The following is a 57,671-nucleotide window of genomic DNA, read 5'->3' as shown; positions in this document are numbered from 1 at the left end:
ACGCGGCGATGCTGGAGGGCGTCGACCCGCGCGAGGAGCAGGCGGTGCTGGTGATCGGGAAAAAGACCTCGCTCCCGGCCGAGGAGATCACGGCGGCGCACGGGGAGGCGCGGCAGCGCATCGAGGCGGCGCGGGCGTTCGGCGCGCCGTGCGTGGATGCGATTCGATACGTGCTGGATGGCGAAGAGGCGAGCGACGAGCTCGCGGTCGCGGCGGCGAAGCTGACGTTGCCCATGAACCACCGCACGGAGGCGATTACGGCGGTGAACGTGGGCGGCAAGGTGGTGCTGGCGAAGAAGCATTCGCTCGACAAGAAGCAACGCGAGGCGGCGCTCGCTCTTTCGTGGGCTGCGGCGTTGCGCTCGGATCCTTCGTACGTGCGGCGGAGCGAGCTTGCGTTCCGGCACGACGCGGTGGCCGCGGACCTCGGGGACGAGGGGGCGGGGAAGGATGCGCGGCGGGGGGTCGAAACGTTCCTTGAAGACGAACTGCGGGCGCTCGTGCCGCTGGTGCCGCCGCCCTTGCCCTGAGGATCGAGGTGCAATGATGGGAATTCCGCTCTCCGTTCTCGACCTGGCGCCTGTTCGGCGGGGATCCAACGCGAGCGAGGCCTTTGCCGAGAGCATCGATCTTTCGCGTCACGTCGAGGCGCTCGGATACCGGCGGCATTGGTTCGCCGAGCATCACGCCATGCCGGGCATCGCGTCCGCGGCGCCTGCGGTGCTGATTGCGCGGATCGCGGCCGCGACGTCGACGATTCGTGTCGGCTCCGGCGGCGTGATGCTGCCGAACCACGCGCCGCTCGTGATCGCGGAGCAATTCGGCACGCTGGAGGCGCTTTTCCCGGGCCGCATCGACCTCGGGATCGGCCGCGCCCCGGGGACGGACCCGCTCACGGCGTCGGCGCTGAGCCGCGAGGATCCGACGACGGGCGACGGCCTGCCCATGATGCTCGATGAGCTCTATGGGTTTTTCCGCGGCAACTTCAGCGACGATCACGCCTACCATGGCATTCGCGCCGTCCCGGCGCTCGGCAATGAACCGCCGATCTGGCTGCTCGGGTCGAGCGGCTACAGCGCGCGCCTCGCGGGCCGGCGCGGCTTGCCGTTCGCGTTCGCCCACCATTTCAGCCAGGCGAATACGTTGCCTGCCCTCGACCTCTACCGAAAGTCGTTCACCCCTTCGGCGGTGCTGGCCCAGCCCGAAGCGATGATCGGCGCCATCGTGATCGTCGCCGATACGGACGCCGAGGCGCGGCGCATCGCGCTCCCGGGCGCGCTCGCGTTCCTGCGCGTGCGCCAGGGCAAGCGCGAGCCTTATCCGACGATCGAGGAGGCGGAGGCGTATCCGTGGGCGCCGGAGGAGCGAGCCTTCGTCGAACACTGGTTCGCGCAGAACATCGTCGGCGGCCCGGCGTCCGTGCGCGAGCAGCTCGACAAGCTCCTCGAAGCCACCCGCGCCGACGAGCTGATGGTGCTCTGCGCGGTGCCGGACGCGGCGGCGCGCAACCGCTCGTATACGCTGCTCCGGGAGCTTCACGGCTGATTTTCCGTCTCGCCGTTCGCGGGTGACGTCCCGCCGTTCGTGGAAGCCATGCCGCCGTTCGCGGAAGCCATGCCGCCGTTCGCGGAAGCCATGCCGCCGTTCGCGGACGTCATGCCGCCGTTCGCGGACGTCATGCCGCCGTTGGCGGAAGCCATGCCGCCGTTCGCGGACGTCATGCCGCCGTTGGCGGAAGCCATGCCGCCGTTCGCGGAAGCCATGCCGCCGTTCGCGGAAGCCATGCCGCCGTTCGCGGAAGCCATGCCGCCGTTCGCGGAAGCCATGCCGCCGTTCGCGGAAGCCGTGCCGCCGTTCGCGGACGTCATGCCGCCGTTCGGCGGAAGCCGTCCCGCCCTTCGCGGACCGACGGTTGGGTGTCGTGGATGACCCAGTTCATGCGCAAGGCCGACCGCAAGGCCGCGAGGATGCCCTCGGTGCCGTCCGTTGACCGGTCAGTTGTAAGTGTGGTAACCGTGGGAAGGGCCGAGGGTGTCGTTGATGTCGAGCACAAGAATCATGCGGGCTGCCTTCCTTCTGATCACCGCTGTCGTCCTCGGGGCCTGCGCACGGACGGAGTCTCCTGTCGTTACTGTGGAAAAGGGCAAGGTCGCGCGCATCAACGGTTGTCACGTCCTCCTTGACGAGGCGTATGAGGCGTATGGCGCCAGTCGAGCGCCTCGTGCACTCATGCACTTTGCTTGCGGCGTGCCCGAATCAGCGCTCGGCGAAAAAGAGTGGTGGGGCCAAAGCCACCAGCCGCCAGGGTTCACGATCGATGTGGGCGACTGCATGCCCCTCGATAACACCTACTATTGCCTGGAAAGTGTCGTCGACGCAAAGACGGCGACGTTCCGGGCCACGTACAAGAAGCCAACGCACCCGTTGGGCAACCTCGAGCGAATTCCGTAGCCCTACGCCTGCCCTTTTCTCACCGGTCGCGTGATCTGAACGAGGCCCTCCACCGGGCCCAGCGGCGGCTCGGGGGCATCCAACGCCTCGACGACGAGCTCGAAGAGACCATGATCGAACGGCTTCCCCTCGGCCGCCGCGGCGGGGACGAGCCGTTCGCGTTTGCCTTCGGCGGCGAGCGTGCGTGCGCGGAAATGGCAATACGGGTTGTTTCCGGGCCGCCCGAAGAGCGCGTGCGCGGTGAACGTGCATCCGCCCATGCAGACCTCGGCGAACGGGCAGGCGCGGCAGAATCCCCATAGATCGTCGGGGGTGCGGTTTCGCGCGAAGGCGAGGGCCGGGGCCTCGTCCCAGATCGCGCCCAGGCTCTGCTCGCGCAGTGTGCCGCCGACGTAGGGATGGCTTTGCAGCGAGGGACAACCCTTCACCGCGCCGTCGGATTCGATGCCGAGGACACGTCGTCCCGCCTGGCAGCCCATGAAATGGTCGCGACCGCCCTCTTTCACGGATCGCAGGAGCGCCTCCTCGGGGCCGAAGTAGCCGAGGTTGTTGCCGGGCATCAGCGTGATGCCGTCGCGGAAGGCGCGGCGCTTCAGCGCGGCCACGCGCGGCACGACGTCGAGCAAGTCGTAGGGCTGGAGCAGCATGTCCGGGCGATCGGCGGCGCGGCCGAGGGCGGCCGTGATCTGCACCTGCCAGGCGACGATGCCGAGCGCGCGCAGGTGCTCGTAGAGCGCTTCGAGGTCGCCCCGATTGACGCGGTTCACGTTCGTGTTCGCCGCGACGAAGAGGCCCGCCGCGCGCAGGTGGCCGATCGCGCGCGTGGCGCTCTCGAAGCTCGATTTCGCGCGGCGAATGAGGTCGTGCGCGCGCGCGAGCCCGTCGACGCTCACCGAGACGCTGTGCAGCCCCGCTTCTTTCATGGCCCGCGCGAGCGCCACGTCGATCCCGCGGCCGCCCGTGGTCATCGTCGGCCGGATCCCGGCGGTTTTGAGGGCCCGGACGATGTCGAGAAACCCCTCGTGCAGGTACGCCTCGCCGCCGATGAGGACGACCTCGCGCGCGCGGCGCTCCTTCAATTGTTGCACGACGCCGAGCGCCTCCTCGGTCCCGAGCTCGGTCGTCCGCGGCCCTCCGGCGCGGGATCCGCAATGGGCGCAGGGCTGGTCGCAGCGGAGCGTGAGTTCCCAGACGACGTACGCGGGATGGTCGTCGTCGGGGAGCACGGGGACGCGGCGAAGGGGCATGGCGGCGCTCAGAGTACCACCCTTCACGCCTCAGGCGCCGGTGGACGCTGCCTCCCGGGCCCACTCGACCTCGACCGCGGAAGCGAACCCTTCGAACTCGTGCTCCAGGCGATCGAGCAGCTCCTCCGCGCCGTCGAGCTTGCCGGACCGCGCCATACGTTCGAGCCGCGCGCTCGTCTCCGCCACGCGCTTCGCGCCGATCGCGCCGCTCGAACCCTTGAGCGCGTGCGCTCGCCGTTCGAGGTCCACGGCGTCGCGTTTCTTCAGCGCGCCGCGCAGCCCGACCATTCGCTCCGGGACCTCCGCGAGGAAGGCGCGGCCAATCTCTTCGAGGGCCCCGAGTTCGCGGAGCCCGTCGACCATTCGCATGTCGAGGACCGGCCCTGCGTCGTCCGACACGACCGCGGGCCGCGCCGCCTCCGCGGCGGGCTGCACGAGCGCCGCGTGACGCACGAGCATGCGCTGCAGATCCACGCGCTCGATGGGCTTCGGCACGTGGTCGTCCATTCCGGCTGCGAGCGCGCGCTCCCGGTCCTGCGGCATTGCGTTCGCCGTCAGCGCCACGATGGGCGTGCGTGGCCGTCCGCCCTCCCGCTCCCGCCTCCGGATCTCCTCGGTGGCGCGGTATCCATCCATCTCCGGCATCTGGCAATCCATCAGCACGAGCCGATACGACCCGCGCTCGAATGCCTCCACCGCGGCGCGCCCGTTGTCCACCGTGGTCACGACGCAGCCGAGCGTCGCGAGCATCTTCTCCGCGACCTTCTGGTTGACCACGTTGTCCTCGGCGAGCAGGACCCGAAGGCCCGCGGTCGCCCCCGAATCGACGAGCGTCTCGCTGCGAGGCGCCTCGTCCCTCGCCACCGCGTGGGGCCCCGCGACCGCCGCGAGCGCTGCCAGGAGCGCCGACCTGCGCACTGGCTTGTGGATCCGCGCGGCGCGCGCGCCCGGCGGGAGCGAGGGCAGGTCACGCCCCACCGGCGAGAGCAGGACAAAGGAAAGGGACGCGAGCTTCGGGCTCGCGAGGACCGCCTGCACGACGTCGGCGCCGTTCATCCCCGGCATGTCGCGGTCGAGCAAGAGCATATCGTAGGGCCGCCCCGCGGACGCCGCCTGATGAAGCGAGGTCATCGCCGCGCCGCCGCCGTCCGCCTCGTCCGCCTTCATTCCGAGGTTCGTGAGCGAGGCGCAGAGGGCCGCGCGCGCGGCGGGGCTGTCGTCGACGACGAGCGCGCGGAGACCCGCGAGGTTCGGGGGGGCGGCCGCGCGCGACGTGTTTCGCGGGGCCTTGTCGAGCCTCGCCGTGAACCAGAACGTCGATCCTCGACCGGGCTCGCTCGTGAGGCCGAGCTCGCCGCCGAAGAGGCGCACGAGTTGCCGCGAAATGGCGAGCCCGAGCCCGGTCCCGCCGTGCCGCCGCGTGCTCGATCCGTCGGCCTGCGCGAAGGCGTCGAAGATACGATCCTGGTCGCCCGGCGCGATCCCCACGCCGGAATCCTTTACCTCGAAGCGCAGGAGCACCGAGCGCCCGTCATCCTCGACGACCGACACGCTCGTGACGGCCTCGCCCGCGTCGGTGAATTTCACGGCGTTGCCGAGCAGGTTCACGAGCACCTGGCGCAGCCGGCCTGGATCTCCCGTGAGGTCCTTGGGCACCTCGTCGGGCAAACGCAACACGAGCTCGACGTGTTTGTCGTGGGCGCGCTGGGCGAGCATGTCGAGCGTGCCTTCGAGGAGCGGGTCGAGCTCGAACGGCTCGCGGGCAAGCTCCATCTTCCCCGCCTCCATCTTCGAGAAATCGAGGATGTCGTTGATGATGGAGAGGAGGCCCTTGGCCGAGCCCTGGACGATCTCGGCATACTCCTTTTGCACGGGGGCGAGCGGGGTTTCGAGGAGCAGCTCGGTCATGCCGAGCACGCCGTTCATGGGCGTGCGGATCTCGTGGCTCATGCGCGCCAGAAATTCGCTCTTGGCGCGCGCCGCCGATTCGGCGAGCTCCTTCGCGGCGCGGAGATCGTCCTGCGTGCGCAAGAGGGCCGCGTTGTCCTCGCCGAGCCTGCGCCCCATCCCCACGACGCCGCGCGCCGTCTCGTCGAGCTCGACGACGGCGACAGGGACCGCCTCCTGTTCATACCGGCCCTCGCCGATGTCGCGCACGATGTCATTGATGCGCGTGAGCGGGTCCGCGATGCTGCGGCTCATGGTCCGCGCCTTGCGATAGAGGTAGACGAAGAAGCAGGCGTAAAAGACGACGAGGCCGGCCACCATGTATACGGCGATGCGCCCGATCCGCTTGCCGAGCGTCACGGCTTGCCCGTCGATCCGGGCCTCGGGCACGATGATGACGAGCTTCCAGCCGGTCGCTCCCACCGTGCTCCATGCGACGCGTTTTGCCTCCCCCGCGAGCATCGTTTCGAGGCTCCCCTCCCGCTGCCGCTCCAAGGAGCCCGGAAGCTCGCCAAGGTCCTTGCGTTTGTAGAGGTTGAACGCGTCGGGCTTGAAGGTGTCCTTCAGGATGGCGGCCTGATAATCGTGATTCGTCAGCTCGGTGAGTGCGAAATCACGCTCCCCGCCCGAGGGCAGGGCCAGGATCGTCCCCGCGCGTCCGATCAGAACGCCATACCCTTCCCAGGGGATTTGCAGCCTGAGCACCTGCTCGACGAGCGTGGCCACCGTGACGTCCGCCCCCACGACGCCTTCGAGCACGTCGCCGCGATAGACGGGCGCGATACACGACGCCATCCAGCCCTGTCCGGCCGGATCGACGTAAACGTCTGTCCAGACGACCTTGCGCTCCGGGTTGTGCTTCGCGTCGGCCTCGTAATAAAAATTATACGAGGGAATGTCCATGTCGGGCGGGTATTGCTTGCGCACGTCCATGAACGGATAGATGCGGTTCATGGAGTCCGACGTGTTCAGGTACGCCTGGACCCACAAGCGGTTGTTTCGGACGATCGAGCGGAGCAGCGGGTCGAGGCGCTCGGTCTTCAATACCTTGTCGCGCTCGGCGTCGCCGATCTGCGCGCGGCTGCTGTAAAAGAGCGCGCTCCCTCCCTCGTCGTTCGTCTTGTAATACAACCCCTCGGGCGCACGTGTGTACCGCTCGAGGGCTGCCTTGCGCTCCGCTTCCGAGAGGCGGAGTGGTTCGGAGAGGGAGCGGCGGACCTCGTCCGTGAGCACCCTTGCGCCCGTCATGACGGCCGAGAGCTCCTGGTCGATCAAGACCGCCTCCCGCGACGCGATGCGCGAGAGCTCGCCCGTGGCCACCGTGCGTACGGCGGTCGTATTCTCGCGTTGCACGAACCGGTTTGCGCCGAGGTACGCGAGGATGAGGACGACCTCGACGAGGAGCAGCGGAATCAACGCCGTGCGAAAGAACGCATGCCAGATCCAACGAAAGAGAGGCTGGCTTTGCAGGGTGGTTCGAGGAGGCATGGGTGCGGCCCCTTCGGATCGTGGAGGATCGGCGCGAGGGGGGAAGTCTCCAATAGAGAAGAACCTCGTCGGGCCGTCAAGCGTGAGCGACGCTCGGGCTACGCCGCAGAGGCCGCGTTTCGCTTGCGCCCGCCCCCGTGTGCATGACAGCCTTCCATGCATGTTGAAGACTTGTGTATCTTGTGAAGGTTTCGTCCCCGGATCGGCTTCGCGCTGTCCTCACTGTGGCGCGGCGGCGCCCACGGAAGAGAAGGCACCTTCGGCGCTCGCGGGCCTCGGAAAGAGCCTCGCGGCTTTGGCGACGGGCGGGGCCATGGCCGTCACGCTCATGGCTTGTTATGGGCTTCCTCCGTGTGATGCGACCGAGGACAAGGACGGCGACGGGTTTTGCCCCGGCTACGATTGCAACAACGACAACAAGGACATCCACCCCGAGCAGGACGATCCCAAGGGCGACGGGATCGATCAGAACTGCGACGGCGTCGACGGCAACGCCTGGGAGGAGACGCCGGACGCGGGCGACGGCGGGGCGTGCCTCTCGTGCGCGCAAGGCATGTCCACGCTCGGCGCCTCGGAGGCCGACGTTTGCCAGGGCGCAGCCGTCTCGGCCTTCCAGACGTTGAAGCAATGCGCCTGCGTGGATGCCTGCGCGGCCGTTTGCCAGGGCAACGCTCCCTGCACCGGCACCACGACGACGCCCGATTGCCAGGCGTGCATCGACATGCAGTGCAGTACGCAAAAGCTCGATTGTCAGGAAAACTAGGCGCCGCGGAGCGTGGCGACCAGGATTCCGAGCGTCGCCACGCTCGCCCCGATGAGCCCCCACCCGATGCGGCGCAAATGCCGCGTGTGGACCGGGAACACGAGCACCGCGAGCGAGAGCACCACGAAAGGCGCGAGCGCGATCGGCACGGCCCGCGGGAGCACGCCCCGGAGCGCGAGAATTCCGCTCGCCGCGCCGAGGCCGATCGTCGTGACATACGCGGCGACGAGCGTCGCCCGCCCCTCGTGTTTTGCCCGTGCGATCACGGCGCGCACCGCGAGCGTCGACATGAGGAACGCCGTCGTCCAGACGGCCCAGGCCACGGCCGCGGGAACCAGCGCGACCCCGCCCGCGAGCGCCACCGGAAAACCCGCCCCCGAGAGCGCCGCCGCCGCGATGATCTCGCCCGCCGCCGTCTTCTCTTCCTTGCGCCAGACGAACGCCATCACGACGAGCCCGAGCACGACCGGCGGGACGAGCCCGAGCCTCGCTTCGGCGGGGGCGAAGAGCAGAAACACGCCACCCCATAGCGCCATCGCCGCGCCGAGCCACGCGAGCCTTCGCGCCGCGCGCGGGCCGTCCTGCGCGCGGGCCTTCTTGCCCCGCTGGCCGAGCAGGACGAGCACCGGCTCGTGCGCGAGGAACGCCGCGACCCACGCGATCGTCAGGCCAAACGCCGCGACCCCCGGCCGGCCGAGCGCGAGCGCCGCCACGAGCGGCAAACCGAGCTGCCCGTACGCGCCGTGCTCCTTCGGCGCGAGTGAACGCACGGGCGCCGGGGAAGCGAGCGGGGCGGACGTCATGCCTTCCCCCATCGCATTCCGCGCGCCCGCTGGCAACGGTCTCCCGGCGCTAGAGTTCCTCGGACTCCTCGGCGCTCGAACGAGGGTCGTTCTCCTCGACGAGCTCGTCGATCGTGGGCTCGGCGCGTTGACGTTCCCGCTCGCGCTCGACCTCTCCGTGCTGCATCTCTCGCTGGCGCACGCCCACCGCTCGTTTGGGGTCGTGGCCGGACTCGGCTGTGTGGCGATCCTCGGTCGGCATGGGTGAAGCCTCCTCCCCGGCTGCTTCTTGGGGCGTTTCCTTCGCATCGGAAGGGGCCGCGAGCAGGAGCATCGCGATCACGCCGAGCGCGACGCCGAGCGCACGCCGCACCGTAAAACCCTCGCCGAAGATGAGCGGGGCGAGGGCGGCCGAGAGGACCACGCCGCCGCCGAGCGCGAGCGTGCCCGTCGCGGCGACCGGACCGCCGAGGCGCAGGGCCGTGAAGAGGAGCGTCGTCGCGACGCTGATGCAGAGGCCCGCGAGGCATGCCCACACGACGCCGGGCGTGCTCGTGGGCGTGCTCTCGGCTTCGCGGCGCAGGGCGATCCACGCGACGATCCCGAGGGCCGCGGTCCCTTCGAGGCAGAGCGCGCCGAGGGCGTCGCCGATGCGCCCGCTCGACGCGCGCAGGGCGAGGTAGTGCAGGCCGAAGAAACAAGCCGCGACGAGGGCAGGCAGGGTCCAGGCGGGCATCCGGCGACCCTAATGTCCCGCGCGGTCCGGTGGAAGAGCTGGCGGGATCTTGCCACCGGCGCGTGTTCGTGAGACACACGTGGTCCTGAACTGTCCGCCGAGGTGCCCGTCCCTCGGCGATGCAAGGGGATCGTGAAGCCGCTCCGCCATCTCGTCGCCCTCTGCGTGCCCTTCGTCATGGTCGCCCTCGCGGGAGGCCCCTTGGGTTGCCAGCTCATCGGCCTGCCGGACGCGCCCCAGCCGCCGAAGGTCGAGCTGCCGCAATTGCCCCAGGTGCCCGAGGTGCCGACCGTCGACATGCCTCAGACGCCCTCGGTCTCGCTGCCCTCGGCGCCCGAGAAGCCCAAGATGGACGTGCCTCTCGACGAGGACACCGAGGTTTGTTGCCTGCGGAGCGGACCCGTCGAGCAGGTCTGCGGCGGCGGGGCGAAGCGCTGCTGTACGATCAAGCTCGAGCGCGACGCCTGCGAAAACCAGGGCGGCCTCTGGTTCCACAGCGTCCGCGGTTGCGCGGGCGCCTGCTGACGACGCACGGGCGAGGCGAGGGCTGGTAGACTGGCCCGCATGCCTCTCCGGACGGCGCGGTGTTTCCTTTTCCTCCTCGCTCCTGCATTCGCGGCAGGGTGCTTCCTCGGCAAGGACCTGAAGGACGTCCTCGCCGAGCATCGCGCCCCGGTCGAGGCGAAGCTCGCCAACGTCAAGGCCCTGCGGGAGCAAGCACGCGCCTTGCCCGTGGTGTCGAGCGACGCCGTGCACATCGCGGGGGGCCCTGCACCGGTGGTGGCGTGGGGCAGCGGCATCGCCGGGGTCAATGCGTCGATCGCGTACCTGGAGGACCTCGACAATCTCGCCGAGCTCGGGAACGTGCCGCATCGGATTGCCGCGACGGGGACGATCAATCGATGCGCGTCAGTGCTCACGACGCACCGGGAGCCGTACGACGCGGCGTACCCGCAATCGGCGCCGCCGACGATCAGCAGTTATCGCGCGGACGAGGTGCTCGACCTTTGCGAGGCGCTCCGGTATCTGCTCGTCATCCGCTCGATTGCGTTCGTCGAGCCCTCGGCGCCGACGACGTCCACGGCGTGTAGCCTGTTCGACGCGGGCACGGACGACGGAGGCGCGGCCGACGCCGGGACGTGCCATCGGTTCGACGGCGGGTATCTGAAGGCCGAGGTGCTCGTGTTCGACGTGGAAACGAGCAGCCACCTCGGCGGATTCGGGTTCGTCGCGGAGAACAGCGCCGCGATCGACGTCACCGACGACGGGGCGAACGTCAAGGCGGCCATTGCCGGGAATTTTCGTCGCAACATCGAGGAGGCGCTGAAGGCCGCGGCGCGGAAGGCTCTCCCCGGTCTGCCCACCGAGGATTGATCATGGCGTCGATATCATGGCGAAAGGACGGGGCGGCGCGGGCGCAGATCGAGGGCCTCATCAAGGAGGTCGAGGCGACGTGCTCCGCCGAGATCGTGATCACGGTGCGGCCCCGATCGGGGGCCTACCGCCAGGCCGACTATCTGTTCGGCGTGATCTGCGCGTTCGTCGGCCTCTGCGTGTACATCTATGCGCCGACCGAGTTCACGGATGACCTCGTGCCGCCGGCGCTGCTCCTCCTGTTCCTCGCGGGCGCCGTTTTGTGCGCCAACCTCGCGCCCTTGCGGCGGCTCCTCCTGTCGAAAGCATTGCTGGCGCGCCAGGTGCGCGCGGCCGCGCGGGAGGCGTTTCTGGACCAGGGGATCGCGGGGACCCGGGACCGCACGGGCATTCTCATTTACATTTCGGTCTTCGAGCGCCGCGCCGAGGTCGTCACGGATATCGGCATCCTGCGCCGCGAGAGCGACGGCCAGCCGGGCGAGGCGATCCGCGGGATCGAGCGCGCCGTGGCCGCGGGGTTGCCCATGGAGGGGTTTGCCTCCGCGGTTCGAGGCCTCGGCGCCTGGCTGAAGGAAGCACTCCCGCCGCGCGCGGACGACATCAATGAGCTCAGCGACGAGGTGACGTGACCATGAAACGGCGCAAGCGGCTCCTCGGATCGGTGCTCCTCTCGTTACTCCTTTTGGGATCCAACGATACGGCCTATGCGCGTCCCGGCGGCGGCAGCTCCTTCAAGGGAGGAGGCTCACGCTCGTCCGGCAGCAGCAGCAGCCCGAGCCGTTCGTCGAGCAGCAGCAGCGGGAGCCGTTCGTCGAGCAGCAGCAGCGGGAGCCGGTCCTCCGGTTCGAGCTGGGGAAGCCGGCCGGTCTCGATCGGCGGCACCACCGGGAGCGGATCGAGGAGCTCCGGCGGCGGCACGCCACGCAAGACGGTCTGGGCCTTTCGAGATCAGAGCGGGGCTCTTCGCGCCCGCGAAGCCCCCTCGCCCGGCGCCTCGATTTATGCGGCGCCTGCGCCGCACGCGCCCATTCCGATCGGGCCTGACACCACGTCGACGGCCGAGCGTGTCGCCGGGTTCGTCTTCGGCGCCGGCTTTTTCGCCGTGGGCGCGGGCGTGCTCGCGGCGCCCATGTTCCTCATCGGGCTCTTGCTCCGGAGGCAACGAAAGCGCAACCAGCTCGACGTGGGCTGGTCCTCCGCGGGCCATCTCTCCGCGCCCATGTACGCGCCGTCCGAGCCCGAGGAGAGCCCGGCCGAGGTCCGCCGCAAGATGGAACGGCTGCGCGGCCAGGACCCGGATTTCTCGGTCATCCTGCTCGAAGACTTCATCACCGCGCTCTACGCCGAGGCGCACACGGCCCGCGGCTCGAATGCGCTCGAAAAGTATTCGCCTTATCTTCGCCCGACCGCGCGGACGACCCTCGGCAGCTTGCCGCGCGTCCCGGTCACGACCGTCATCGTCGGCTCGCTCCGGCTCGTGTCGTTCGTGGTCGATACGCGGACCCAGCAGAGCCGGCTCGTCGTGGAGCTCGAGTCGAATTACACCGAGGATCCCCAGGGCGCGCCCCCGACGTCCTTGTACGCGCTGGAGCGCTGGACCTTCGTGCGCGCCTTGGGCGCGCGCTCGCGCTCGCCCGATCGGGTCCGCTCGTTCGTTTGCCCGAACTGCGGCGCGCCGCTCGAACGCACGACGCACGGGCGCTGCACGTATTGCAGCCAGGCCGTGGACTCGGGGCAATTCGACTGGGTCGTCGAGCGGATCGACCTCCTCGCCCGCGAGACACGTGGCCCCATGCTCACGGGCACGACGGAGGAGGAGGGCACGGAGCTGCCCACGGTCTTCGATCCCGGGCTCTCGGCGCAACGTATGGAGATGGCGCGGCGCGACGCGTCCTTCACGGAATCGACGTTTTTCGGGCGCGTGCAATGGATCTTCACCGCCATGCAGCACGCGTGGACGTCGCTCGAATGGAACCGCGCCCGGCCTTGCCTGACGGACCGGCTGTGGAGGGCGCAGAGCTACTGGATCGACGCTTATCGGCAGCAGGGGCTCCGGAACGTGACCGAGAATGCGCGCATCCTGCGGATCGAGCTCGTGCGGATCGCCTCGGATCGGTGGTACGAGGCCGCGACCGTGCGGGTGCATGCGACCGGGCTCGATTATACGATCCGCGTGGGAGACAACGCCGTCGTCGGCGGCCGGCGCAACAAGGAGCGCGCGTACACCGAATACTGGACCCTCGTGCGGAGCGCGACGCAACACGGCCCCACGCGTACCGCGCCGGCCTGCCCGCAGTGCGGCGCGACGCTCACCATGGAGATGGCCGAGCGTTGCGGTTATTGCGGGACGCTCGTCGAGGCGAGCACGTTCGACTGGGTGCTGAGCCGGATCGAGCAAGACGAGGCCTACGCCGGTTGAGCGGACGCGCTCAGCCTTGGTTGCCCTCCATGGGCCGGGGCAGCGACCGATCCCATAGTTCCTCGCGATACGACAGGTCGCCGAGGAGCCGCTCGAAATCGGCGATCGGCATGCTGCACCGGCCGAACTCGTCCTCGATCCGCACGTTCGCGCCTTCGAACCAGCGTTCGTGTGGATCGATGGGATCGTCGTAATGCACGACGCCCTCCTCCCCGTCGACCGAGAGCACCAGGATCTTGTGCTCCGCGTGCCGGATGGGCTCGCCCCCTGTGTTGCCCTGGAAGCTCGTCACGGCGGGGAGCACGATCGTCGCGAAGACCGGCTCCCCTTTGCGCGTCGATTGCTCGACGATCGAGAGCCCGTCGCGCGCGAGGTCGGCCACGCCCTCCGTCGAGATGCCGAGCTTCGCGAGCGCCTTCGCCATCATCGCGTGCTGCGTCGAGAGCGTCTTCCAAGGTTTGCCCGTGACCGCGACGAGGAGACGCTCGAACGCGCCCATTTCGAGCCCGCCCCCGATGCACTCCTCGCCCTTGAAGTGGCAGTCCATGATGTTGTCGTAATCGAGGTCGGGATACGCGAACTCCATGCACGCGGCCTGGAAGATCCGGCTGATGGGATTGCGGCCGCGCTCGCCGGCGCTCGGCAAAAGAATGTCCTCGTCGCAGACGAACTCCTCGCCCGACCGCAGCGTGACCCGTCCGGACGCAGAAATGAGGCCGGCCACGAGGCGCGCGTATTCGGCCGGATCCTTCATGGCGAGATAAATCTCGACGCACGTCGCGGCGCACGTGCCCTTGAGCCCTTGGTTGATGCGCCCCGGGTTCGCGAGGTTCTGGACGAGCTCGCCGAGCGCCCGATTTCGGCCCTCCTCTGCCGCGAAGAAGCTCCAGAGCGGGCGCGTCGCGATGGCCACGAGTGATTCCACGAGGGGATGCCCGAGCGCGTCGATCCGCGCGAGCCGCCCGTCCCCCGAAAGCACACGCAGCGCGTCATCGATCGTCGCGCGCCAGGGTCGCGGAGGCTCCGTCCATCCAGGAATGCGGCTCGGCGGTACCGTCCACTGTTCGATGGTGCCGGCGAGCTCTTCAAAGAGGCTTTCGACCGTGACCGCGCTCATTCGATCCTCCCCCCGGGAATCATGCCCCCGAAGCCTTGCCATTTCTAGACACGAGCAGGCTTTTTGCCATTCTTTGCATGACGCTCTGCGTGGGAAATGGTGGTAGCATCGAACGATGGTGCCTCGCATGCGCGCGTCGTCCCGGTCGGGCCCACCCCGCGGCGTGGTTTCCACACGTCGCGGCACGCCGGACACACATCGGAGTTCGTAACCATGCGTTTTCATTCACCTCTCCGAGCGGCGCAGGGCGTGGAAGGTGCACGGACCATGTCCTCCGCCCGCACCCGTCCCCTCTGGCTCGTCCCGGCCGTCCTGTTTGCCTCCTCGTTTGGCCTCGTTTGCAGCAGCACGCCCTCCGTTCCCACGACCCTGCCCGGACAACCTCCGCCGCCCGTCGTCATCGAGCGGGCCGTGCACAAGGGGGACGAGCCGCTGGTCTTCCCCCCGGCCGTGTCGCGGAAGGATCGCCTGCCGGTGTACGGCGACGAGGTCGACCGCACCTCCACCGACCTCAGCGTCCAGAGCCCGAGCCTCGACGACGACCGAAAATTCTCCTTTCGCGGCACCTCGTTCCGCATCGTCTTCAATCAGCGGGTCGCGCGCCCCGCGCCCGACCCCGCCGCAAAAGGGCCCACGAAGGCCGCAGAGGGCACGATTCGCTTGACGCCGAGCGTGGAGGGCGAGGCGTATTGGCTGAGTGAGACCACGCTCGAATTCGTGGCGAAGCGTCCGTTCGACGCGGAGACCTCGTACGGCGTGGAGCTCGGCGAAGTGAAGACGCCCGCGGGCGCCGGCCTGAAGGAGGCCTGGAAAGCGCAATTCAAGGCGACCCCGGGCGTCACGATTGCCGGCAAGGATCTCGGCTACATCCCTGTCGCCGGCCGCCACCGCGTGATTGCGATGCACCCGAATGACGGCCGGGACGTCGGTGCCCGCGAGACGTTCGCGGTTCTTTATGATCAGCCCATCGATCTCGGCCTTGCGCGGAGCCTCGTCACGTTGACCGACGCGGCGACCGAGAGGCCCATCTCCGTCGTGTTCGATCACCCGAAGACGCCGACGTTCCAGGGGATCAAGGTCGATCCGAAGTTCGTCGTGCTCGTCCGCCCCGTCACGCCCGTCGCGGCCGGCACGAAGCTGGTCCTTCACGCGAAGCCGCGGTTCCTGGAAAAATTACACCAGGCGCAGGAGATCGACGTGACCGTCGCCGAGGCGCTCGCCTTTCTGGAGGTGACGTGTGAATGGTACTGGGACGACGACGGGCGGCAGCGGTCGTGCACGTTCCAGGACGGGAAGCTCTACACGGCGGGGCGCGAGATTCGCGTTTCGTTCAATCAGGCGATCGCGACCCCGGACGAGAAACTCGCGGCCCGCGTGCGCGTGAGCCCGGCCGTGCGGAACATGACCGTGCGGAACGAGCGCTGGGACAATGAAATCGTGATCCGCGGCGAGTTCGAGCCTTCGAAGTCGTACGAGGTCTCGATCGACGGCCTCGTCGACGATCACGGCAGCCGCCTCGGAAAACCCGTCTCCTTCCGCACGGAGATGGCCCCGATGCCCGCGAGCGTGACGATGGCGGACGGCATGTTGTGGCTCGATCCCGAGACGACGCGCCATTTCGCCGTGACCTCGCGCAACGTCGCCAAAGCCTCGCTCCTCGCCTGGCCCGTCGCGTCCACGGATCGCGCCGCGCAGGAGGCCGCACTCCGGCGCGTGCGCACGCGGGAGCTGCCCCCCGAGGCCGCGCCCGTGCGGATTCCGATCCCCATCAAGGCTGAACGAAACAAGCTCGTCACGACGCAGCTCGACCTCTCGAAGCACCTCTCGGCGGGGCAAAGTTACGTCACGTCGATCGCGGCCGACGAGATTGCCTTCAACGCGAAGCTCGCGAAGTTTCCGCGGGGGAGCGAGGCGGGCAAGCCCCTCGTCGCGCTGATTCGGCCCGGCGACGAGCGCTCGCTCGCCGTGCATACCCGCGCGACGCCGAATGCGACGATCGTGCAGGTCTCGCGGCTCGCGGGCGGCGCGCCGGTGCAGGGCGCGCTCGTGCGCCTCTCGGGCGACGAGAATTCGGCCGGCGTGACCACGGATGCCTCGGGCATCGCGCTTCTGCCTTTCGACCTGCGCACGACGGAGCGGCCGTTCCTCGACGTGCGCGCGCAGGACGCGGATTTCATTCTGCCGCTCGACGGCGATGGCATCACGGAGCGGCAAATCTTTCCCGACCTCGCCTCGGGCGAGGGCGCGCCCTCGTCGTTCGGCCGGGCGTTCGTCCTGACGGACCGCGGCATTTATCGGCCCGGATCGAGCGTGTTCGTCAAGGCAACCGTCCGGAAGCCCGACGGGGCCGCGCTCGCGCCCATTGCAGGCGCGTCCCTGCGATTGCACGTCGTGGGCCCGACGGGCGACGACGTCTTCCAGCAGACGCTCACGACGAACGACATGGGCAGCCTCTCCACGACGATCACGATTCCGGCCGACGCCAAGATCGGCCGTCACCAGATTCTCCTGGAGCAGCCGGAAAAGGAGGGCGAGCCGCTCGCGCAGACGATCGTGCAGGTCGCCGAATTCGAGCCGCCTCGGTTCGTGGTCGACGTCGATGCCGCCGCGGACGCCAAGAATACGATGCGGGCCGAGGTGCGGGCGCGGTATTTGTTTGGCGCGCCGATGGACGGCGCGATCGCCTCGTGGACGGTGCGGCGGGAGGGCGCGCCTTTCCCGGAGGGGCCTTTGACCTCGGCGGGGCTCTCGTTCCGGCGCGCGCCTCGTTGGTACGACGACGAGGAGCAGCCGTGGTCGCGCGCGGGCGAGGGGTCGCTCTCGGCCGATGGAAAGCTTGCGGTCGTGCAGGCGCTCGAAATTGCGTCCGCGCTTGGGCCGCAGAAATTCGTGATCGAGGCGGACGTGACCGACGCCTCGCACCGCCACGTCGCAGGCAGGGGGAGCGTCGTGGTTCATCCTGCCAAACGATATGCCGGGATGAAGCTCCCGCAGACGTGGTATGGGGTGGGCGACGACGTGCCCGTCGAGCTCGGCGTGATCGACCCCGAGGGGCGGCCCGTCGAGGGCGCGACCGTGACGGCGAAGCTCGAGCGGGTCGAGTGGCAATACGCGAGGCGGCGCGGCGCGGGCGGGTCGCTCGAATGGGACTGGACGTCGAAGAAGATCGAGGCCGGTCGCTGCACGGTGACGAGCGGAAAGCAGCCGGTGACGTGCAAGGTGAACATCGGCCGCTCGGGCAGCTACGAGATCACGGCCGAAGTGGACGGCCGGACCGGCGGCGCCATGGGGCTGTGGGCTTATGGAAGCGAGGGCGAGGCGCTGCCGGCGGCCCCGGAGCGGCCCCACGCGCTGGATCTATCGGCTGACAAATCGAAGTATGCGCCGGGCGAGACGGCGAAGATCCTCGTGCGCAATCCGTTCCCCGAGGCGACACTCGTGACGACGATCGAGCAGGGCGATCTGCTCGAAAAACGCGCGATGCGGGTCAAGGCGGGCGCGACGGTGATCGACGTGCCGCTCCGGGCCGAGCACGCGCCGTACGTGCACGCGACGGCGACGCTCCTGCCGATCGGCGCGAAGGGCCGCGCGGCCACCGATTACAAGATCGGCGCGGTGCGGCTGCCCGTGTCGATGGCGGGCGCGCGGCTCGAGGTCGCGGCGCGAAGCGACAAACCTTTTTATCGGCCCGGGGACGAGGCCGAGATTGACATCGAGGTCACGGACGGCGGCAAACCCGAGGGCGACGCGGAGGTCGCGCTCGCGGTCGTCGACGAGGGCGTCCTTCGATTGACAGATTTTCACCCGATCGATCCCGCGGCGGCGCTGCGGCCGGGCCGGGGCCTCTCGTTCCGCGTGCGTGATTCGCGCAGCGACCTCGGCGAGCTCTTCGAGCGCAGCCACGTGCCCGGCGACGGCGGCGGCGCGGCGCTCTCGACGATCACCGAGGCGCGGAAGAAATTCGTGGAGACCGCGCTCTTCAAGCCCGACGTGCGCCCGGACGCGCAGGGCAAAGCGAAGGTGCGGTTCAAGCTCCCGGATAACCTCACGGAGTTCCGGATCATGGCGGTCGCGCTCGATCGCGAGGGCAAAGGGGCGAAGTCGGAGGCGAGCTTCCTCGTGAAGAAGCCGGTGATGCTCGTGCCCGTCGTGCCGCGGTTCGCGCGGGTGGGGGATCGATTCGAGGCGGCGACGATGCTGCACAACGAGACGGCGGCCGCGCTCGGCGCGACGGTGCGGCTCGGGGCGCGCTCGCAAACGGTGAACGTGCCGGCGGGCAGCAAGGCGCGCGTGGGATTCTCGCTCGAACCGGCGGCAGCGGGCGCGCTCCCGCTCCTGTTTTCGGCCGAGGACGAGGCGGGAAAGAAGCTCGACGAGGTGGAGGCGAAGCTCGTCGTGGACGAGCCCGGCATCGACGAGCGCCCGCGGCTCGGCGGAGCGTTTGTCCGAAAGGAAGAGGTGCTCCTCGATGTGCCGGCCGGCGTGATCGAGCGGGGCGGGTTTCTCACCGTGAAGGTGGGGGAACATCTCTGGCCCGAGCTCGGCGCGCGGCTCGAATGGCTGCTCGGGTATCCGCACGGGTGCGTGGAGCAGACGACGTCGAGCACGCTGCCGCTGATCGCGGCACGCACGATCCTGCCGCGCATCGGCGTCACGCGGCTCTCGGAGGGCGAGCTGCAAAAGCGGATCGCTGCGGGCCTGCAGCGGCTCGCGACCATGCGCACGGATTCGGGCGGCCTCGCCTACTGGCCGGGCGGCGACGAGCCGAATGTGTATGGCACGGCCTATGCGATCCGGGCCGTCATCCTGGCGAAGAAGGCCGGAATCAATCCGCCCGCGGGGCTCTTCGAAGGCATGCAGCGGTTCCTCGCAGATCGAATGCTCGACGAGGACACGGCGCCCGAGGTCTCGGCCGCGATTGCGGAGAGCCTCGCCGACGCGGGGGCGCTCGAGCGGAGCGCGGCGGACGCGCTCTTCGATCGGAAGAACGATCAGAGCGTGTTCGGGCTCGGCAGCCTCGCGCTCGCGCTCGCCTCGCTCCCGGAGCAAGAGGATCGCGTGAAGACGTTGCTCGACATGATCGAAGCGAGCTTCGACGAGCGGGGCGCGCTCTCCAACACGAAGCGGATGAACGATTTTTACTATTATGGTTCGCCCGCGCGCTCGCGGGCGCAAGCGGCCATCGCGCTCGCGCGGCTGCGTCGCTCGTCGACGATCTTGCCGCTGCTCCTGCGTGAGATCGCGGCCGACATGGATGACTACACGACGCAGGCGACGGCGTATTCGTTGCTTGCGTTGGGCCAGCACCTCGAAGCGAGCACGGACGACGGCGCGATCGTCCGCGTGAAGCTCGACGGCGAGAGCCTCGCGCCCACGGCGGACCTCGGGTTCGGTAGCAAGGAGTTCGCCATTCCGCTGAGCCGCGTGCGGGGCAAGAAGATGAAGCTCGTGCTGGAGGCCGAGGGGGATCGTTCGGTCGGGTATGCAATGACGTCGGCCTGGCAGCGGGCCATCGCGGCCGCGGATTCGCCGGCCGGGACGCGCGGCGAGAATGGGCCGTCAATCTATCGCGTGATCAGCGATCCGCGCGGCGGGGCCGTGGATCTCTCGAAGGTCAAGGCAGGGGATCTCCTGCGTGTCGCGCTGTATGCGCGTCTGCCGGAGGTGGGCGACGAGCGGCGCGGATATGTCGCGCTCACCGATCGCCTGCCGGCGGGCTTCGAGCCGGTGCAGCCGGATCTCGCCACGGTGGCGAGCGCGCCGGGGATCGACGCGCATCATCCGTTTTATTCCGCGCTCCGCTGGAGCTCGTCCGAGGCGAGCCACATCGAGATGCGCGACGATCGGGTGAACGTGTATTTCGACAAGGTGTGGGGCGATTCGGTTGCCGCGACGTACCTGGTGCGGGCGACGACGCCGGGCGTGTTCGCATTGCCCGCCGCGGCCGGCGAGCTCATGTACGAGCCGGACAGCGTGGGGTACAGCGACGCGGGGCAGGTGACGATCCAATGAAACGTCTTCCCTCGAAGAAGGCCCTGCGGCGGATGGGCATTGCGGCCGGCGTGGTCGCCAGCATCGTGCTCGCGGTGGTGGCGGTCTCGCAGCACGTGCGCGCTGCGGCGGGGGAGCCGTCGGCGCGCCTCGCGGACCACTGGCACGAGGGGCATCGTATCGTCGATCGCGAGGGGCGCTTGCTCCGCGAGATCGGCTCCGAGGCCGAGCAGCGCGGCCGGCCCGTCGCGCTCGATCAAATGGGGGATCGGATCGTGCTCGCGACGCTCGTCAGCGAGGACAAACGGTTCTTCGAGCACGACGGCGTCGACGGTCGGGCGATCGCGAGGGCGATCGGGCAGAATTTGAAGGGGCGGCGTATCGTGTCCGGGGCGAGCACGATCACGCAACAGCTCGTGAAATTGCTCGACGCCGAGGGAAAATCGGCGCCGCGGACGGTCGAACGCAAGGTCACGGAGGCCGCGCGGGCGCAGAACCTCGAAGAGGCCGTGGACAAACGGACGATCCTCGAAGCGTACATGAATCGCCTCGGGTATGGTCATGGGCTCACGGGGCCGGAGGCGGCGGCGCTTGGATATTTCGGGGTTTCGGCGAAGGATTTGAGCTGGGCGCAGGCCGCGTGGCTCGCGGTCTTGCCGCGCGCGCCGTCGTTCCTCGATTCGTATGATCACCCGGAGCGGGTGCGCCTGCGGCAGCGGGCCTTGCTCGATGATCTGCGCGAGGAGGGCGTGATGACCGAGGCCGATCACGCGCGCGCTGTGGACGAGCCCATGCATGTGCGAAGGAGCCAGCGGCCGTTTTACGCGCCACACTTCGTGGACGCGGTCGTGCGTGAGGTGTCGCGGCCCGGCGAGCGGGGGCATGGGGTCACGAAGACGACGCTCGACCTCGTTTTGCAGGAGGATGCCGAGGGGCTCTTGCGCACGCACCTTGCGGCGCTCGCGTCGCTCGGGGCGAAGAATGCGGCGGTGATCGTGGTCGATAACGAGCACGGGGAGGTGCTCGCCTGGGTCGGGAGTGGTTCGTACTGGGACGCTTCGATCGCGGGGCAGGTGGACATGGTGCGGGCCCGTCGGCAGCCGGGGTCGACGCTGAAGCCGTTCGTGTATGCGCTCGCGTTCGCGGACGGGCATTCGGCGGCCGAGCCGCTGGCGGACGTGCCGACGCGATTCTCGGAGCAGGGCGGCACGTACGCGCCGGGCAATTTCGACGGGACGTTCGAGGGGCCCATCAGCGCGCGCGAGGCGCTCGCGGGGAGCTTGAACGTGCCCGCGGTGCGGCTTGCAGCCGAGGTGGGCGAAGGGCGGCTGCTCGAATCGCTCCAGAGCCTCGGGTTCGTGAGCCTCGATCGGGAGGCGCGGCATTATGGTTTGTCGCTCGCGCTCGGGACGGGCGAGGTGACGCTGCGCGAGCTCGCCGGCGCGTACGTGGCGCTCGCGCGCGGTGGAGAGCGGACGCCCCTTCGTATCGTGGCGGGCGAGGAGGCGGCGGGGGAGCCTTCGCGCGTGATGGATGCGGCGGTGGCGTCGCTCGTGACGGAGTCGCTCTCGGATCCGCTGGCGCGCGTGCGGGGCTTGCACGGGCGCGGGCCGTTTGATCTCGGGTTTCCGGTGGCCGTGAAGACGGGGACGAGCTCGGGGCACCGCGATACGTGGTGTGTCGGGTATACCCACGAGCGGACGGTCGCGGTGTGGATCGGCAATGCCGACGGGGCGCCGACGCAAAAGCTCACCGGCGCGAGCGGCGCGGGGCCGCTCTTCGCGGACGTAATGCGGCGGGCCATGGAGAACGTGCCTTCCCGTGCGCCGTTATGGGACGAGGCGCACCTCGAATCCGTCGAGGTTTGTCCCCTCACGGGCAAGCTCGCCGGGCCGGCCTGCGTGGATCATGCGTCGCGGCATTTCATTCGCGGAAAGACGCCGAAGGAGCCGTGTGATTGGCACGTGCGCGCGAGCACGCGGGAGGGCGCACGGGGAGGCGAGGCGCCGTTTGCGTGCGATTCGCAGGGGAGCCGGTCGATCGTGGTGTTGCCGGAGGCGTACGAAGGGTTTCTCGCGGCGCTGCCGCTCGGCGCGCCGGGGCGTGATCCTTTGGGTTTGCCCTGGCTCGCGCGATCGAGCGTGCCCGGCTGTGGCGACGTGACGCACGTGGAGCAGGCGCTGCGAATCGACGGGCCCGCGGCGGGCAGCGTGTTCGTGTACGGGGAGGAGGGCGATGCGCAGGTAATCGTGCTCTCCGCGTCGGCGGTGGGCGGTCCCGTGGAGCGGCGCGTCAGCGAGGTCGAGTTCGTGGTGGATGGAGAGGTCGTGGGGCGATCGCGCTGGCCGTTCCGGACGCGGTATCACGCGGCGCGGGGGGATCACGAGCTCGTGGTGCGGCCCGCTGATCCGCGCCTCGCCGTGCGTACGGCGAAAACGAGCTTCAGCGTGCGTTAGGCCAATACGACGTTTGACAGGTCGGGGGAAGCGGCCCTAGCATGCGTGGCGGAGGGGGGCCGGTCGCCGGCTCTCGCGGACCTCGGGATGATCACACGCATCGAGATCGACGGATTCAAGTCGCTGCGCGCGTTCTCGCTCGATCTCGAGCCGCTCACCGCGATCGTCGGGCCGAACGGGGCAGGGAAGTCGAATCTGTTCGACGCGCTCGCGTTGCTCGCGAAGGTGGCGGAGACGAACCTCGTCACCGCGTTCAAGGGTGGACGCGGACGTATTCGGGATCAGTTTGCGCGCACGCCCGAAGGCGTGGAGCGCTCGATGCGTTTTGCCGCGGAGCTGCTGCTCTTGCCCGGGTCGTCGCGTCACGACCTCGTGCAGTCGCGCGTGCGGTACGAGGTGGAGATCGAGCGGACGCTGGAGCGCGGCGGGCTCGACGGCCTCGTGATCACGCGCGAGCGGCTCCTGCCGCTCAAGCGCGGCGCGGACACGTGGATCGATCATCACCCGCATTGGGGGCCGCTCGCGCGATACGGGACGCCGGAGCTCGGCGTCGAGCTCGAAGGCGCCCCGGGGCCGGAGCGGATCGTGCGGATCGCGCCGGGCGACGGCGGGCCGTCGTTATCGGTGGATATCGGGCGGGATCGCAGCTTGCTTTCGCTTCCCTATGCGCTCGTGACGCCGCTCGTCGAGGCGACGAGCCGCGAGCTCCGGGCCTTTCGGCTGCTGCACATCGAGCCGCACCGGCTCACGCAGCCGAGCGATCGAGCGGCCGGGACGTTGCTGGCGGAGGATGGATCGAACCTGCCGACCGTGCTCGCCGCGCTCGGTCCCGAGACACGCGCGCTGATTCGAAAGGACATGGAGACGCTGCTGCCCGGGTTTCGTGGCTTCGAGGTGACGCCCTTCGAGGACGAGCTCCGGCTGGAGGCCGATTTCATGGATACGAAGCGGCTGCCGGCGCGGCTGCTCTCGGACGGGATGCTCCGGCTGCTCGCGCTCTTCACGTTGCTCCGATCGGCGCGGCGAGGCGCGATCGCCGCGATCGAGGAGCCCGAGAACGGCGTGTATCCCGGGAGGCTGCGGGCGCTCGTGGATTCGCTGCTTTCGGCGACGTCGCCGACGCTCGGGGAAGCGACGGCCGTGCCGCAGGTGCTCTTGTCGACGCATTCGACGGCGATCATCGCGGCGCTGCGCGGGCTGCCCAGGGCGATCGTGTTCGCGGATCTCGTGCGCGGGCGTGACGGGCTGCGCTCGACGCGGATGCGGCACGTGGTATCGGAGGGCGAGAACGAGAGCGGCGCGGTCCCGAGCGTCTCCTCGGGAGAGATGATGCGGTTGCTCGAATCCTCCCGGCCCTGGGACGACTGAGGTATCCTGCGGACCACGCCGAGCTCGATCGAGGTCGAGGGTGTGCGCACGAAAGGGACCAGGATGGGCGAAGCAGCGTGTTTCAGGTCGGGTTCGGTGGAGGATCGGATTCCGACCGAGTTCCGTTACTGGGACAACATGAAGGACGCTCGCATGCAGAAGCGTCGGAAGCAGCTCCGGAGGCTGGTCGGCTTCGATCCGGTGCTGCCCGACGAGCTCGTGCGGACGTTCGCGCATTGCTATTACGACGCGGATCCCGTGGCCGAGGCGTTCGTCGAGGACGTCTACCTCGCGCGGGGGCAAGGGGCCGGGCGCGCGCTCGTGGATCGGGCCCTCGAATCGGGCGTGGCGTCGATCGAGGATGCGCCGGCGTCGCTGCGGGCGCTTTTCGCGGAGGTGGAGACGCCGCCGCAATGGCTCGATTGGGACAAGGTCGAGCTCGGCGCGCGGGTTTGGCGGCGGCACGGGACGCACATGTTCAGCTTCGCGGGCGCGGTGACGCTCGACGCGTACCAGGAGTGCTCGGTCGTGAAGCCGCTCGCGTTCACCGGCGCTTATACCGGGGAATCGGCGCAACGGCGATTTCTGGAGACGGCCGCGTTCTGGATCGACGTGTCGGAGCCGGGGGCCCTCCGGCCGGGCGGGCAGGGGAGAAAGACGGCGCTGCGCGTCCGGTTGATGCACGTGTTCGTGCGGAAGCGGCTCCTTCGTCATCCGGCGTGGGACCTCGATGCCTGGGGCGTGCCGATCAGCCAGGGGGACGCGCTGATCACGCTCATGGCCGGCAGCGTGGGCGCGCTCGCGCTGAAGAAGCTCGGGTATCGCACGAGCCGCGAGGAGATCGAGGCGCTGATGCATTTCTGGCGGTACGTGGGCCATTTGATGGGCGTGCAGCCCCGATGGTATCCGCCGACGTACGAGGACGGCGTGCGCCTGATGTTCACCGCGCTCTCGAAGGGAGCGAAGAAGGCGGGGGAGGACGGCGTGGATCTGGCGCGCTCGTACGTGCAATCGTACGCGCCGCGCGAGGGGGATTCGCCGCTCGTGGCCTTGCGCAAGCGGCTCGAATACCACCTCGAGCTCGGGTATACGAAGTTTTTCTTGTCCCCGCAGTCGTTCCGCGCCTTTGGATTGCCGGATCCAGGGATCTGGAAGCTTCACCCGTTCGCGCAGTTCCCGGTCGTCTTCGCGCTGGAGACCGTGCGGAGGCACGTGGACGTGGTCGACGAATGGGCGGACGTGCTCGCGCGGTGGCGCGCACGGCAATGGCTCGACACGCACCTCGGGCCGCGGCGCGCGGAGTACAAGGCGGTCGAGTCGTTCACGCGTTGAGGCGGCCGGGGCGGCGACGCCCCGCCTGTCCGAAAGCGTGGCCGAGCGCGGCGCTCAGCGTGGCGAACGTGGAGAGGTTCGCCACGTCGATCCCGAGCGAGACAATGATCGAGGCCACCTGGGGCGAAATCCCGGAGACGAGGCAATGGCTGCCGAGCATCGTGGCGGCGCGGACCATGCGCATGAGGTGCTCCAGCGTGGCCGCGTCAACGTCTTCGAGGCCCGTCAAATCGAGGACGGTGACGCGGACGCGGCTGCGGGTGATTTCGGTGAGGAGCGCGTCCGTCATGGCCGAGGCGCGGGCCTCGTCGACGGCCCCGAGCACGGGCATCGCCAGGACCCCGTCCCACACGTGCAAGAGCGGGCTCTTGAGCTGCCGGAGGGTGCGCTCGTTGCGTTCGAGCGCGAGGGATTGCTCGACGTGGTCGGTGGTGTCGAAGATGTAGCCGAAGTAATGGGTGATCTGGCCGCTCGCCGGGTCGCGCCGGATGACGGTATAATCGGCGATCCAGATCGTCCGGCCGTCGCGGCGCTTCAGGCGGTAGGGTTCGTGGGCAAACCAATCGGCGCCGCTCGCGCTGTACGTGCTGACCTCCTCGCCCACGCGCGCGAGGTCCTCCGGGTACACGAGGTCGGAGTATTTCAGCTTGTCCAGGAGGTAATCCTCGGTCGGGTACCCCGTCAGTTCGGCCACGTTCGGAGAGACGTACTCGACGGGCCAGCCCTCCGTGGCGCGCCAGCGGAAGACGACGACCGGGCCTATGGAGAAGAGGAGGCGCTCCTCCAGGCGTGTGCTCAGGCTGCCGATGGCGTGATTGAGGTTCCGTTCGATGTCGCCGAGCGGACCATCGTCGATATCTTCAAGGAAGTCGGGCAGCTCCTCGTTCGCGAGGCGTGCCAGGGACGTGGAGATTCGACGCAGTCTCTCGGCTTGATCCATGGGGGGTCCTTCGGCTTCGAGCACCCCCCCGAGGCTTCTCCCCCTGAATGAAAACAACTTCAGTTTACCCAGGCGTGCTTCCGTCGACAAGGGTTTACGTGCGTCGCGCACGCACGCGAATTCGGATGATGATGGAATTCGCACGCGACGGTGAGGCGCTATGCGGATTTTGCGCTGTGCGCTCTTCTACGGGCCGGCGCGGCGGAGATTTCTGTGCCGGAGGGCGTGGCCGAGCGCGGCGCTCAGTGTGGCAAACGTGTGTAATTTCGTGACGTCCACGCCGAGCGACACGATGGCCGCTGCGACCCGGGACGAAATGCCCGAGATGAGGCACCGGCTCCCGAGGAGCTCGGCGGCGCGGACCATTTGAACGATGTGCTCGAGCGTGGCCGCGTCGACGTCGTCGAGGCCCGTCAAGTCGATGACGCTGACCTTGATTGCGCCGTGCGTGATCGACTGGAGCAAGGTCTCGGTCATGTGCGCGGCGCGGGCCTCGTCGAGGGCGCCGATCACGGGCATCGCCAGGACGCCGTCCCATACCTGCAGGACAGGGCTCGCGAGCCTCCGGAGGGCCGATTCGTTTTGCTGGAGGCGGATGGATTGCTCGATGTGATCGGTGCTGTCGAAGATGTAGCCGAAATAATGGGTGACCTCCCGCGTCCACGGGTCGCGCTGGATGACCGCGGTATCGGAGACCCAGATCGTCCGGCCGTCGCGCTTGCGGATGCGATAGGGCGATTGGGTGAACCATTCGACGCGGCTCGCCTCGAAGGACCGGAGCTCTTCGGTGATGCGCTGGACGTCCTCGGGGACGATGAGGTCGGACAGGGTGCGCGAGAAGGAGAGGAATTCCTCGGCGGGATATCCGGTCAAATCAAGGACGTTTGGCGAGACGTACTCGACCGGCCAGCCGGGCTCGGCGCGCCAGCGAAAGACGACGACAGGGCCGACGCGGAAGATCAGGCGCTCTTCGAGGCGCGCAGAGAGGCTCGTGACGGCGCGATTGACCTCACGTTCGATGTCGCCGAGCGGTCCGTCTTCGATGACCTCGATGAGCGGGGGGACCTCTTCGTCCACGAGGCGCGCCAGCGTGTCGGTGATGCGGCGCATGCGTGCGGCGTGATCCATCGCGACGCACCTCAGGCGAGCTTCGATTCGAGCATGCCCACGAGCATCGACGCGTGGTTCCGGAGCGGATCCGGCAAGGCGCCGCTCGTATCGCACTCGGCGAGCAGCGCCTCGGCGGTCTCGCGGCCGGTCCGCGCCTCCGCGGAGACGGGCTCGAGCGCGCGCGTGATCGCGACGAGGGAGCGGAGCGTGGCGGCGTCGTCGCGTCCGCTCCGCAGGAATGGAAGGGGCTTCGCGGGCCGCGCGCAGGTCTCGCGGACGAATCGTTCGAGCCAGCGGGCCGTCGCGAGCATCTTGGGCCAGTCGAGCTTTTCGGGGGTGTCGGTCGGCATGTGGTAATGGCGCGACCGGCCAGCGGTGAGGAACAAGAAGGGGACGCTGCGCTGCCAGAAGGCGAGGTAATCGGAGAGGGGCGGGATGATCTCGGCGTCGGCGCGGCGGATGCGGACGCCGGGCTCGATCGACGCGATGGAGTCGACGTGCGCCGCGGTGCCCTCGCTGCGCTCGGCGCCGAGGGCGAAGAGGGATTGGCCGACCTCGTCGGGGACGCCCGCGGGGCCGAAGGTGTGGCCGACGAGGTCCATGGCGATCATCATGTCGATGCGGTCGAGCGGGACGGTGGGGTGTTTCGCGAAAAACATCGAGCCCATCGTATTTTGCGTAAAATGCGGGGCCTCTTCGCCGTCGAACGCGGCGAGGAGGACGCCGCGGCCGGCGGGGCGTTTCGCGGCGAGGGCGTGGCCGACTTCGAGGAGGATGCCGACGGCCGCGGCGTTGTCGTCGGCGCCCCAGTAGACCTGCCCCGCGAGCTCGCCGAGGTGGTCGAAATGGGCGCCGACGAGCACGTATCGCTCGACGTCGCCGGGGAGGACCGCGATGACGTTTGCGCCGCGCAAGCCCGGGACGGGCTGCTCGTACGGGTCGAGGCCGGCCGTCCGCAGCGCGGATACGACGGCCGCCCGCGCGGCGTCTCCGCCTTTCGTGCCTGGTTTGCGGCCGGCGCATGCCGGAGAACAGAGCTCTGCGACGAGCTTTCGCATCTCCGTCGTCATGGATGAACCTTATCATGATCATGGCACGTGAACCGGGTAAGATGCGTGCTCTCGCGGGACCCTGGACGAGGGGCCGCGGCCTGAGCGTTCCTCGGCGCCGCGGGGAAGGCAGGGGCCACGCGGTCCGGGAGAGACGAGGACGATGCGTTTTTCATGGGGCTATCCGATCGCAGTCGCAGCGGCATTCGTTGCATGCAAAGGGGGCGGCGAGAAGCCCGGGGGGCCTACGCCGAGCCCGGCGGAGACGACGAGCGCGGGGGCCTCGAGCGCAGCCGAGGCGCCGGCGGCGCCCAAAGAAAAGCCGAAGGCCGTGGCGCGGGAGGGCAGCACGATCGCGCGTTCGCCCTCGGAGGACGCGTTGTACGTGGCCGACGAGGATCGGGGCGTGGTGCACGTGATCACGATGCCGGTGGACGTGGAGAAGCCGGCGCGGACCGTGAAGGTGCCCGGGCAGCCGGCCCAGGTGCTCGCGCTCGCGGATCGGGTGCTCGTGACGATTCGGAGCGAAGGGGCGATTGCGCCGGGCACCGATAGGAAGCCGGAGGAGCGCGAGGCGAGCGCGGCGCCGGCGCCCACGGCCTCGGCGAGCGCGGCGCCGGCGGTGACGAAAGCAAAGGGGCCCGAGAAATACGAGAAGCCGAAGACGGTGCCGTCGGCGACGGGGCCGGGGCTTTTGCTCGTGATGCGGCCGGACGCTGAAAAGGGGCTCGTGGTCGAGTCGCGGGTCGAATTGCCCGAGGACGCGTGGGGCGTGGCCGTGACGCCCGACGAATCGACGGCGCTCGTGACGAGCGCCTGGACGCACAAGGTGTCGGGCGTGGAGATCGCAACGGGGAAGGTGCGGTTTTCCGTGGACGTGGGGCGCGAGCCACGCGCGGTGGTGGTGCATCCGAGCGGGAAAGCAGCGTACGTGACGCACCTCGTGGGCACGGATCTCACGCGGATCGACGGGATCGACGGGGAGGCGGCGTCGGCGCGGCGGATCAAGCTGCCGGCGTCGCCGTTGCGAACGGAGGTGGGGGCGAAATCGAATGCGTCACTCGCGTATTCGGCGGTGCTGTCGCCGGACGGGAAGAAGCTTTACGTGCCGCGGCACGCGCTCGGCGGATTGGGGCCGCAGGTCTGGATGGGGGTGTCGGCGGTCGACGTGCTTCTGACGAAGGACGACACGCCGCTCGCGCCGACGCGCCTCGCCGGGCCGAAGATGACGACGCCGCAAGCGACGGGGTTGGCCACGGATCCGGAGACGGGCGGCGCGGGGCCGCGTTCCACGCCAAACCCGTTCGTGCAGCCGCGCGCCGTGGTGTACCGGAAGAGCACGGATACGCTGCTCGTGGCCTCGGAGGGGACGGACGATCTCCTGGAGTTTTACGCGGGGCCGATCGATCCGTCGCTGTTCGTGGCGGCGAGGCACGAGCTGCGGAAGGATCCGGATCCGAAATACAAGGTGGCGACCGGGTGCGGCGCGCCGAGCGGGATCGCGCTCGCCGCGAACGAGCGATCGGCGTACGTGTTTTGCCGGGCGACGCATTCGATGGAGGTCGTGTTCTTCGACGCGAGGAGGAATCAGTTGATGCGGCTCGGGGAGGAGCCGCTGCCCGCGGAGGCGGCGCTCGGCCGACAGCTTTATTACAATGGTTCGGACGAGGTGATGAGCGGCGGAATGGGCTGCGCGGGCTGCCATCCGGACGGGCGCGACGATGGGCACGTCTGGCACGAGGCCGCGGCCGTCGGGCAACATCCGAACTTCTTCGCGGGCGCGGCGAACATCCCCGGCTGGGGGGCGGAGAAGGGGACGAACGGGGGTTTTGCGCGCCAAACACCGATGCTCGCGGGGCGGGTGGTGTACGAGGGGCCGTATGGCTGGCACGCGGAGAGCCCGCACCTCACGCACCGGTTGACGAATGGGTTTTTGCTGCACCGGTGGGGCGATCTGCCGTACGGGCACGATCGAAAGGAGCTGACCGAGCGGGCGATGGCGCTGCGGGCGTTCTTGCGGCTCGGGCTCGTGCCGCCGCCGCGCAAGGCGCGGGAGCTCTCGGAGGAGGAGAAGAAGGGGCAGGAGGTGTTCCTGCGCGTCGAGACGAAATGCGCGGGCTGCCACGTGCCTGAGATGGATTATAGTGATCGCGCGCCGTACCCCATCTATTCGAAGCTGCCGCCGCCGGAGGGCTTTGATCCGGATACGGAGCTCGGGTTCAAGACGCCGTCGCTGCGGTTCGTCGGGGGGACGGCGCCTTATGCACACGACGGGCGTTTCTCGACGCTGGAAGAGCTGATCGAGCAGAACGACGATCGCATGGGGAACACGAACCTGCTCACCAAGCCGGAGCGCGCGGCGCTCGTGGCGTTCCTGAGGACGTTATGAAGACGAAGAAGGGCACGATCGGGTTCGTGGCGCTCGCATTCGCAGGAGGCGCGCTCTTCGCGGGCTGGGCGAGCGCAGAGGACGCGCCGCCGGAGGTGCCGTTCGGGAGCGTCGCGGCCCTGGAGGACGCGGGCGCAGACGACGCGGACGACAGCGGGGACGCGGAGGTAGGGCCGGTCGCGCCGCCGAAGCAGACGCTCGCGATTTCAGCGGACAAGTCGCCGCGGCCGAAGGACAGCGACTGGGACGTGCTGGGCGTGGAGAGGTCCTTTTCGCCGGGGTCGTCGGCGAATGGCTGCCGGCTCCAGAATATCCGGGAATGGGTGCGGATCCGGTGCGGCGGGTCGACGGCGCAGATCGCGATGCTGGGCGGTCATCACGAGGAGGTGTCGATCAAGCTTGATCCCGTGGGGACCGACGAGTTCGTCCCGTTCCCCGAGGGCGGCGAGATCGTGTTCCCGGTGCGGACCGGCGATCGGCGGGTGTTCGAATGGCTCGGCGTGGAGTTCGGCTACAAGGGGATGACGTCGGCGTCGACGTTCCTCATCATCTCGGAGTCGTGGATGCCGTGGGACGAGGGGCCGACGATTTACGCGCACTGACTCAGCCCGCCGGCGCGGGATCCCCGGTCGGCGGTGAATCGCCTTTCTTGTCGTCCTTCTTTTGCTCTTCCTCGCTCTTGCCCTTGAGCCAGGGGAATCGCTCTTCCTGCTTGGCCCACCATTTCTTGATGTCCTTGTAGAGCCAGCCGCCCTTCGAGCGGCCCGTGACGTCGCGGAGCAGAATGGCGGCCTGGCCGTGGCCGACGCGCGCAGCGAAGAGGTCGTTCATGACCGTTTGCGCGGTGTTCGTGCGGCGGACCGAGTCGAGGTGGTCGAAGAGCTGCTCGACCTTGTTGAGGACACGTTGGCCGAGGCCCGCCTTGCCCGTCGCCTGGAGCTTCGTGACCTTGTCCCGTTCGAGGTTGCTCAGGCGTTCGAGGGCGGCATTGATCAGATTCGCGTGCTGTTGCCAGTCGGGGTCGTCGGAGGTCTTCGCGCGTCGGGTCGCGTCGAGGGCCTCGCGGCAATCGATCAGGCTGAAGTCGTTGTACGACATGAAGAACGTGAGGACCTCGGCGCGCGCGCTCGGCGTGGTCTCCATTTTTTCGATGTTCAGACGCACGCGGTCCATCGAGAGCCATCGATACACGAAGTCGAGGCCCGTGCCCTTGATGTTCTGCGTGCCCATGATGCGCACGTCCATCCCGGGCGGGATCTGCTTGACCATGAAATCGATGACCTGGTCGCCCGTGGATCCGGAGTTCCAGAGGACATAGACGCGTTCGAGGAAGAGCTCGCGGTAGGCGGCGCGGAAGATCCCGTCGGCCTCGGCCCACGCTTTCTGGTCGAGCGCGCCCGAGACACGTTTCTTCGCGTCGTCGCGAATCTTCGTGCGTTTTGCGTAGCGAATCGTGTGGGCGACGATGTCGGGGCGGATGTCGTCCTTGCCCTCGGGAGGGGTTTTCCCGGACAAGGCTTTTTCGATCGCGGCGCCGAGCTCCTCGGGGGTCGCGGAGAAGAGCGGGCGGGCGTCCTCGACGATCTTGCGCGCGTCGTCGTCCTCCATCGGCAAGGCCTTGAGCATGATGAGGAGCGTCTCTTCGAGGGCTTCGAGGCTCGACCGGGTGCCCGTGCGGCGGAGGTATTCGTCGAATTTGACGAGCGCCTTTTCCTTGTCGGCGTCGGCGGTGATGCGGGTGCCGCCGAGCCAACTGTCGAGGGCCTCGGTGATGAACTGCATCATGCCGCCGAGGTTCGTGTTGATGAGGACGATGTGGTCGCAGCCGGCGTCGTCGACGAAGATCTGCGCGAAGACGCGGGAGCGGGCGACGCGGTCGGCGCGGTTGTTGACGACGGCGCAGGTGGCCCGGTCGGGTGTCTCGTCGGGGTTGTGTTTGTCGTAGGCGAGGCGCGTCCAGTTCGAGAGGAAGCCGGCGCGCTCGTTCGCGCTCATTCCATTGGAGAACGTGAGCTTGCGGCCACGGTATTCGACCGTGGGATAGGTCTTCAAGACGCCGAGGTCGAGGATGACGTGGTCGGCGATCTCGACGAGCGCTTTTTCACGGTCGATCTGGAAGTAATCGGCGAGCTCGAGGACGAGGGCGACGTTGCGCGGGTGCTCCTGGTAAGGGAGGCGCTGGAGGAGGTCGACGGGAATGAGGTCGGCCTCGATGGGCTGGACGTGGACGAGGTTCGTCCGTTTGCGGCGCGCATTGTCGAGGAAGAGCGGGAACATCTGCTCTTCCGAGGTGAAGGTGACGCCGTCCTGGGGCATAAAGCAGGAGATGACGCGCGCGACGTCCTCGCCGCCGGGGCCCTGGATGTCCTCGTGGTCGGGGTAGGCGTTCGTCAGCGTCGTGATCGGGTCCTGCATCCATTCGTTGCAGAGGGTCTCGACGAAGCGCGGCTGGAGCGCCATGCACTCCCAGAGAAAGACCTGGCAATGGAGGTTTTTCCCGGTGAAGAGGACGTTGCGCTGCTCCCAGATCGTGGCCTTGTCGTAGGGGCGATAGATGAAGATCTCGCCGGCCGGGAGGTCCCGCATCGCGTGAATGAACATGGCCTCGCAGCCGGTGGTCTTCACGACGACGTCGTACCGCATGGCGTGGAAGAGCGCGGCCTTCAATCGCTCGGAGCCGGATTTGCCGCGCGTGCCCCAGCCGCCGATCGAGAGCGGAATCGAGGCGCGCGCCTTCTCGATGCCGCGCATGATGACCGCCGTACGAAGCATGAGATACGAGAAGAGGCCCCACACGACGACCGCGAGGTGCGCCGGGGTGTTGCCCGAGGGCGATAACAAGAACGAGAGGACGTGCTCGGCGATCGGCGGGAGCGCGAAGGGGAGCGGGGAGTAGAAATTGCGCGGGAGGTGCGGGACGAGGTTGAAGCGGGCGTTTTCGATCTCGCCCTCGGTGTCGATGACGTCGAGGGAAAACCCGAGCTCCTGGGCCTGCTGCCAGAAGAGCTTTTTCTCGCGCGGCTCGCTGGCGCCGAGCGAGCGCTGGCGGACGAGCGCGAGCTGGGGGTATTCGATCGAGAGCTTCCACCGCGCCCGCATGCGCTCCTTCAGCGTGTTCGGGCCGCGGAGGAGGACGGTGCCGACGGGCGTGATCATGCGGAGGGGTTTGCCCGAGATGGAGCAAACCGAGAGCAATTCGTCGACGCGCGGCAAAAACGGGCCCCAGCCGGCGACGGGGGGGCAGAGCTGGCGCTCGCCGGGGACGCGGGTGGGCGTGACCTCGGCCATGCCGTACGGCGGGACGACGATTTCACCCTGCCAGACGCGGCCCTGGGTATGGGCGTAGCCTTTGCGTTTGTCCGGCATGGGCGTTTTGAGCTCGTTCCAAAAACGCCAGAATCGCCAGTGTCGGGGCTCGCCGCGCCAGAGGATGTATTTGCCGGGGCCGAGTTTTTGGAGGGAGACCGTCATGTCGCCGCGCGCGGCGACGGCGAGGGCTCGTTCGAGGTCACGCGTGGGCGTGTTCGGCGGGACGACGAAGCGCGAGGAGCGGCCTTCTTTGATCTTTTCGAGTTTTTCCTTGAAGCGCTTCGTCAGGGCCACGAGCTCGGGCTCGGCCGCGACTTCGAGCCAGCGGAGCGTGGCCGCGGCGCCCTCCGTGAGCTCGGCGCCGCCCTTTTCGTTGTTGGCGAGCGTGGCGAGGGACTCGACGAAATGCCCCGGGCGGAGGATGGGCGTGGTGCCGGCCGCGACGAGCTTGACGGATTCGAGCGAGACGCGCACCGGGAGCGAATCTTCGGGTTTCGTGAAGGCCCGCTGGATGACGCCGAGGAGCGCCTCGGCCGCGGCTGGGTCGCCATCTTCGATCGGAGGCTCGTTGCCGGCGCGGGGACCCTCGCACGCAAAGCCGCCGGCGCGCTTCGTGAGGACACGAATGCCGAGGCCGCGGACGCGAGGCGATTTGTCCTCGGTGATGATCTTGACGAGCTGTTCGAGGCCGCCTTCGTAGCGGGTTTGTCCGAGGAAGCGCGCGAGCTCCTGGCGGACGTGCTCGCTCGGGTCGTCCTTGGCGATGAGGCCGGTCTCGAGGCGGGAGCGGTCGTCGGCGAGGGTGCCGAGGATGCGCAAGGAGTTGCGGCGAATGATGGTGCCGTCCTTGCCGGAGCGAATGCGGAGGCGCTCGGAGATGACGCCACGAATGCCGTCGGGGAAAACGAGGGAGGCGATTTCGAGGGCCGCGACCTGCGCCCAGCGCATGGCGTCGACGCCGCGGGCCCACGCGAGGACCTGGCGGGCCCGCTCGACGCCGAAGCGGCCAAGGCGCTGCGAGGGGCTGAGGCGCGCGAGGAGGGCGGCGAGGACACGCAAGGCCGCGACACGGACGGGCTGCGGGCGTCCGGTCGAGGCGTGGGACATGGCGAATTCGAGGACGCCGCCGCCGGAGAGGAGGCGGAAGGCATCCCCGTCGGTGAGGGATTTGGCCTTCGTGATCGTCGCTTCGTAGGCGACCTCGACGGTGTCGACCTGGTCGGCGATGCGAGCGGCGAAGCGCTCCTGGACGGCCTCCATGTCGAGCCAGCGCTTGGTGGCCTGGACGTCGCGGCGAGCGTCGAGGCGGGTCTTGGCCGAGCCACGGAGGTGGTCGATGAGGATCTTGCGTTTGTCCTCGTCCGTGGCGGCGCCCTGGTAGGCGACCATGAGCGAGGCGCCCTCGCCGTTGAGGCGGTCGAGCTCGCCGACGGCGACGTCGGCCGCGCGGACGAGGGAGGCGATGAGGATGCCCGGGGGATGCGGGCCGGGGCCGAGCTCGGCGGCGATGTTCTCGGCGATGCGCTCGACGATCGGCGCACGGAGCTTCGCCATGAGGGGCGAGATGCTCTCGAAGAGGTCGACCGCGATGCCGGCCCGCCCGTCGGCATGGCGGGATTTACGTTTCTTGAGCGCGGGAGCGAGAGGGTATCTCAAGGCGGCGTACCCCAGGTCGGGTCGGAGGAGGTGCGGCGTCTGTCGACACGGCCGCTGCCCTCTTCGAGCCGAGCGCGGAACGGTGCCTCCCGCGGCGGCAAGTCACGAAGGCCCCTGCCGCCCGCGAGGTCGTAAGCCACGAAGATACCGCCGGAGAGCCGGAAGGGCGAGGTTTCGCGGGGGACGTCGAGCAAGACGCGGCCTTCGGCCCCGGCGCTGAGGCGATGGCCGCGCATGAGCCACGCCCAGAACGTGAGCTGAGCGTTGACGCCGCTGCGGAGGAAGGACTCGGGGCGGTCGTAGCCGGCCGGCCGGTAACTCGTGAAGGCGCCGAGGGTGAGCCAGGGCGTGAAGCCGCGGCCGGGGAGGAGGTGGAGCTGGGCTTCGAGGTCGGCGCGATCGATGCCAGCGAAGTCCGGGGTGGTGCGGGTGGAGAGGCCGACGCTCGCAAGGGCGTCGATGGCCGGGCGGAAGAGGGCGCGGAGGCCGACAACGCCGTACGCAGGGTGGGTGCTGGAGTAGCGGGTCCAGACTTCGCGGTCGGCGTCTTCCTGGCCGGCGAGGTTGAGGTCGGTGAGGACGAGGGCGGCGCCGCCCCAAGGGACGAGGGAGACGGAGTCGGCGAGGGGGATCGACCAGAGGACGCCGGCAAGGGCGCGTGCGCCGAGGCCGAAGGTAGCGGTGGGCTGAGCGACGACGCGGCCGCGGACGAAGAGGCCAGGGATGAAGCCGTTCGGGGCGAGGTCGAAGGAGCCAGCGACGCCGAAGCTCGGGGCGCCGAAGCGGGCGCGGGCGAAGACGGAGCCTTGGGTCCAGGCGTGGATCGTTTCGATCTCGCGGCGGAGGGCGACGCCGACTTCGAGGAGGCGCGCGCCGGTGAGGTTGTCCTCGTCGCCGACGTCGAGGTCGACGAGGCGGGCGTAGACAGAGGTGAGGAGGCTGCCGGGATCGGCGTCGGAGACGATGTCGGGCGCGACGCGGAGGGGCGGCTCGGGGGCGCCGGTGGGCGCGGGGCGGAGGCCAGGGACAGGCGGGGCGCGGCGGGGCTTGGGCAAGCCGATGGGGACGGCGAGCTGGACGCGGACGAGGGCGCGGCCGCCGGGCGAGGTGACGTGGAGGGTGTGCGGGCCGTCGGGGAGGACGGGGATCCGCTTTTCGAGCTGCTGGCCGAGGGGGACGAGGGTGTTCCGATCGCCGCCGACGAGGTGCGCGGCCGGATCGGCGGTGGGATCGAGGAGGAGCTCGCCGCGGGAGGTGGTGCCGGGGAGGGGGATCTGCGGGTCGAGGGACCAGGTGAGGGTGCGAGGTTCGCCGGCAGGGCCGCGGGCTTCGAGGCGGACGACGGTGGGCGCGGCGAAGGCGAGCTCGAGCGGGCGCTCGGGGTCGATCTCGAACCACTCGGAGACGACGCGGGCCTGGAAGGAGAAGCCACCGGCGCCGGAGAGGCGGGCCGAGCCGATGATGGTGCGGCCCCGCGGCGCGCGGATCTCGACGCGGTGCGGGCCGCGCGGGATCGAGAGGGTGCAGGCGGTGCGGGGAGACGTCGGGGCATCCCCGCAGGGCGTGGGTTTGCCGTCGATCTCGACGCTGAGCTGGCAGAGCGGGTCGTCTTCGAGGGCGAGGCACTGGGTCTCGACGCCGAGGGTGGTGGGCTTGCTCTGGCGGACGCGGAGCTCGACGTGCTGGCCTTCGGCGAGGAGGAGGGCGTCGTCGGGGACGTCGAGCAGGGCGCGGCGGACCTGGACGCCGAGGGACGGGACGCGGCCTCCACGGACGTCGACGAGGCCGGTGCCGGCGGCGTTGTCGGCGCGGGCGACGGCGAGCCAACCGACGGCGGGCGCGAGCCGCGCAAAGGCGTGCGAGGCAGGGTCGCCGTTCTCGACGGCGTGCTGGGCGAGGATGAAGCTGCGCAGGGCGCGGGCGCGGTCCTGCTCGTCGGCGGCACGATCGGTGGAGAGGGCAGCGGCGCGGGCGAGGGCCGGGCCGGAGCGGTGCGCGAGGCCGATGCGCTCGAAGACCTCGCTGGCGATCCAGCCGGCGCCGGTGCGCTCGGTGAGGACGGCGTACATGAGGCCGTCGGCGTCGGTGGAGGCGCGGGCGTTACCGTCGGTGAGGGCGGTGAGGGCGGCGGCGGTGTCGTCGGCGGCCTGGGCGCGGCGGGCGCGGGTGAGCGGATCGAGGTCCTTCGGCAGGGGAAGGGGCGGGATGCGCGGGAGGAGGCCGAGGGGGACGACGGCCGGGCTGCCGGCGGGGAGCTGGAGCGCCTGGGGCGGGGCCTGGGTGTCGGGCTCCTCGGCGGTTTCGAGGGGGATGTCGTCCTTGCGATCGAGGGCGGCGAGGGTGCCGTAGCCGAGGGACTCGAGGGCCTCGGCGCGTCGCTTCCGGAGCGCGTCCTGCGCGGCCGGCGGAGCTTTTTCGAGCTCGCGGGAGGCGTCGCGGACGCGGGCGAGGAGGAGGGCGATGGCCTCGGGGGCGGTCTCGCGACCAGCGGCGGGGATACGCGGCTCGGGGGCGCGCTGCCGGTGGAGGCGCGCGGAGACACGGAGGAGGGTCTCTTCCTGGGTCTCGACCCGGATGTCGCTGACGTCGGCCGGGACGGGGACCTCGATCGCGCCGGTCGCGCCGTGGTCGATCCAGGCCTCGTACACGCGGTCGCCGACGCGAACGTGGAGGCGGCGCGGCTTGCGGGTGCCGCTCTCGGCGACATGCGCGACGACACGCGCGACGGTGGCGCGGCCCGGGTCGGGGACACGGAACGTGGCGTCGCCGTTCAGCCGGATCCAGCGGGTGAGCTCGCGGAGGGTGTCGCAGGGGGCGACGCCGTCGCGCGGGATGCGGGCGAAGACGGGGACGGCGCCGGCGGGGCGCTCGAAGGCGTGGCGGCCGGGCGTGACGGCGACGCCGGTGCCGAGGCCAGCGCCGGTGTGCACGGCGGCGGCGATGTTGTCGATGAGGAGCGAGGTCTCCGGGGCCGGGTCGGTTTGTCCGGAAATGACGAGGAGGCGGGTGTGGGTCGCGGGCGTGGGCGGCGGGAGGACGTCGATTTCGGCGCGGCCTTCGCGGAGGACGGTCCAGCGCAGGCCGCGCGGGCCGACGAGGGCGCAGCGGGTGCTGCCGACGTTGTCGAAGGGGACGGAGATGTCGTTCCAGACGACGGCACCGGAGGGCGGATCGAGGGTGTCCCAAGGCGCCTCGCGGACCCAGGTCATGCGCGCGCGGTTGGCGGCGCCGGGCAGGTCGCCGTGGAGCCAGGCGTACCGCTCGGCGAGGGGCGCAGCGGCGGGGCGGCGGCCGTCTTGGGGCGGCGAGAGGATAGCGCGGAGGGCGTCGAGGGCGGCGCGATCGTCCTCGTGGGGGGCCTCGGGCAGAGGGCGCTCCCAGGGGCGTGGCGGGGGGAGCGTGTGTGCGTGGGCCGCGGCGAGCCGTTCGAGGGCGGCACGCAGGGCAGGGCCGGCGGCGCCCGCGGGGAGGGCGCGGGCGAGGTCGAAGGCGCGCTCGGCGGCCTCGCGGGCTTGCTCGGGGCTCGTGGCCCAGCGGACGGCTTCGGCGAGGAGGAAGGCGCGGAGGGCCGGAGGGACGTCACTCGCCTGGACGCGCTTCAGGACAGCGTCGACGTCATGCGCGGCGCCTGTGCGTTCGGCGGCGGCGGCGAGGCGGAGGACGGCCGCGGCCGCGGGCTCCTTCGCGCCTTCGCCGAGGGCATCGAGGCGGGCTTCGCGATCGCGGGCGCGCGGGGCGATGTCGAGGACGTCGGTGCGCTTGCGGAAAGCGGTGGCGGCGACGGCGATCTCGCCTTCGAGGGCCTCGATCGAGACGCGACGTGTATCGACGGGCAAGGGGATGCGGATGCTCTGCGTCGCGGTCCATCGCTGGGCGTCGGCGGTGCGGGTCGCGACGTCCCACACGAGCTCGCGCACGACGAGGTCGCCGGCGCGGACGAGGGCGCGCGCCGCGCCGATGCCGCGGGCCTGGATGGAGAGGCGCACGACGTCGGAGGCGGGCGCGTCGACGACGATGTTGTTCGCCTTGGCGGCGAGCGCGCCGCGGGAGGCGAGGACGAGGCGCCACGGGGAGGCGTCGGGCTCGGCGGTGAGGTGATCGGCGGCCTCGCGGGCATCCCGGCCGCCTTCGAGGACGACGGGGCGGCGGACGAAATACGGCTCGACGAGGGGGCGAACGAGGAGGGAGCTTTCGAGCCAGCGGACGGTGAGCCAGTTGCGGGTGGCGTCGGGCGGCGCGGCGTCGAGCGCGCTCTTCGCGGCGAAGATCCAGCGGAGGATCGAGGCGGCCTCGGGGATGGTGGTTTCGGGCCGGGGAGCCGCCGGATCACGCAGCCAGCGCGTGACGTCCTCGTCGAGCCTGTGCCAGGCGAGCGAGGAGCGGAGGAGGCTGCCCATCGAGGCGGTGATCGTGGTGGGTTTGTCGGACCGAACCACGAGGAAACGAGCGCCGGTCCACATGGGGACGTCGACGACGCGGGATTCGTGGTTTTTGGCGGATGTCGGGGCGGTGGTCGGTGGGGGGTTCGGGGGCGCAGCTCCACTTGTCGGAGCGGAGCCCCCGAGCGTGGACAGCGGGAGCCACGTGACCGCGTCGGGCACGTCGCGCACGCCGGTGCCGAGGCCGACGGCGGTGACGGGTCCGTCGAGGCGGACGCGATCCCCGGGCTCGATGGGCAGGAGCAGGACCAAGCCCTTCGCGAGGGAGATCGGCACGCTCGGATCGACCTCGACGGCGCTGCCCTGCGTGGGGGTGTCGAGCGAGAAGGGCGCGACACGGGCGCGGGTCGGCGCGACCCAGCCGGGCGGATCGAGGCTCGCATCGGCGCGTGCTCCCGCGGGAGCGAGGCCGAGGACGAGCCCGAGGGCCGCGGCGAGGGCAGACCGAACGTTCATGGGCTCGGGGGCTTCGGAGGAGCGAAGATCGGATCGAGCGCGGCGGCGAAGCGCGCGCGCTTCTGCTTGTCGGAGCCGAGCGCGTCGCGAACGGTGCGCGCGATCTCGACGTGAAAGAACGGCGCGCCGAGCTCGCGGCAGGTGCGCGCCTGCTGGTTGATGGTGCCGCCGAGGATCGAGACGTCGGTCGGGTAGACCTTGACGCGGGTGTCGGCGACAGCGGGCCCGAGGCGCGCGGCGAGGGCTGCGGCGTCGGCGTTGGATTTCGCGGCGCTCACGATGATGCCCGTGCCTTCGGACTTGTCGTCGCGGAAGCCGTGGATCTGCACGGTGACCGCGCCGTGCATGAGCGCGACGAGCTCGCGATGGGCCGCATGAAAGAACGAGTGCTCCGTGTGGGCGACGTCCGATGCGACGACCGGCGCCGCCGCGTTCGGATCATCCGCCTCGTCGCGATCGACCCCGGCCGGCTCCTCCACGGCTGCGCCCTTGTCATCGTCCTTGTCGTCGTCCTTCTCGTCGACCTCGTCCGCGTCGGTGTCCTTGTCCTTGGTTGCGGCCTTCTCGTCCTTCGTCCCGCCGTCCTTCGCGGCGTCCGCGGGTTTGTCGATGTAGCGGTGCACCGTGTTGATGAGAAGCACCCGCGCCGCCTGTGCATCGAACACGGAGAGCGCGATCGGTAGCGTGCCTGCGTCGTAGAACGAGTGCGGCGCTTCGACGAGGATCGGCCTCGCGCGCCCGGTGCGCATCACGACCACGCCCGCGCCGCGCTTCTTTTTTCGCGCCTCTTCGAGCAGCCACACATCGCCGAGCACCCGCAACGAGAACCCCTCGGGCGCCTTCTTCGGCGGCTCTTTGCGTTCGGTCGCGGCGACGAGCGCGTCGCGCACCCAGGCGGCGTACGCGCGCTCCTCCTCGTTCGTCGGCGCCTTGTACGTCACGGTGCGGCGACCGCCCTTCCGCAGCTTGGCGATCCGCTCTTCGAGCGCCTTCGTCGCTCCTTCGTCCACCTCGGGCATCATGGCGCCGGCCTCCGAGGGGGGACAAGCGGCCGGCGCGGGGGGTGGACTCTTCGGGCAGGACGGCGCCCCGCAGCCGAAGAGCAACGTCGTCGCGAAAAGCCCTGCCCATCGCGCTTTTTTCACAGATCGTCCTCCGACCAAAGCCTCGGCTCGAGGTCTCCCGGCAGCGGCGCCTGGCCGACGAGCACCGCACCTATCCACACGCGATCGACGCTCTCGATCTTGATCGTCCGGAGGCCGGGCTCGAGGTCGTCGCCGATCGGGATCTTCACCTTGGCGAGCCCATCCAGGTTTTTGCGCGCATCCTTCGCCGTGCGCCGCGCCTCCCAGAGCAAGCCCATCCCCGCGTCGCCCGTGCGCCCCGAGAGCTCGCCGCTGCCCGTCGTGATCGACCGGAAAAACGCGCCCTTCTGCCGCACGGGTTTGCCCCCGTCGATGCTGTAGCGGATCTTGAACGGGCGCGTCGACGCCTCGCTGATCACGAAGAGCACGAGCGTGAGCGACTCGCCCGCTCGTTGCCGGAACGTGAACGAGAGCGGCTCGCGCGCGGGCAACTCGAAGACGTCGCGCCGGCGCATGATCGCCCCGCCCTCCCACGGCGCCGCGTCCGCGTACGCGAGCCCGTCGCCGAGCCCCTTCACCTGGATGTCGTGGATGCCGGCCTTGAGGCTCGCCCGGAGCACGCCCGAGAGCGACGCGATCGGCTGCTCGACCATGTTTTGTCCGTCGATCCAGAGCTCGGCCATCTTCCCGAGCCGTGACGGGTGCGCCCGGTAGAGCACCTTCAGCCGCCCACCGCGCTCGCCCGCGTAGCCGATCCCGAGCTTGAGCGGGTTGTCCAGATCGAGCGGCGTCCAGCCATCGTTTGGCAAGAGCTCCTTCGCGGCGATCTCGTACGGCGCGAGGAAGCGGCGTCGGACGGGCGCTTGATCCGGGACGAGCGTGCGCTCGGGCTTCTGGCCGGCCTCGCTCGGCGAAGGCTTTCCCCGGAGCTCGATGCGCACCTGCTCGTAGAGGTCGGCGATGCGGCCCTGGCGCTCGAGCTCGTTCTGGTTCTCGGCGCGGATGGGCGTCCAGGTGCGCACGTCGAACGGCGCGTACCGCCAGATCTCGTCCTCCGCGAGCTGGACGCGGTAAGGCACGCGCAGGATGTCCTCGGGCACGCCGGGATCGAGCACGCGCAGGTGCACGCGCATGTGCGCGTCGCCGAGGATCTCGATCTTCGTGGCGCCCTTCGGGATGCGCAGGATCGCGCGGCGTGGATCGGTCGCGTCGGCCTCGGTCTTGTCGTTCCCTGCGGCGATCGCGCCCTCCGCGGCTTGATCCCGCGGCCGGCCCCAGCGCTCGAACCGCGAGCGCGGCAAGATCTGGCGGAGCTCGGCGCGCTCGTTCGGGCCGGGGCCCCAACGCGCGACGACTGTGCCGGCCATCGAGTCGGGCGCGCCCGCTTCGGGCAGCTCCGCGCGGAGCAGGAGGCCGAGGTACGGCTGCTCCGGCGCCACGCGCGCGAGGACCGGCCGCTCCGGATCGAGCTTCACGTACTTCACGACGCGCACGTCGGGCCGGATCTCCAGCCGATCGCCCTCGAACGGCAGCGCGATGAGATCCCCGATCTGCGCGCGCTCGTACGGTTTCGGAAGGACGAACCGCACGAGGAAATCGTCGCCCTTGCCCTCGACCACGAACGTGCGCGGATTGAGGCGTGACGACGACACGTGGAAGACGCCGTCCTCGGGCACCGTGAGCATCCGCGCGCCGCCGCCGCCGCCCTCGCTGATCGTCACGGGTCGCCCCGGCGGCGCGAGTACGTCCAGCTCGACGGGACCCATCACGTTGATCGCCGCCGCGTGCCGCTCGCCCACGGTGTACCCCGGCACCGTGCCCGCGGCCGCCGGGAAGGGCGTGCGGTAGTTGCGGAGCAAGAGCCGCCGGAGCGAGTAGTCCTTGCCTTCGAGCCCCGCCGCGTCGAGGCGCCGATCCCAGCCGGAGAGCGCGCGGGATCGCGCCGTCTCCGGGAGGTCCTCGAAGCCGAGCGAGGTCATGTCTGACACGACGCGTGATCGGTCCTCGTCGTCGAGGCTCATCTCGTAGAACGTGCGCTCGTACGATCCGCGCCGGTACCTACCTTCCACGCGCGAGAGCACGTCCTTCACCGAGATCGGCAGCCCCCGCATCCGCATCACGCCGCCGTGCGGCAAGAGTTCCGCGGTGGTGATCGTGGTCGTCCGTGGATCGAGCACCCACTCGTCGCCCTGCGCGACCCGCGCGGCGTACTCGCCCGCCGTGGCGCCGTCCTTGTCGTCGCAGGAGAGCCGGCTCTCCAGCTCGAACCGGTGCGTCTGGACGTCCTTGCCGTGCTCGTCGACGAACGTCGTTTCGAATCCGTACGAAAATCTCGCCTTTGGATCACAAACGGTCACGCGGGGCACGAGGGCCCAGGTCGAGACCACGACCGCGTCGATCGACGCGGGCACCTTCACGGCGACGGGTTTTTCCGGGTCGACGCGGTAGGCGAGGATCTCGTCCATCGCCGGCAGCGCGAGGTGGGACGCGGGCGGCGGCGAGGTGAGCGGCCAGAGCAGGGCCGCCCAGCCGAAGAAGAGGAACGCGACGATGAACCATCGGATGATCACGGGCTCTCCGTCACCCGGATGCTGGTCAGGCCCGTCGCGACCGCGCGCCTCACACGGACGATCGAGGTGAGCGGCTTCGGCGCGCGCGGCACCCGCGACGTGCCGAGCGGGACCAGCACGACCTGCCCCGGCTCCGCGACGATCGCCCAGATCCGCCGAGACACTGCATCCCGGACCACCTCGACGTGGCACGCCCGATCGTCCTTGATCGCCGCGCGCAGATCGAACGGATTGTTCTGATCGAGGTAAAGCTCGAAGCTTTCGAGCCGCGCATCCACGTTGCACCGGCTCGCCGCCTCCGCCGTGAAGCTCGGGCAACGCGCCTTTGGGGCCTCCGCCGGGGCCGTGTCGTCTGCGCCCTTCTTCTTCGCCTCCGTCTTCTTCGTCGTGCTCTTCGGCGTCGGCGCCTGCACCTTGCACGCGATGAGCTCGAACGCGCGCGACGCCACGTCCTCCGAGCCGAGATCCACGCCGAGCCGCCCGAGCCGCGGCGTGAGGATGCCGTCGCCCTCGACCGCGGACATCGCCGATCGCAACTCGCCCGACATGTACACGAGCGCGAAGCGACCATCGGCGAACTTGCGCGCGTAGCTCATCGAGAGGTCTGCGGATCCGTTGTACGGCGCGTGCTCGCGCGCCCCGTCGAACATCCCCACGCGCAGACCGAGGTCGCCGAACACCTCCACCATCGGCCGCGCCCACGCGGGCACCTGCTCGCGCCGGATCACTTCACGCCCGAACGAAACCACGAGATCGCCCGTGTAGTCCCGCTCCGGCGCGATGCCCTGCATGCTGATGCCGCTCTTGCCCTCGCCGAGCCAGACCTCGTGCAGGCGCTGGAAGAACGATCGGCGCGACACCCGGCGCCGCGGGTCCGCGAGCCCGCGCGGATCGGCGCCCGGCAGCGCGCCCGCGATCAAGAGCCCGCGCGCCCCGAGCGCGTCGTACAGCGACAAACCTGCGCCGAACGTCCCGATCTCCCAGCGCGGCGCCGGCACCTCGACGAGGATCTCCCCCGGCGCGATCACCTCTTCCTGCTTCTCGACCTTCACGAACAGGCTCGCGTTCCCGCGCCGCCCGCCCGCCTCGTCCTCGACGAGCCCCCACGCCTCGATCTCACCGTCGGGCCGATGCACCCGCACGATCGCGTAGCCGAGCCGCGCCGCCACCGCGCGCTCCCACGCCGTCCACCGAGGCTCCATGTCCGCGTGCGTCATCCGGCGCGCGAGCGTCGCGTCGAAGAGGCGCAGCTCCTCGATCGTCGGCCCGCGATACCCTGCCGTCCCCACCGACGTCAGCGCGACGACCCGGCCTACGAGCTCCTGCCGCAGCCCGCCCGACCACACCTCGACCTCGCGCGCGCCGAGCAGCGATCCCCCGACCTCCTCCGCGAGCGAGAGCGGCACGCGCAGCGTCGGCGCGTTCGACCACGGCCGCTGCGACGCGCCCTGGATCGGCGCCCTCCACGACAACGTCACGTCCGCGCCGAGCATGCGCCCGAGCGCCATCACGTCGAAGCCCTCGGGCACCGAGCCGACCGCGCTCACGCCCGGCGCCGCGTCCCCGCCCGCCTCGACCACGAGCATCTGATCCAGCCCGAGCCGCTTTCCGAGCTCCGCCGCAAACGCCTCGTCGAGCGCCCGTTGTCCCTCGTGCCGCGACAGCAGCACGATCGCCCGCGCCCCGAGCGCCTCCGCCGCCGCGTGCGCGAGCGCGGGCAGCGCGGAGCCCGGCCCCTCGGGCGAGGCGAGCACGAGAAACCCTCCTCGACGCGCGACGAGCCCCGGCGTCGACTTCGGCCGCACCGCGAAGCGCGGCGCCGGCGTCACGTCGTCCGGGTCGAGCTCCGCCGCGTGCGGCCGCGCCACCACCCAGCCGCCCTTCTCCTCGCGCATCACCAAGAGGCCCGCGGTCTTCGCGGCCGTCAGCGTCCGCGGCGAGACTTCCTCTCCGCCGCGTGTGACCGTGAAACCGTCGACCTCGGTCGCGACCTCGAGCGCGACCTCCACCGCCGCGATCCCCGCCGATCGCTCCGCCGCGGGCCTCGGCCTCGGTCCGGTGTCGCCTAGCGTGAGCTCGTACGGCACGCTCGCGTCGCCCGAGATCATCGCGATCTCCGAGATCGCGGCGCGCGGCACGAGCAGCCCCTCGGCCTTCATGAGCCCGTAGCCGATCCCGTTGCCCACGAGGAACGCGGTGATCGACACCTGCAGCGTCGGCATGACGACGATGCCGATGTGGTCCTTGTTCCACATCTTCACCGCCAGGAGACTCGGCAAGAGATAGCCGAATCCGAAGTAGTCGATCATCGGCACACCCGGCCAAAAGTAGGCCAGGACGAACCCGAGGATGACCTTCACGAAGAAGCCCGTGATGTAGCACATGAGCATGCGCCGCGGGCCGACGATGAGCATGCGCGAGAAGGGCGGGACGCTCATCAAGAACTTCGATGCGCCGTACACGAGCAGCGCTTCGACCGTCGTCGTGACGAGCTTCAGCGGCTCGTAGCACGCGACCGCGAGCAGCCCCGGCACGAGGATGCCGTTGTAGTCCCAGCCGTACCGGACGTTGTTCCGCGCGCCGAGCAGCGCGCCGATGACGAGGATGATCTGCGCCTTCGGCGACTCGAGGAACTTGATCGAGAGGCTCTCGTTGATGACCTGGAAGCGCGAGACCGAGAGGTTCGTCGTGCGCAGGAGCAAGACGAGCAAGATCCAGGTCAGTACCGTGACGAACCCGACGCGCGGGAACGCCTTGATGATGCCTGCGTTCCAGAACGTGTTCGACACGAGCGGCACGAGCACGAGCCCCACGCTGTAGAGCTCGCGCGAGTGTGCGAAGCCGTATTGCGCTTCGATGCGCGGCACGATCACGCCCTCGAAGAGCAGCCGCACGAGCACCGCGCCGACGATGAACAGGTAGAAGCGCTCGCGTCCGAACGCCGCCGACCACGCGCCGAGGTGCGTCACCCATCGCCCCACGCCCGCGACGAGCCAGTACGTCACGACCGACTCGATCACGATGAAGATCGCGGTTGCGGGCGCGGCGATGAAGATCGTCGCGAGGTAGCCGGGGACGACGAGGCCCGCGTAGGTCCAGCCGAAGAGCTCGGTCAACACCGTCCCGATCACGAGGCCGATGAGCACGGCGACGTGCAGGCTTCGATCGAGACCGTTGGGCGGGAGGACGGCGAGAGAGGCCAGCATGGACTCGCGGCTTGGGAGCTACGGCGCGAAGGAACGATGATCTTCGCGCCGGCCGGGCCGCGCTGTCGAGTTAACGCATGATCCTGGATCAGGGGAGGGTGAGCGCGAGCCCCATCGCGTTCGGCGCGCCCCATCCCGTCGGATAATCCCATCCCGTCTTGGGCAGTTTGTTGGCTGGCGTGGTGCCGTCCGGATCCGTCACGGTAATGTCGCGGAACGTCGCCTTGACGGCCGCGTTCGAGTACAGGATCGAGTTCAACCATCCGGCCTGCGGCAGGTTGTTCGCCGCGCGGTAGTGGTTCACGACGGCCATGATCCCGCCGAAGACCGGCGACGAGAACGACGTCCCGCCGTAGCCGCTCTTCCACTCGCTGAGGTAGTAGATGAAATAGCCCGCGTACTGCGAGGCGTGGACCGCGAGGTCCGCCGTCGCTCGGCGCGGCGGCGTGGTGATCTCGACGTTCGTGACGTACGGCGTTTGCCAGTCGGGCATGAGGAACGAGAGCGAGTCGCCGCAGCCCGAGGCGTACCAGTTCGTCTCCTGCTGCAACGTTCCGTTCGCGTTCCAGAAGAGCCGCGTGCCGCCGACGGCCGTGACGTATGGGCTCACCGAGGGCGTATCGGCCTGCGCCGAGTCGCCCGTCGCGGCCATGACCGTGATGCCGAGCGCCGCCGCTTGCATCGCCGAGTCGTGGTACTGGATGCGCACGGGCGCCGGCTCGGAGTCTTCGCGGTGCGCGAACGAGTCGGTGATGATCGAGACCTCGTTGCGGCCGATCGCCTCGTTGAACGTGTAGACCATCGACGTGTTGCGCGCGTCGTGGCCTGCGTAGACCATCAGCGTCGCCCCCGGCGCGATCGCGCCGGCCCACTCGATGTCGAGCGTCGTCTCGATGTACCGCGTCGAGGGCGGCTCCATCGTGTACGTGACCACCGGATCGTCGCGGATGATCGCGAAGGACTGCCAGAACGACTGCAAATCCTTGTACCGGAACATCGCGCCGACCGTGACGCCGAGCTTCACGCCCTGGCCGCGGTAGCCCATGCCGTAGAGCTGATCGACGCCGTAGGCCTTGGCGATCTTCGCGGGCGACTGCCGGTTTGTCGGCACGCTCTGCGGCTGCACCATGATGCCGCCGCCCTCGGGCGTGAGCGGGGTCTTGTCGGCCGCGAAATCAGCGGTGATCACGCCGCCGATCCGCTGCGCCACCCAGAGCGGCACCTTGAGCGGCTCGAGCGTGCCGTACACGTCGATCGGCGGGTTGCCTTGCTGCGGGTTCTCGCGCTCGAAGACGTGCAGCGTCGTCTGGAAGACCTCGTTGAACCTCGAGACCTTGCCCTGGAACTCGATGAGCAGGCGGTTCGTCGCGACGTACGGCACCGTGAAGCCCTCGGATTCGAGCCAGAGCTTGACGAGGTGCACATCGGCCGCGGGCGGCGCGTGCTGCGCCATCCACGCGTCGGCCGTCATGTAGTCCCGGAACATCGGGTGGCCCGGGTCGTAGATGTGCGAGATCGTCTCTTGGAGGAGCGCCTTGTCCCGCATCGGGAAGGCGATCAATGAGCGGAACTCCGCGTTCGGGTTGGCCGGGCCGAGGTCCATGTAGACGCCCGGCAGCGGGTTCGGGATGCCGTCGATGCTCGTCACGGGCTCGAGCTCGGCGTCCGTGAAATCGGGGAGCGCGTCGGGCAACTCGCCCGCGTCCGGATCACCACCGCCGCCTGCGCCGCTCGACGAGCTGGACGAGCTGCTGCTGGACGAGCTGCTGGACGAACTCGACGAGCTGCTGCTGCTGGACGAACTGCTGGACGAGCTCGACGAGCTGCTGGTGGACGGGCCCATGCCGCCGACGCCGCCTTCGCCGCCGGTACCGCCCTGGCCACCCGTGCCGCCGACGCCGCCTTGTCCGCCGACGCCGCCTTGCCCGCCGTCGCCGCCTTGTCCCCCTTGTCCGCCGATGCCGCCCTGACCGCCGATGCCGCCGGCGCCGCCTTGGGCGGTCGAGCCTGCGGTGCCGCCGGGAGGCGTCTCTCCAGAGCCTCCGCTGCAGCTAGCTGCGGCGAACGCGGTGCCGTTGACAAGGGCGAGCAGCGCGAGCACCCGCGCTGTGGTGGAGGAAGGGAATCGCAAGGACAGCATGGTGGGCGATGCTCCCTCCATGCGAGGAAAAAATCCACCAATTCCGGGTGATGTGCAGCACGCGTTCCGGGCGGAACCCTACTCAAATATCCGGAAACGAAGCAATATTCGGACGCCGTCGAGAAATGGGCGCCTGGGCGATGTGCCTGGTACCATCGAGGACCGGGCCACGGTTCCGCCCACGCAACCAGGACTTTGAGGTATAAAGGCCGTGCTGCGTGAGGCCTGGAGACATCGAAGGCGAGGACTCCAGACCGCAACGAGAAAGCCCGTGGGGGCAACCTGGAGCAAGCCGGTCGATTTTCCAGGATCGAGAAAGTGCAACGATCGACGTTCCCACAGCGAGACGGGTGAGCTTTGCCGGGCATCGGTCCGGTGGCAGGAAAATTGCCGCACAAGCTGAACCCGTTACCCCTCGATGCGAAGTTTCGCCCGACGCCTGCTCGAGAGCCGCAAGATACCGAAGCCGTTCCGCGCCCCGCGGCCGATGGCGTTCGAGAAGGATCGCTCGCGCCTCTCGAGCCGCGCCCGCCTCGAAGCGACGGCGATCCTGGTCGCTGGGATCACGGCCGCGGTCGCGCCGCTCGGCTCCGCCGACGACGAGGCGCGTGAGCTCACCCTGCGCGCGATCGCAGGCCGGAGCCCCTCGTCGCACGTGCTCGTCGTTCATGCCTCGCCCGAGACGCTCGCCGAACGAGACTGCCTCGGCGCGCTCTCCGAGCTCGTCGTCGACGGCCACGCGCGTGGCGTGCTCCTCGTGCCGCCGCTCGACGCGTTTTGTGTGAGCCGCAAACAACCGGCCGCCGAGCCGGCCGCGTCGATCCAGGCGCTCCCGCCGGGGATCGTGCGGCTCGGCGCGCACGGGACGGCCGTCGGCTTTGCGGCGCCGCCCGCGGATCGGCCGGCGCTCGCCGCGCTCGGGATCGCGGAAGCGCCGTGGATCGTGCCCGCGCCGGCCGAGAGCGTGCCCAAGGTCTCGCTCGCCGACGTCGCGGCCGGACGAACGCCGCTCTCCGTCGCCGCCGGGCGCGTGGTGATCGCCGCGCTCGACTCGCCGTTCGAACCACGCACGAGCTCCGCGGGCGCGCCCGAGATCTCGATGGGCACCCACGTGGCCTCCGCGCTGGGCGGCCTGCTCGACGGCGGCGCGAGGCGCGAGGCGCCGCGGTGGATCAGCGCGCTCGTCGCGTCGCTCTCGGTCTTGATCCTCGCCTTCGTTCGGCGGGTCGCGTCCATCAAGGCTTCGCTGATCGTGCTCGGCGTGTGCCTGCTGGCGACGACCCTCGGGCAAGCGATCCTTGCGGCTTCGATGGTGCGGGGCCTCTTGCCGGCGGCGAGCCTCGCCTCGGGCATCCTCGCGGGCGCGATCGTCGCGCTCTCGCTCGACCTCTCCGGCTGGCGACGCGCGGTCGCGCGCACCTCGGATCTGCTCGGCCGCGAGGGCATCTTCCGCCGCGTGCAGACCGAGCCCGATTCGGTCTTCTGGCCTCGCCTCGGCCGGCTCGCGGGGCGCCTCTTCCCGGCGGACTTCGTGCTCGTCGCGGAGCTGCCGTCTTCGCAGTGGCACCTCAAGTTTTGGGACGACGGCGACGTCGGCGAGCACCTCATCGGCGAGCGCCGCCGTGACGTGCGCCGCAGGCCGTACATCAACGAGCACGGCGTGGCCGCGCCGCACGTGGTGACGGATTACCTGAAGAACCCCGGCGAGCCCTCGCTGGTCGTGCCGCTCATCGCGCTCGGCGAAACGGAAGGCTACGTGTTCCTGTGCGGCCCGAAGGCCGAGGCCGCGTTCGCCAAGGTGCCCGAGCGCCTCGAACGGCTCGCGCGCGAGCTCGCGCTCATCGCGCGCAGGCGCCGCCTCGGCAGCCTGGGCGAAGGCGAACCCCTCTCTGGATCGCGCCTGCTCGACGCGCCCTTGCCTCCCTCGGAGCGCCTCGTGCAGCGCGCGGACGTCGCGGCGAAGGAGATCGCCACGTTCGGCGAGGTGCTGCGCAGCTCTCCCGTCGGCCTCTTTTATGCGGACGCGCTCGGCGACGTGCGCCTCGCGAGTCGCGAGCTCAACCGCTGGCTCGGCGCGCGCGGCGTCTCGGTCCCGCCCGAGTCGGCCGACGGCGCGCTCCCGCCCGGCTCGATCCACCTGAGCCAGATCCTCGTCGCGCTCACGGGTTGCACGGCGGAGGAGGCGGCGACGAACATGGCCGAGGTGCTGCAGAGCGAGTCGGGCATCACGGGCCGCAGCCAGCCGGGCACCACGCCGACGTTTGTCTTGACGGTCCGCGCCCTGCGGCAGAAGGCGGACGGCTTCTCCTCGATCGTCGGATACGTCGCGTCGGTCGTGGAGCAGCCCGAGGACAAACCCACGAACGTCCGCGCGCTCGCGACGGCGCCGACGCACGATCCGCTGAGCGCGTTCCCGCTCTCGGAGGTGATCGCGCAGGCGGTGGCGGGCACGGCGCGGGCGACGGCGCGGCAGGTGAAGATCGAGCCCATGCGGGGCATGGGCCACGTGATCGGGCACAGGTCCGCGCTCGAGCGGGCGCTCGAAGCGTTCATGATCGAGGCGGCGGGGCAATCGCCGTCGGCGCAGCCGCCGGTGATCTCGGTGCGCGAGACGAGCACCGCGGTCGAGCTCTCGATCCTCGACTGGAGCCTCGGCTTTGGCCTGCCCGAATCGGCGCTGCAGCGCGTGCTCATCGCGCCGGGCGCGGCGCCGCCGGGGCTCGAGGTGCTCGGGCGGCTGATCATGTCGATCGAGGACAGCCACGGCGCCGTGCAAATTCGCAGCGAGGACGGATGGGGCCTCACGCTGGTGGTGAGCCTGCTCCGCGCCAAACCTCGGGTGAAGGTGGCGGTGGGCGAGGGGGGCGCGAGCGCGGTGGACAACGTCGTGGCGCTCGGCCGCAACACGGCGAAGTAGGACGACGCTCGGCGGGGTGCGGACGACATGGGCGTCCGTCCCTTCCATCGCTCCCCCATTGCGGTTCGCGGGCGACGTGTGTCATCGTCGGATCATGCGCGTCGCCGTTTCTTTCCTGCTTCTTGCTTGCCCGCTCGTGATCGCGGCTGGGTGCTTTGGTGGTGGGGGGATCGATGCTCCGCCCCCGGAGCCGAGCGGCTCGGGCGCGACGGGCGGAACCGGCGGCGCAGGTGGGGGCAGCGGCGGCGCCGGCATGGGTGGGGACGCGAGTTCGTCGGCGGGCGGCTCGGGCGGGGGTTCGGTGGCGTGCCCCGACATCCCAAAGACGCCGACCATGGTGATGGTGCAGGCTCCGAACGGGGGACCGTCTTATTGCGTCGACAGCACCGAGGTCACGAACCTCCAGTACCTCGAATGGGTGGAGACGAAGCCGACGGTGGTGCAGCCTGCGCAATGCGAGGGGAACACGACGTTTGCCCCCTCGAAGGCACCGTCGAAGGACAGCCTGCCGGTCGCGGACGTGGACTGGTGTGACGCGTTCGCGTTCTGTGCTGCGCACGGCAAGCGTCTTTGCGGCCAGATCGGCGGGGGGGCGCTGCCGTTCAACGAATCCGCCGGCAATCCTGCGAAGAGCCAATGGCACAACGCCTGTACGGGCGGGGGCGAGAAGGACCACCCCTACGGTGACGCGTACGATCCGATGGCCTGCAATGGCCAAAAATCCGAGCACGGCGACGTCGTCCCGGTCAAGAACCTGCCGACGTGCGAGGGCGGGTTCCCGGGGATCTTCGATATGAGTGGGAACGTGTGGGAGTGGGAGGATTCCTGCGACGAGACGCCCAGCGACATGCCCGCGGAAAACCCCTGCCGGCGCCGCGGAGGCAGCTACACGAGCTTGGACCACGACATGGATTGCTCCTCCGCGAGCGCGACCGTGGCGCGCGGGTATAGCAACCAGAACACCGGCTTCCGCTGCTGCGCCGACCTGCCCTGACGCCTTTCGGCGTTCAGCCGATCCGGATCTTCTTCTTCAGCGCGGCGAGCTCGTCGTCGATCTCGGGGTTCGACGGCTTGCCGTCCTTCGAGATCGTCCCGCCGCCTTCGAGTTGCGCGAACTTCGACTCGAGCTCCACGTCGGACATCCCGCCTCCGCGGAGCGCGTCGTCGAGCTCGCGGGCGGCGGCCACCTCGGCGACCTTGCCCTCGATCTTGTCTTCCATGCGCCGGAACTCGGCGAACGCGCCGCCCGAGCTGCCTCGCGCCCCGAGCCCTTCGGCCCCGCCGCCGGCCTTCGCCTGCTGGAGCTGCGAGGCGATCGTCCCTTTGCGCGCTTCGAGCTCCTGCTGCTTCTGCTCCATGCGCTCGAGCTCGCGCTTCATGTTCAGCGCGGCCGCGCGTTGCTCGGCGCGCAGCGCTTCGGCGCGGTCTCGTTCGGCGATGATGCGCTTCTTCTGCACGAGCGCCTCGCGCGCGAGCGACTCGTCACCGGCCTTCAGGGCGAGCTCGGCGCGCCGCTCCCACTTCGCCGTATCGGCGTCGATCTCGTCGACCTTCTTGCGCAGCACCTTCTCGGCCGCCACTGCCTCGACCAGCTCCTTGCGCGCCGCGCGGATCTGGTCCTTCATCTCCTCGACGATCAAATCGACCGATTTCTTCGGGTCTTCCGCCTTGTCGAGGAGCGCGTTGACGTTGCTCGAGATGACCTTGCCCATCCGGTCGAAGATGCCCATGGGGCAAAGGTGCCTCGCCTTGCGGCCGGAGTAAAGTCACCCCAACGTGGGGAGGCTCCGGTCGGCCCCCCTCGAACCCCCGAACCCCCGCGCGGCGCAGCTTCCCTTCGTTCCGCTGCTTCGCGCGCTTCGAGCGGGAGGGGGGTTCGTAGGGTCCCGTGTCGACGCCGGACGAGAGGACCTCACCACTTCTCGATCCACGGGCGGAGATCGAGTTCGAACGTCCACGCGTCGCGCGGCTGGTTGTGGAGGTGCCAGTAGTTCTCCGCGATGTGGTCCGGGTCGAGGATGCCGCCCTCGTCCTTCTTTGCATAAAGCGCGGGCAGGTTGTCGCGGATGAAGGCGGTGTCGATCGCGCCGTCGACGATGACGTGCGCCACGTGAACGCCCCGCGGACCGAGCTCACGCGCCATGCTCTGCGCGAGGGCGCGCAGCGCGTGTTTGGCCCCGGCGAACGCCGCGAAATTTGCGGAGCCGCGCACGCTCGCGGTCGCGCCCGTGAAGAGCATGGTCCCGCGCCCGCGCGCCACCATGCGCTTGGCCACTTCGCGCGCCGTCAGGAACCCGCCGAAGCAGGCCATCTCCCAGATCTTCATGTACTTGCGGGAGGTCTCGTCGAGGATGCTGCACGGGACGTTCGCGCCCACGTTGAAGACGTAGACCTCGATGGCTCCGATCTCCCGCTCGATGCGCTCGACCGTCGCGATGACGTCGTCCTCCTTGCGTGCGTCGCAGCCGATGGCGTGCGCGCGCCCGCCGTCCGCGGCGATGGCGTCGACGAGCGGCGAAAGCTTCTCCGCGTTGCGACGCGACACGCACGTGATGAAGCCTCCCCGCGCGAAGCGGCGCGCGATGGCGCCACCCGTGCCGTCGCCGGCGCCTACGATCCATGCAGCACGGTCGCTGCTGCAGGTCACGTCATGCCCGTCGCTCGTCGAGTTCGTGTTCATAGGATGAACATCATATGATGCACATCATCTGACTGGCAAGGTCAAGGACGACGCTCGCGCGGAGCGCCTCCACGAGAAAGCATGCAATGGGGGCTATGCGAATGCTCGCTCGGCCATTCGCTATGTTGTGTGAAGGCTGGGAAAGGATCGGCGGAATGGAATGCCATCCCGCCCGATGATGATTGTGCCGCGATAAACGCGGGGGTCGGCCCGCTCGGAGCCTCCCCCGCCGCGACCGACTACGCCGTCGTCTGGACCGTCGTCGCAGCGCCTTCGGCGAGCGCTGCCTGCGCGGCTGCGAGCCGGGCGATCGGCACGCGCAGGGGCGAGCACGACACGTAGTCGAGCTTCACCCGCTCGAAGAACCGGATCGAGGCCGGGTCGCCGCCATGCTCGCCGCACACGCCGAGCTCCAGGTTTGCCCGCGTCTTTCGGCCGCGCTCGCATGCGATTGCCACGAGCTCGCCCACGCCTTCCGTATCGAGGCTCGTGAACGGGTCTCGCGGCAGGATGGCCGCCTCCACGTAGGCCCCGAGGAATTTCCCGGCGTCGTCGCGCGAGATGCCCATCGTGGTCTGCGTCAAATCATTCGTGCCGAAGCTGAAGAACTCGGCCTCCTCGGCGAGCTCGGCGGCGCGCAGGGCCGCGCGGGGCAGCTCGATCATCGTGCCGAACAGGTACGACACCGACCGGCCCTTTTCGGCGAACACCTCGCTCGCCACCCGCTCGATCGTCGCTTTGGCCAGCGCGAGCTCCTTCCGCGTCATGGCCAGCGGAATCATGATCTCGAGCTTCGGGGCCGTGCCTTTCGCGGCCACCTCGCACGCGGCCTCGAAGATCGCGCGGGCTTGCATCTCGTTGATCTCGGGGAACGTCACGCCGAGGCGGCAGCCACGGTGGCCGAGCATCGGGTTCAGCTCGTGGAGCTCCTCCACCTTCCGCACGAGCTCTGCCGGCCGGACCTTCATCGTCGCCGCGAGATCCTCGATCTGCTTGCGCTCTTGCGGCAGGAACTCGTGCAGCGGCGGATCGAGCAGGCGGATCGTCACGGGCAAGCCCGCCATTTCCTGGAAGATCGCGGTGAAATCCTCGCGCTGGTAGGGCAGGAGCTTCGCGAGCGCTGCTTTTCGTGCGTCCACGTCGCGGGCGAGGATCATTTCCCGCACCGCCGCGATACGTTTGTCGTCGAAGAACATGTGCTCGGTGCGGCAGAGGCCGATGCCCTCGGCTCCATACGAGCGGGCCGTTCGCGCGTCCGCGCCCGTGTCCGCGTTCGCCAGCACCTTCAGCCGCCGCGACGTATCGGCCCAGCGCATCAGCTCCTCGTACTCCGCCGACAGCGAGGCCGGCGCCGTCGGGATCGCGCCGAGGTAGACCGAGCCGGTCGCGCCGTCGAGCGTGATCACGTCGCCGCCCTTCACGCTCACCGTGTCGGTAGGCCGGCCGAGCTCGTCGTAAATCGTCACGGTCATCGTGGCCGTCTCGTAGCTCACGGCGACCGCCGAACAGCCTGCGACGCAGCACTTGCCCATGCCTCGCGCGACGACCGCCGCGTGGCTCGTCATGCCGCCGCGCGCCGTCAAAATGCCGTTCGCGGCCTTCATCCCGTGGATGTCCTCGGGCGACGTCTCGGCGCGCACGAGGATCACGGGCAGGCCTTGCGCTGCCTTTCGTTCCGCCTCGTCCGCGTGGAAGACCACCTGCCCGCTCGCCGCGCCCGGGCTCGCCGGCAGACCCTTCGCCAGGAGCTTTTTCGGCGCCTTCGGGTCGATCGTCGGGTGCAGGAGCTGCTCGATCGACGCCGGGTCGACGCGCATCACGGCCTCGCGCTGATCGATGAGCCCCTCCTTCGCCATCTCCACGGCGATCCGCACGCCCGCTCGCCCCGTCCGTTTCCCGTTCCGCGTCTGGAGCAGGTAGAGCTTGCCCGACTGCACGGTGAACTCGAGGTCCTGCATGTCGCGGAAGTGCTTCTCCAGCCGCTCCTGCGTGCGCACGAGTTCCGCGTAGGCCTCGGGCATGCGCACCTCGAGCGAGCCTTCGTCGTTGCCTTGGCCCTTCGCGATCGGGTTGGGCGTGCGAACGCCGGCCACGACGTCCTCGCCTTGCGCGTTCGGCAGCCACTCGCCGAAGAAGCGCTTCTCGCCTGTCGACGGGTCCCGCGTGAATGCCACCCCCGTGCCGGAGTCTTCGCCCAGGTTTCCGAAGACCATCGCTTGCACGTTGCACGCCGTGCCCCACGCCTCGGGGATCT

The 57,671-nt window shown here is 69.5% G+C and carries 34 protein-coding genes (2 of these 34 cut by a window edge); 17 read left to right on the top strand and 17 right to left on the bottom strand.

Annotated features, from left to right (window positions below):
* From QHF89_RS05780 to QHF89_RS05765, 4 genes are all read left to right on the top strand, one after another.
* A protein-coding gene (locus tag QHF89_RS05780; RefSeq protein ID WP_136967126.1) for a hypothetical protein crosses the window boundary here: on the top strand, positions 1–530 show its end. Its footprint begins 577 nt before the window's first position; only the last 530 of its 1,107 coding nucleotides appear in the window; its start codon lies beyond the left edge, outside the window; its stop codon occupies positions 528–530.
* Positions 531–543: 13 nt separating this feature from the next.
* Positions 544–1,545 carry an LLM class flavin-dependent oxidoreductase gene (locus QHF89_RS05775; RefSeq protein WP_284720123.1) on the top strand — a complete coding sequence of 334 codons (1,002 nt, stop codon included), beginning with the start codon at positions 544–546 and terminating at the stop codon, positions 1,543–1,545.
* Between the two features lie 39 nt (positions 1,546–1,584).
* Positions 1,585–1,929 carry a ribosomal eL19 family protein gene (locus QHF89_RS05770; protein ID WP_284720122.1) on the top strand — a complete coding sequence of 115 codons (345 nt, stop codon included), beginning with the start codon at positions 1,585–1,587 and terminating at the stop codon, positions 1,927–1,929.
* A 318-nt stretch (positions 1,930–2,247) separates the two neighbouring features.
* Complete coding sequence (locus tag QHF89_RS05765; RefSeq protein WP_284720121.1) at positions 2,248–2,451, top strand: hypothetical protein; 204 nt, start codon at positions 2,248–2,250, stop codon at positions 2,449–2,451.
* A gap of 2 nt (positions 2,452–2,453) precedes the next feature.
* Here QHF89_RS05765 and QHF89_RS05760 read toward each other — a convergent pair whose 3' ends face one another.
* Both QHF89_RS05760 and QHF89_RS05755 read right to left on the bottom strand, forming a co-directional pair.
* A complete protein-coding gene (locus tag QHF89_RS05760; protein WP_136967129.1) occupies positions 2,454–3,698 on the bottom strand; it encodes a radical SAM/SPASM domain-containing protein in 1,245 nt (414 codons plus the stop codon).
* Positions 3,699–3,728: 30 nt separating this feature from the next.
* Complete coding sequence (locus tag QHF89_RS05755) at positions 3,729–7,133, bottom strand: response regulator (protein WP_284720120.1); 3,405 nt, start codon at positions 7,131–7,133, stop codon at positions 3,729–3,731.
* A 313-nt stretch (positions 7,134–7,446) separates the two neighbouring features.
* Between QHF89_RS05755 and QHF89_RS05750 the strand changes: the two genes are divergently transcribed.
* Positions 7,447–7,896, top strand: coding sequence for a hypothetical protein (locus QHF89_RS05750; RefSeq protein WP_136967131.1), 450 nt, complete (start codon positions 7,447–7,449; stop codon positions 7,894–7,896).
* Here the strand turns inward: QHF89_RS05750 and QHF89_RS05745 are convergent.
* Both QHF89_RS05745 and QHF89_RS05740 read right to left on the bottom strand, forming a co-directional pair.
* The gene (locus QHF89_RS05745; RefSeq protein WP_284720119.1) at positions 7,893–8,699 is read right to left on the bottom strand and encodes a YwiC-like family protein; all 807 of its coding nucleotides are present in this window, start codon (positions 8,697–8,699) and stop codon (positions 7,893–7,895) included. The genes QHF89_RS05750 and QHF89_RS05745 overlap by 4 nt on opposite strands.
* Positions 8,700–8,748: 49 nt before the next feature.
* Positions 8,749–9,414 (bottom strand): EamA family transporter, encoded by a 666-nt coding sequence (locus tag QHF89_RS05740; RefSeq protein WP_284720118.1) that lies wholly within the window; start codon positions 9,412–9,414, stop codon positions 8,749–8,751.
* A gap of 132 nt (positions 9,415–9,546) precedes the next feature.
* Between QHF89_RS05740 and QHF89_RS05735 the strand changes: the two genes are divergently transcribed.
* Genes QHF89_RS05735 through QHF89_RS05720 form a run of 4 tightly spaced genes read left to right on the top strand, consistent with a single transcriptional unit; the run spans position 9,547 to position 13,207 of the window.
* A complete protein-coding gene (locus QHF89_RS05735; protein WP_136928578.1) occupies positions 9,547–9,939 on the top strand; it encodes a hypothetical protein in 393 nt (130 codons plus the stop codon).
* Between the two features lie 39 nt (positions 9,940–9,978).
* Positions 9,979–10,788, top strand: coding sequence for a hypothetical protein (locus QHF89_RS05730; RefSeq protein WP_136928577.1), 810 nt, complete (start codon positions 9,979–9,981; stop codon positions 10,786–10,788).
* Positions 10,789–10,790: 2 nt separating this feature from the next.
* Complete coding sequence (locus tag QHF89_RS05725) at positions 10,791–11,417, top strand: TPM domain-containing protein (protein ID WP_136967133.1); 627 nt, start codon at positions 10,791–10,793, stop codon at positions 11,415–11,417.
* Positions 11,418–11,419: 2 nt separating this feature from the next.
* Positions 11,420–13,207, top strand: a complete 1,788-nt coding sequence (locus tag QHF89_RS05720) for a TIM44-like domain-containing protein (protein ID WP_136967134.1) — start codon at positions 11,420–11,422, stop codon at positions 13,205–13,207.
* 10 nt (positions 13,208–13,217) lie between these two features.
* Here QHF89_RS05720 and QHF89_RS05715 read toward each other — a convergent pair whose 3' ends face one another.
* Positions 13,218–14,324, bottom strand: a complete 1,107-nt coding sequence (locus QHF89_RS05715; protein WP_136967135.1) for a hypothetical protein — start codon at positions 14,322–14,324, stop codon at positions 13,218–13,220.
* 267 nt (positions 14,325–14,591) lie between these two features.
* Between QHF89_RS05715 and QHF89_RS05710 the strand changes: the two genes are divergently transcribed.
* From QHF89_RS05710 to QHF89_RS05695, 4 genes are all read left to right on the top strand, one after another.
* A complete protein-coding gene (locus QHF89_RS05710; RefSeq protein ID WP_284720117.1) occupies positions 14,592–20,336 on the top strand; it encodes an alpha-2-macroglobulin family protein in 5,745 nt (1,914 codons plus the stop codon).
* On the top strand, positions 20,333–22,771 hold the full coding sequence (pbpC, locus tag QHF89_RS05705) for a penicillin-binding protein 1C (RefSeq protein WP_136967137.1): 2,439 nt from the start codon (positions 20,333–20,335) through the stop codon (positions 22,769–22,771). The genes QHF89_RS05710 and pbpC overlap by 4 nt, the downstream gene beginning before the upstream one ends.
* Before the next feature lie 87 nt (positions 22,772–22,858).
* Entirely contained in the window at positions 22,859–24,139 is a 1,281-nt protein-coding gene (locus QHF89_RS05700; RefSeq protein ID WP_136928571.1) for an AAA family ATPase, read from the top strand.
* A 153-nt stretch (positions 24,140–24,292) separates the two neighbouring features.
* Positions 24,293–25,471 carry an oxygenase MpaB family protein gene (locus QHF89_RS05695; protein WP_284720116.1) on the top strand — a complete coding sequence of 393 codons (1,179 nt, stop codon included), beginning with the start codon at positions 24,293–24,295 and terminating at the stop codon, positions 25,469–25,471.
* Here the strand turns inward: QHF89_RS05695 and QHF89_RS05690 are convergent.
* The 3 genes from QHF89_RS05690 to QHF89_RS05680 form a co-directional block, all read right to left on the bottom strand.
* The gene (locus QHF89_RS05690; protein ID WP_136967139.1) at positions 25,461–26,411 is read right to left on the bottom strand and encodes an STAS domain-containing protein; all 951 of its coding nucleotides are present in this window, start codon (positions 26,409–26,411) and stop codon (positions 25,461–25,463) included. The two genes, QHF89_RS05695 and QHF89_RS05690, sit on opposite strands and share 11 nt — an antisense overlap.
* Positions 26,412–26,597: 186 nt before the next feature.
* Positions 26,598–27,539, bottom strand: coding sequence for an STAS domain-containing protein (locus QHF89_RS05685; protein ID WP_136967140.1), 942 nt, complete (start codon positions 27,537–27,539; stop codon positions 26,598–26,600).
* An 11-nt stretch (positions 27,540–27,550) separates the two neighbouring features.
* Positions 27,551–28,591, bottom strand: a complete 1,041-nt coding sequence (locus QHF89_RS05680; protein WP_136967141.1) for a M28 family metallopeptidase — start codon at positions 28,589–28,591, stop codon at positions 27,551–27,553.
* A gap of 142 nt (positions 28,592–28,733) precedes the next feature.
* Between QHF89_RS05680 and QHF89_RS05675 the strand changes: the two genes are divergently transcribed.
* Positions 28,734–30,959 carry a hypothetical protein gene (locus QHF89_RS05675; RefSeq protein WP_136967142.1) on the top strand — a complete coding sequence of 742 codons (2,226 nt, stop codon included), beginning with the start codon at positions 28,734–28,736 and terminating at the stop codon, positions 30,957–30,959.
* The gene (locus tag QHF89_RS05670) at positions 30,956–31,561 is read left to right on the top strand and encodes a hypothetical protein (RefSeq protein ID WP_136967143.1); all 606 of its coding nucleotides are present in this window, start codon (positions 30,956–30,958) and stop codon (positions 31,559–31,561) included. The genes QHF89_RS05675 and QHF89_RS05670 overlap by 4 nt, the downstream gene beginning before the upstream one ends.
* Position 31,562: 1 nt before the next feature.
* Here QHF89_RS05670 and QHF89_RS05665 read toward each other — a convergent pair whose 3' ends face one another.
* The 6 genes from QHF89_RS05665 to QHF89_RS05640 form a co-directional block, all read right to left on the bottom strand.
* Positions 31,563–35,924: a capsule biosynthesis protein CapB gene (locus QHF89_RS05665; protein WP_284720115.1), complete on the bottom strand. Its 4,362-nt coding sequence runs from the start codon at positions 35,922–35,924 to the stop codon at positions 31,563–31,565.
* A complete protein-coding gene (locus QHF89_RS05660) occupies positions 35,921–40,819 on the bottom strand; it encodes a hypothetical protein (RefSeq protein ID WP_284720114.1) in 4,899 nt (1,632 codons plus the stop codon). The genes QHF89_RS05665 and QHF89_RS05660 overlap by 4 nt, the downstream gene beginning before the upstream one ends.
* Positions 40,816–41,964: a hypothetical protein gene (locus tag QHF89_RS05655; RefSeq protein WP_136967145.1), complete on the bottom strand. Its 1,149-nt coding sequence runs from the start codon at positions 41,962–41,964 to the stop codon at positions 40,816–40,818. Before QHF89_RS05655 ends, QHF89_RS05660 begins: the two co-directional genes overlap by 4 nt.
* Positions 41,961–44,474 (bottom strand): hypothetical protein, encoded by a 2,514-nt coding sequence (locus QHF89_RS05650; RefSeq protein ID WP_136928561.1) that lies wholly within the window; start codon positions 44,472–44,474, stop codon positions 41,961–41,963. Before QHF89_RS05650 ends, QHF89_RS05655 begins: the two co-directional genes overlap by 4 nt.
* Positions 44,471–47,680: a poly-gamma-glutamate biosynthesis protein PgsC/CapC gene (locus QHF89_RS05645; protein WP_136967146.1), complete on the bottom strand. Its 3,210-nt coding sequence runs from the start codon at positions 47,678–47,680 to the stop codon at positions 44,471–44,473. The genes QHF89_RS05650 and QHF89_RS05645 overlap by 4 nt, the downstream gene beginning before the upstream one ends.
* A gap of 88 nt (positions 47,681–47,768) precedes the next feature.
* Positions 47,769–49,820: a S53 family peptidase gene (locus QHF89_RS05640; RefSeq protein ID WP_284720113.1), complete on the bottom strand. Its 2,052-nt coding sequence runs from the start codon at positions 49,818–49,820 to the stop codon at positions 47,769–47,771.
* 418 nt (positions 49,821–50,238) lie between these two features.
* On the opposite strand from QHF89_RS05640, the gene QHF89_RS05635 reads away from it, so the two are divergent.
* Together QHF89_RS05635 and QHF89_RS05630 are read left to right on the top strand one after the other, a co-directional pair.
* A complete protein-coding gene (locus QHF89_RS05635; protein WP_136967148.1) occupies positions 50,239–52,737 on the top strand; it encodes a hypothetical protein in 2,499 nt (832 codons plus the stop codon).
* Positions 52,738–52,831: 94 nt separating this feature from the next.
* Entirely contained in the window at positions 52,832–53,731 is a 900-nt protein-coding gene (locus tag QHF89_RS05630; protein ID WP_136967149.1) for a formylglycine-generating enzyme family protein, read from the top strand.
* Positions 53,732–53,744: 13 nt separating this feature from the next.
* On the opposite strand, the gene QHF89_RS05625 is transcribed toward QHF89_RS05630, so the two are convergent.
* The 3 genes from QHF89_RS05625 to ppdK all read right to left on the bottom strand — a co-directional run.
* The gene (locus QHF89_RS05625) at positions 53,745–54,467 is read right to left on the bottom strand and encodes a PspA/IM30 family protein (RefSeq protein WP_136928556.1); all 723 of its coding nucleotides are present in this window, start codon (positions 54,465–54,467) and stop codon (positions 53,745–53,747) included.
* A gap of 182 nt (positions 54,468–54,649) precedes the next feature.
* A complete protein-coding gene (locus QHF89_RS05620) occupies positions 54,650–55,417 on the bottom strand; it encodes an SDR family oxidoreductase (RefSeq protein ID WP_136967150.1) in 768 nt (255 codons plus the stop codon).
* Positions 55,418–55,656: 239 nt separating this feature from the next.
* Positions 55,657–57,671: the 3' portion of a pyruvate, phosphate dikinase gene (gene ppdK / locus QHF89_RS05615; protein ID WP_136967151.1), read on the bottom strand. 745 nt of this gene lie beyond the right edge of the window; the window shows 2,015 of its 2,760 coding nt (coding positions 746–2,760); its start codon lies off the right edge, out of view — the gene reads right to left on this strand; it ends in the stop codon at positions 55,657–55,659.

The sequence above is a fragment of the Polyangium sorediatum genome, from assembly GCF_029946465.1.
In the GTDB taxonomy this organism is placed as follows: domain Bacteria; phylum Myxococcota_A; class Polyangia; order Polyangiales; family Polyangiaceae; genus Polyangium; species Polyangium fumosum.
The sequence above is the reverse complement of the archived record's forward strand: the minus strand, read 5'-3'. Positions and strand labels throughout refer to the sequence as shown.

Excerpts from the sequence above, each read along its gene's own strand:
- QHF89_RS05715 (WP_136967135.1), bottom strand. The coding sequence starts at position 14,324 with ATGAGCGCGGTCACGGTCGAAAGCCTCTTTGAAGAGCTCGCCGGCACC.
- QHF89_RS05620 (WP_136967150.1), bottom strand. The coding sequence starts at position 55,417 with ATGAACACGAACTCGACGAGCGACGGGCATGACGTGACCTGCAGCAGC.
- QHF89_RS05675 (WP_136967142.1), top strand. The coding sequence starts at position 28,734 with ATGCGTTTTTCATGGGGCTATCCGATCGCAGTCGCAGCGGCATTCGTT.
- QHF89_RS05645 (WP_136967146.1), bottom strand. The coding sequence starts at position 47,680 with ATGCTGGCCTCTCTCGCCGTCCTCCCGCCCAACGGTCTCGATCGAAGC.
- QHF89_RS05775 (WP_284720123.1), top strand. The coding sequence starts at position 544 with ATGATGGGAATTCCGCTCTCCGTTCTCGACCTGGCGCCTGTTCGGCGG.
- QHF89_RS05700 (WP_136928571.1), top strand. The coding sequence starts at position 22,859 with ATGATCACACGCATCGAGATCGACGGATTCAAGTCGCTGCGCGCGTTC.
- QHF89_RS05680 (WP_136967141.1), bottom strand. The coding sequence starts at position 28,591 with ATGACGACGGAGATGCGAAAGCTCGTCGCAGAGCTCTGTTCTCCGGCA.
- QHF89_RS05730 (WP_136928577.1), top strand. The coding sequence starts at position 9,979 with ATGCCTCTCCGGACGGCGCGGTGTTTCCTTTTCCTCCTCGCTCCTGCA.
- QHF89_RS05755 (WP_284720120.1), bottom strand. The coding sequence starts at position 7,133 with ATGCCTCCTCGAACCACCCTGCAAAGCCAGCCTCTCTTTCGTTGGATC.
- QHF89_RS05745 (WP_284720119.1), bottom strand. The coding sequence starts at position 8,699 with ATGACGTCCGCCCCGCTCGCTTCCCCGGCGCCCGTGCGTTCACTCGCG.
- QHF89_RS05660 (WP_284720114.1), bottom strand. The coding sequence starts at position 40,819 with ATGAACGTTCGGTCTGCCCTCGCCGCGGCCCTCGGGCTCGTCCTCGGC.
- pbpC (WP_136967137.1), top strand. The coding sequence starts at position 20,333 with ATGAAACGTCTTCCCTCGAAGAAGGCCCTGCGGCGGATGGGCATTGCG.
- QHF89_RS05670 (WP_136967143.1), top strand. The coding sequence starts at position 30,956 with ATGAAGACGAAGAAGGGCACGATCGGGTTCGTGGCGCTCGCATTCGCA.
- QHF89_RS05635 (WP_136967148.1), top strand. The coding sequence starts at position 50,239 with ATGCGAAGTTTCGCCCGACGCCTGCTCGAGAGCCGCAAGATACCGAAG.
- QHF89_RS05720 (WP_136967134.1), top strand. The coding sequence starts at position 11,420 with ATGAAACGGCGCAAGCGGCTCCTCGGATCGGTGCTCCTCTCGTTACTC.
- QHF89_RS05685 (WP_136967140.1), bottom strand. The coding sequence starts at position 27,539 with ATGGATCACGCCGCACGCATGCGCCGCATCACCGACACGCTGGCGCGC.
- QHF89_RS05625 (WP_136928556.1), bottom strand. The coding sequence starts at position 54,467 with ATGGGCATCTTCGACCGGATGGGCAAGGTCATCTCGAGCAACGTCAAC.
- QHF89_RS05640 (WP_284720113.1), bottom strand. The coding sequence starts at position 49,820 with ATGCTGTCCTTGCGATTCCCTTCCTCCACCACAGCGCGGGTGCTCGCG.
- QHF89_RS05710 (WP_284720117.1), top strand. The coding sequence starts at position 14,592 with ATGTCCTCCGCCCGCACCCGTCCCCTCTGGCTCGTCCCGGCCGTCCTG.
- QHF89_RS05695 (WP_284720116.1), top strand. The coding sequence starts at position 24,293 with ATGCAGAAGCGTCGGAAGCAGCTCCGGAGGCTGGTCGGCTTCGATCCG.
- QHF89_RS05750 (WP_136967131.1), top strand. The coding sequence starts at position 7,447 with ATGGCCGTCACGCTCATGGCTTGTTATGGGCTTCCTCCGTGTGATGCG.
- QHF89_RS05760 (WP_136967129.1), bottom strand. The coding sequence starts at position 3,698 with ATGCCCCTTCGCCGCGTCCCCGTGCTCCCCGACGACGACCATCCCGCG.
- QHF89_RS05630 (WP_136967149.1), top strand. The coding sequence starts at position 52,832 with ATGCGCGTCGCCGTTTCTTTCCTGCTTCTTGCTTGCCCGCTCGTGATC.
- QHF89_RS05690 (WP_136967139.1), bottom strand. The coding sequence starts at position 26,411 with ATGGATCAAGCCGAGAGACTGCGTCGAATCTCCACGTCCCTGGCACGC.
- QHF89_RS05740 (WP_284720118.1), bottom strand. The coding sequence starts at position 9,414 with ATGCCCGCCTGGACCCTGCCTGCCCTCGTCGCGGCTTGTTTCTTCGGC.
- QHF89_RS05725 (WP_136967133.1), top strand. The coding sequence starts at position 10,791 with ATGGCGTCGATATCATGGCGAAAGGACGGGGCGGCGCGGGCGCAGATC.